The 57,671-nt window shown below is 44.2% G+C and carries 62 protein-coding genes, 3 tRNA genes and 1 pseudogene; 13 read left to right on the top strand and 53 right to left on the bottom strand.

The window, feature by feature from the left end:
* The first annotated feature begins 390 nt into the window (after positions 1-390).
* Positions 391-561 carry a hypothetical protein gene (locus EKM94_RS12415; protein ID WP_164511161.1) on the top strand — a complete coding sequence of 57 codons (171 nt, stop codon included), beginning with the start codon at positions 391-393 and terminating at the stop codon, positions 559-561.
* A gap of 1,189 nt (positions 562-1,750) precedes the next feature.
* Here the strand turns inward: EKM94_RS12415 and EKM94_RS08195 are convergent.
* The 6 genes from EKM94_RS08195 to EKM94_RS08170 form a co-directional block, all read right to left on the bottom strand.
* A complete protein-coding gene (locus EKM94_RS08195) occupies positions 1,751-2,104 on the bottom strand; it encodes a hypothetical protein (protein WP_125600236.1) in 354 nt (117 codons plus the stop codon).
* Between the two features lie 405 nt (positions 2,105-2,509).
* Positions 2,510-3,268 carry a LytR/AlgR family response regulator transcription factor gene (locus tag EKM94_RS08190; RefSeq protein ID WP_125600233.1) on the bottom strand — a complete coding sequence of 253 codons (759 nt, stop codon included), beginning with the start codon at positions 3,266-3,268 and terminating at the stop codon, positions 2,510-2,512.
* On the bottom strand, positions 3,265-4,584 hold the full coding sequence (locus EKM94_RS08185) for a sensor histidine kinase (RefSeq protein WP_225422190.1): 1,320 nt from the start codon (positions 4,582-4,584) through the stop codon (positions 3,265-3,267). Before EKM94_RS08185 ends, EKM94_RS08190 begins: the two co-directional genes overlap by 4 nt.
* Positions 4,585-4,941: 357 nt before the next feature.
* The gene (locus EKM94_RS08180) at positions 4,942-7,701 is read right to left on the bottom strand and encodes a DEAD/DEAH box helicase family protein (protein ID WP_125600230.1); all 2,760 of its coding nucleotides are present in this window, start codon (positions 7,699-7,701) and stop codon (positions 4,942-4,944) included.
* Between the two features lie 2 nt (positions 7,702-7,703).
* Positions 7,704-9,617: a DNA methyltransferase gene (locus tag EKM94_RS08175; RefSeq protein WP_125600227.1), complete on the bottom strand. Its 1,914-nt coding sequence runs from the start codon at positions 9,615-9,617 to the stop codon at positions 7,704-7,706.
* Positions 9,618-9,663: 46 nt separating this feature from the next.
* On the bottom strand, positions 9,664-10,428 hold the full coding sequence (locus EKM94_RS08170) for a hypothetical protein (RefSeq protein ID WP_125600224.1): 765 nt from the start codon (positions 10,426-10,428) through the stop codon (positions 9,664-9,666).
* Between the two features lie 144 nt (positions 10,429-10,572).
* Here EKM94_RS08170 and EKM94_RS08165 point away from each other — a divergent pair, with 144 nt between their 5' ends.
* From EKM94_RS08165 to EKM94_RS08135, 7 genes are all read left to right on the top strand, one after another.
* The gene (locus EKM94_RS08165) at positions 10,573-10,845 is read left to right on the top strand and encodes a hypothetical protein (protein WP_088775431.1); all 273 of its coding nucleotides are present in this window, start codon (positions 10,573-10,575) and stop codon (positions 10,843-10,845) included.
* A 114-nt stretch (positions 10,846-10,959) separates the two neighbouring features.
* Positions 10,960-11,301, top strand: coding sequence for a hypothetical protein (locus EKM94_RS08160; RefSeq protein WP_088775432.1), 342 nt, complete (start codon positions 10,960-10,962; stop codon positions 11,299-11,301).
* Positions 11,294-12,637: a cell division protein FtsK gene (locus EKM94_RS08155; RefSeq protein ID WP_225422189.1), complete on the top strand. Its 1,344-nt coding sequence runs from the start codon at positions 11,294-11,296 to the stop codon at positions 12,635-12,637. The genes EKM94_RS08160 and EKM94_RS08155 overlap by 8 nt, the downstream gene beginning before the upstream one ends.
* A 217-nt stretch (positions 12,638-12,854) precedes the next feature.
* Complete coding sequence (locus EKM94_RS08150) at positions 12,855-14,186, top strand: Rep family protein (RefSeq protein ID WP_125600221.1); 1,332 nt, start codon at positions 12,855-12,857, stop codon at positions 14,184-14,186.
* Between the two features lie 64 nt (positions 14,187-14,250).
* Entirely contained in the window at positions 14,251-14,514 is a 264-nt protein-coding gene (locus tag EKM94_RS08145) for a helix-turn-helix domain-containing protein (RefSeq protein WP_088775435.1), read from the top strand.
* A gap of 42 nt (positions 14,515-14,556) precedes the next feature.
* Positions 14,557-15,858: a site-specific integrase gene (locus tag EKM94_RS08140; RefSeq protein ID WP_125600218.1), complete on the top strand. Its 1,302-nt coding sequence runs from the start codon at positions 14,557-14,559 to the stop codon at positions 15,856-15,858.
* Between the two features lie 106 nt (positions 15,859-15,964).
* On the top strand, positions 15,965-17,203 hold the full coding sequence (locus tag EKM94_RS08135) for an ISL3 family transposase (protein WP_125600215.1): 1,239 nt from the start codon (positions 15,965-15,967) through the stop codon (positions 17,201-17,203).
* A 226-nt stretch (positions 17,204-17,429) separates the two neighbouring features.
* Here the strand turns inward: EKM94_RS08135 and rpsI are convergent, their stop codons facing one another.
* From rpsI to EKM94_RS08105, 6 genes and pseudogenes are all read right to left on the bottom strand, one after another.
* Entirely contained in the window at positions 17,430-17,825 is a 396-nt protein-coding gene (gene rpsI, locus EKM94_RS08130; protein ID WP_125600212.1) for a 30S ribosomal protein S9, read from the bottom strand.
* A gap of 14 nt (positions 17,826-17,839) precedes the next feature.
* Positions 17,840-18,283 (bottom strand): 50S ribosomal protein L13, encoded by a 444-nt coding sequence (gene rplM / locus EKM94_RS08125; protein WP_125600209.1) that lies wholly within the window; start codon positions 18,281-18,283, stop codon positions 17,840-17,842.
* A 374-nt stretch (positions 18,284-18,657) separates the two neighbouring features.
* Positions 18,658-19,398, bottom strand: a pseudogene (gene truA / locus EKM94_RS08120) (tRNA pseudouridine(38-40) synthase TruA); the annotation flags it as partial.
* Between the two features lie 197 nt (positions 19,399-19,595).
* Positions 19,596-20,396 carry an energy-coupling factor transporter transmembrane component T family protein gene (locus EKM94_RS08115; protein ID WP_125600202.1) on the bottom strand — a complete coding sequence of 267 codons (801 nt, stop codon included), beginning with the start codon at positions 20,394-20,396 and terminating at the stop codon, positions 19,596-19,598.
* On the bottom strand, positions 20,389-21,258 hold the full coding sequence (locus EKM94_RS08110; protein ID WP_125600199.1) for an energy-coupling factor ABC transporter ATP-binding protein: 870 nt from the start codon (positions 21,256-21,258) through the stop codon (positions 20,389-20,391). Before EKM94_RS08110 ends, EKM94_RS08115 begins: the two co-directional genes overlap by 8 nt.
* Positions 21,234-22,070 carry an energy-coupling factor ABC transporter ATP-binding protein gene (locus EKM94_RS08105; RefSeq protein WP_125600196.1) on the bottom strand — a complete coding sequence of 279 codons (837 nt, stop codon included), beginning with the start codon at positions 22,068-22,070 and terminating at the stop codon, positions 21,234-21,236. Before EKM94_RS08105 ends, EKM94_RS08110 begins: the two co-directional genes overlap by 25 nt.
* 339 nt (positions 22,071-22,409) lie before the next feature.
* Here EKM94_RS08105 and EKM94_RS08100 point away from each other — a divergent pair, with 339 nt between their 5' ends.
* Positions 22,410-23,105, top strand: coding sequence for a YczE/YyaS/YitT family protein (locus EKM94_RS08100; RefSeq protein ID WP_125600193.1), 696 nt, complete (start codon positions 22,410-22,412; stop codon positions 23,103-23,105).
* 305 nt (positions 23,106-23,410) lie between these two features.
* Here EKM94_RS08100 and rplQ read toward each other — a convergent pair whose 3' ends face one another.
* From rplQ to rpsL, 32 genes are all read right to left on the bottom strand, one after another.
* Complete coding sequence (rplQ, locus tag EKM94_RS08095; protein ID WP_125600190.1) at positions 23,411-23,791, bottom strand: 50S ribosomal protein L17; 381 nt, start codon at positions 23,789-23,791, stop codon at positions 23,411-23,413.
* A gap of 24 nt (positions 23,792-23,815) precedes the next feature.
* Entirely contained in the window at positions 23,816-24,754 is a 939-nt protein-coding gene (locus EKM94_RS08090) for a DNA-directed RNA polymerase subunit alpha (protein WP_125600187.1), read from the bottom strand.
* A gap of 70 nt (positions 24,755-24,824) precedes the next feature.
* Positions 24,825-25,214, bottom strand: coding sequence for a 30S ribosomal protein S11 (gene rpsK / locus EKM94_RS08085; protein ID WP_125600184.1), 390 nt, complete (start codon positions 25,212-25,214; stop codon positions 24,825-24,827).
* 21 nt (positions 25,215-25,235) lie between these two features.
* On the bottom strand, positions 25,236-25,601 hold the full coding sequence (gene rpsM, locus EKM94_RS08080; RefSeq protein ID WP_125600182.1) for a 30S ribosomal protein S13: 366 nt from the start codon (positions 25,599-25,601) through the stop codon (positions 25,236-25,238).
* Between the two features lie 15 nt (positions 25,602-25,616).
* The gene (gene rpmJ / locus EKM94_RS08075) at positions 25,617-25,733 is read right to left on the bottom strand and encodes a 50S ribosomal protein L36 (RefSeq protein ID WP_125600179.1); all 117 of its coding nucleotides are present in this window, start codon (positions 25,731-25,733) and stop codon (positions 25,617-25,619) included.
* Positions 25,734-25,766: 33 nt separating this feature from the next.
* Positions 25,767-25,985, bottom strand: coding sequence for a translation initiation factor IF-1 (gene infA, locus EKM94_RS08070; protein WP_125600176.1), 219 nt, complete (start codon positions 25,983-25,985; stop codon positions 25,767-25,769).
* A gap of 147 nt (positions 25,986-26,132) precedes the next feature.
* Positions 26,133-26,786: an adenylate kinase gene (locus tag EKM94_RS08065; protein WP_125600173.1), complete on the bottom strand. Its 654-nt coding sequence runs from the start codon at positions 26,784-26,786 to the stop codon at positions 26,133-26,135.
* 15 nt (positions 26,787-26,801) lie between these two features.
* A complete protein-coding gene (secY, locus tag EKM94_RS08060) occupies positions 26,802-28,106 on the bottom strand; it encodes a preprotein translocase subunit SecY (protein ID WP_125600170.1) in 1,305 nt (434 codons plus the stop codon).
* The gene (rplO, locus tag EKM94_RS08055; RefSeq protein WP_125600167.1) at positions 28,106-28,546 is read right to left on the bottom strand and encodes a 50S ribosomal protein L15; all 441 of its coding nucleotides are present in this window, start codon (positions 28,544-28,546) and stop codon (positions 28,106-28,108) included. Before rplO ends, secY begins: the two co-directional genes overlap by 1 nt.
* A gap of 33 nt (positions 28,547-28,579) precedes the next feature.
* Positions 28,580-28,765, bottom strand: coding sequence for a 50S ribosomal protein L30 (gene rpmD / locus EKM94_RS08050; RefSeq protein ID WP_125600165.1), 186 nt, complete (start codon positions 28,763-28,765; stop codon positions 28,580-28,582).
* A gap of 13 nt (positions 28,766-28,778) precedes the next feature.
* Positions 28,779-29,279, bottom strand: coding sequence for a 30S ribosomal protein S5 (gene rpsE / locus EKM94_RS08045; RefSeq protein ID WP_125600162.1), 501 nt, complete (start codon positions 29,277-29,279; stop codon positions 28,779-28,781).
* Between the two features lie 20 nt (positions 29,280-29,299).
* Positions 29,300-29,668, bottom strand: a complete 369-nt coding sequence (gene rplR / locus EKM94_RS08040; protein WP_309297201.1) for a 50S ribosomal protein L18 — start codon at positions 29,666-29,668, stop codon at positions 29,300-29,302.
* Between the two features lie 19 nt (positions 29,669-29,687).
* Complete coding sequence (rplF, locus tag EKM94_RS08035; protein ID WP_125600156.1) at positions 29,688-30,218, bottom strand: 50S ribosomal protein L6; 531 nt, start codon at positions 30,216-30,218, stop codon at positions 29,688-29,690.
* A 29-nt stretch (positions 30,219-30,247) separates the two neighbouring features.
* The gene (rpsH, locus tag EKM94_RS08030) at positions 30,248-30,646 is read right to left on the bottom strand and encodes a 30S ribosomal protein S8 (RefSeq protein ID WP_125600153.1); all 399 of its coding nucleotides are present in this window, start codon (positions 30,644-30,646) and stop codon (positions 30,248-30,250) included.
* Positions 30,647-30,681: 35 nt separating this feature from the next.
* Positions 30,682-30,867 (bottom strand): type Z 30S ribosomal protein S14, encoded by a 186-nt coding sequence (locus EKM94_RS08025; protein ID WP_125600150.1) that lies wholly within the window; start codon positions 30,865-30,867, stop codon positions 30,682-30,684.
* A gap of 14 nt (positions 30,868-30,881) precedes the next feature.
* The gene (gene rplE, locus EKM94_RS08020; protein WP_125600147.1) at positions 30,882-31,424 is read right to left on the bottom strand and encodes a 50S ribosomal protein L5; all 543 of its coding nucleotides are present in this window, start codon (positions 31,422-31,424) and stop codon (positions 30,882-30,884) included.
* Between the two features lie 23 nt (positions 31,425-31,447).
* Positions 31,448-31,759: a 50S ribosomal protein L24 gene (rplX, locus tag EKM94_RS08015; protein ID WP_125600144.1), complete on the bottom strand. Its 312-nt coding sequence runs from the start codon at positions 31,757-31,759 to the stop codon at positions 31,448-31,450.
* A 41-nt stretch (positions 31,760-31,800) separates the two neighbouring features.
* Positions 31,801-32,169, bottom strand: coding sequence for a 50S ribosomal protein L14 (gene rplN / locus EKM94_RS08010; RefSeq protein ID WP_125600141.1), 369 nt, complete (start codon positions 32,167-32,169; stop codon positions 31,801-31,803).
* A gap of 34 nt (positions 32,170-32,203) precedes the next feature.
* Positions 32,204-32,473 carry a 30S ribosomal protein S17 gene (rpsQ, locus tag EKM94_RS08005; RefSeq protein ID WP_125600137.1) on the bottom strand — a complete coding sequence of 90 codons (270 nt, stop codon included), beginning with the start codon at positions 32,471-32,473 and terminating at the stop codon, positions 32,204-32,206.
* Between the two features lie 20 nt (positions 32,474-32,493).
* Positions 32,494-32,688 (bottom strand): 50S ribosomal protein L29, encoded by a 195-nt coding sequence (gene rpmC, locus EKM94_RS08000; RefSeq protein ID WP_125600134.1) that lies wholly within the window; start codon positions 32,686-32,688, stop codon positions 32,494-32,496.
* On the bottom strand, positions 32,678-33,112 hold the full coding sequence (gene rplP / locus EKM94_RS07995) for a 50S ribosomal protein L16 (protein ID WP_125600131.1): 435 nt from the start codon (positions 33,110-33,112) through the stop codon (positions 32,678-32,680). Before rplP ends, rpmC begins: the two co-directional genes overlap by 11 nt.
* Positions 33,113-33,115: 3 nt before the next feature.
* Positions 33,116-33,859, bottom strand: coding sequence for a 30S ribosomal protein S3 (gene rpsC, locus EKM94_RS07990; RefSeq protein ID WP_125600128.1), 744 nt, complete (start codon positions 33,857-33,859; stop codon positions 33,116-33,118).
* An 11-nt stretch (positions 33,860-33,870) separates the two neighbouring features.
* Positions 33,871-34,230: a 50S ribosomal protein L22 gene (rplV, locus tag EKM94_RS07985; protein WP_125600125.1), complete on the bottom strand. Its 360-nt coding sequence runs from the start codon at positions 34,228-34,230 to the stop codon at positions 33,871-33,873.
* Positions 34,231-34,248: 18 nt separating this feature from the next.
* Positions 34,249-34,530, bottom strand: a complete 282-nt coding sequence (gene rpsS / locus EKM94_RS07980) for a 30S ribosomal protein S19 (RefSeq protein WP_125600122.1) — start codon at positions 34,528-34,530, stop codon at positions 34,249-34,251.
* A 33-nt stretch (positions 34,531-34,563) separates the two neighbouring features.
* The gene (rplB, locus tag EKM94_RS07975) at positions 34,564-35,397 is read right to left on the bottom strand and encodes a 50S ribosomal protein L2 (RefSeq protein WP_125600119.1); all 834 of its coding nucleotides are present in this window, start codon (positions 35,395-35,397) and stop codon (positions 34,564-34,566) included.
* 31 nt (positions 35,398-35,428) lie between these two features.
* Positions 35,429-35,713, bottom strand: a complete 285-nt coding sequence (gene rplW, locus EKM94_RS07970; RefSeq protein WP_125600116.1) for a 50S ribosomal protein L23 — start codon at positions 35,711-35,713, stop codon at positions 35,429-35,431.
* A complete protein-coding gene (rplD, locus tag EKM94_RS07965) occupies positions 35,713-36,336 on the bottom strand; it encodes a 50S ribosomal protein L4 (protein WP_125600113.1) in 624 nt (207 codons plus the stop codon). Before rplD ends, rplW begins: the two co-directional genes overlap by 1 nt.
* A gap of 25 nt (positions 36,337-36,361) precedes the next feature.
* Positions 36,362-36,994 (bottom strand): 50S ribosomal protein L3, encoded by a 633-nt coding sequence (gene rplC, locus EKM94_RS07960; RefSeq protein ID WP_125600112.1) that lies wholly within the window; start codon positions 36,992-36,994, stop codon positions 36,362-36,364.
* 27 nt (positions 36,995-37,021) lie between these two features.
* The gene (gene rpsJ, locus EKM94_RS07955) at positions 37,022-37,330 is read right to left on the bottom strand and encodes a 30S ribosomal protein S10 (RefSeq protein WP_125600109.1); all 309 of its coding nucleotides are present in this window, start codon (positions 37,328-37,330) and stop codon (positions 37,022-37,024) included.
* Positions 37,331-37,852: 522 nt separating this feature from the next.
* Entirely contained in the window at positions 37,853-39,940 is a 2,088-nt protein-coding gene (fusA, locus tag EKM94_RS07950) for an elongation factor G (RefSeq protein ID WP_125600106.1), read from the bottom strand.
* A gap of 80 nt (positions 39,941-40,020) precedes the next feature.
* Positions 40,021-40,491 carry a 30S ribosomal protein S7 gene (gene rpsG / locus EKM94_RS07945; RefSeq protein WP_125600103.1) on the bottom strand — a complete coding sequence of 157 codons (471 nt, stop codon included), beginning with the start codon at positions 40,489-40,491 and terminating at the stop codon, positions 40,021-40,023.
* 42 nt (positions 40,492-40,533) lie between these two features.
* A complete protein-coding gene (gene rpsL / locus EKM94_RS07940; RefSeq protein ID WP_125600101.1) occupies positions 40,534-40,947 on the bottom strand; it encodes a 30S ribosomal protein S12 in 414 nt (137 codons plus the stop codon).
* A 372-nt stretch (positions 40,948-41,319) separates the two neighbouring features.
* Here rpsL and EKM94_RS07935 point away from each other — a divergent pair, with 372 nt between their 5' ends.
* The 4 genes from EKM94_RS07935 to EKM94_RS07920 all read left to right on the top strand — a co-directional run bounded on the left by EKM94_RS07935 (position 41,320) and on the right by EKM94_RS07920 (position 44,029).
* Positions 41,320-42,069 (top strand): prepilin peptidase, encoded by a 750-nt coding sequence (locus tag EKM94_RS07935; RefSeq protein WP_225422188.1) that lies wholly within the window; start codon positions 41,320-41,322, stop codon positions 42,067-42,069.
* 146 nt (positions 42,070-42,215) lie between these two features.
* On the top strand, positions 42,216-42,680 hold the full coding sequence (locus tag EKM94_RS07930; protein WP_125600095.1) for a helix-turn-helix domain-containing protein: 465 nt from the start codon (positions 42,216-42,218) through the stop codon (positions 42,678-42,680).
* Positions 42,673-43,398, top strand: a complete 726-nt coding sequence (locus EKM94_RS07925) for an ABC transporter ATP-binding protein (RefSeq protein ID WP_125600091.1) — start codon at positions 42,673-42,675, stop codon at positions 43,396-43,398. The genes EKM94_RS07930 and EKM94_RS07925 overlap by 8 nt, the downstream gene beginning before the upstream one ends.
* Entirely contained in the window at positions 43,388-44,029 is a 642-nt protein-coding gene (locus EKM94_RS07920; RefSeq protein ID WP_125600089.1) for an ABC-2 transporter permease, read from the top strand. Before EKM94_RS07925 ends, EKM94_RS07920 begins: the two co-directional genes overlap by 11 nt.
* A gap of 161 nt (positions 44,030-44,190) precedes the next feature.
* On the opposite strand, the gene rpoC is transcribed toward EKM94_RS07920, so the two are convergent.
* The 9 genes from rpoC to EKM94_RS07875 all read right to left on the bottom strand — a co-directional run bounded on the left by rpoC (position 44,191) and on the right by EKM94_RS07875 (position 57,597).
* Entirely contained in the window at positions 44,191-47,847 is a 3,657-nt protein-coding gene (rpoC, locus tag EKM94_RS07915) for a DNA-directed RNA polymerase subunit beta' (protein ID WP_125600086.1), read from the bottom strand.
* Positions 47,848-47,883: 36 nt separating this feature from the next.
* The gene (gene rpoB / locus EKM94_RS07910; RefSeq protein WP_125600083.1) at positions 47,884-51,480 is read right to left on the bottom strand and encodes a DNA-directed RNA polymerase subunit beta; all 3,597 of its coding nucleotides are present in this window, start codon (positions 51,478-51,480) and stop codon (positions 47,884-47,886) included.
* A gap of 354 nt (positions 51,481-51,834) precedes the next feature.
* Positions 51,835-53,082: a peptidase U32 family protein gene (locus EKM94_RS07905; protein ID WP_125600080.1), complete on the bottom strand. Its 1,248-nt coding sequence runs from the start codon at positions 53,080-53,082 to the stop codon at positions 51,835-51,837.
* Positions 53,082-54,005, bottom strand: a complete 924-nt coding sequence (locus EKM94_RS07900) for a peptidase U32 family protein (protein WP_125600078.1) — start codon at positions 54,003-54,005, stop codon at positions 53,082-53,084. The genes EKM94_RS07905 and EKM94_RS07900 overlap by 1 nt, the downstream gene beginning before the upstream one ends.
* Positions 54,006-54,124: 119 nt before the next feature.
* Complete coding sequence (locus EKM94_RS07895; RefSeq protein ID WP_125600075.1) at positions 54,125-56,656, bottom strand: ATP-dependent Clp protease ATP-binding subunit; 2,532 nt, start codon at positions 56,654-56,656, stop codon at positions 54,125-54,127.
* Positions 56,657-56,685: 29 nt separating this feature from the next.
* Positions 56,686-57,150 carry a CtsR family transcriptional regulator gene (locus EKM94_RS07890; protein WP_125600072.1) on the bottom strand — a complete coding sequence of 155 codons (465 nt, stop codon included), beginning with the start codon at positions 57,148-57,150 and terminating at the stop codon, positions 56,686-56,688.
* Between the two features lie 146 nt (positions 57,151-57,296).
* A tRNA-Pro gene (locus EKM94_RS07885) sits at positions 57,297-57,370 on the bottom strand.
* A 61-nt stretch (positions 57,371-57,431) separates the two neighbouring features.
* A tRNA-Gly gene (locus EKM94_RS07880) sits at positions 57,432-57,503 on the bottom strand.
* A 20-nt stretch (positions 57,504-57,523) separates the two neighbouring features.
* A tRNA-Pro gene (locus EKM94_RS07875) sits at positions 57,524-57,597 on the bottom strand.
* Positions 57,598-57,671: the final 74 nt, after the last annotated feature.

The following is a 57,671-nucleotide window of genomic DNA, read 5'->3' as shown; positions in this document are numbered from 1 at the left end:
TCCTGAACACCAAAAAAGGTAGAGTCCTCCACTAACTCCACCTTTTCAAATAAAGCGTTTACACATTCGCGATATAATATTACGATTAGCTTACCGTTGAAGTGGCGTTTGCGGACTGAAGTTTCCTAGTCACAACCATGAACAAGACAGCCATCAGCTTCTGAGTTCTAAATACCCTCGTTGGTTCATTTCAATGGGCCCACTCGATGAGTCTAACCTGGCAGCAATTGAATTAGTTGGACGCTTAATGGTTAGACAGGATCGTTTCCTTTGCGCTCCACTGTAAACATTGAGATTCGCCTGGAATCGGCAATTGACAAGACCGCTATTCCCATAATTTGAAGTCGTCGACTAACTGAAGCAAATACTATTGTTAAAGTAGGTGAAAAAATGAAAATTGAACTCTGGAAAGATGGCAATTGGCGTTTTACGACGGTCTTGATTGTCGGAGTGACCATCATGGTTTTAAACCGGATTTTCTCGGGTGCCAACTCCGCTTACTCGGCCGCAATTCCGTTGATCGTGTATCTTGCCTTTATGTATTATACCAAGCGCAACTAGTCTGACTAAGTGGTTGGATGTGCAGGACAAGCGTGGGCAATAAAGGCTGGCGCTCATTGCCTGCCCGCCGTGTTTACGCTTAAGCTAGTAGTCTCAACCAATGCATTACAAATCAAGACTGAAAATAATCACATATTTTTGAAAGCGCCAAAACCTAAGCTGACTTTTAAAACAATCACTGATCCTAGTAAAAGCTGAAAAGAAGTAGCACAATTCTAAATCAAATTTCAGAAAAAGCGCAAGAAATCAACGAAAAAGTCATAGCCGTCTAAATGGACCGCCATCATTACGAGTAGCGCTATTTTTGGGGGGTAAGAAGTCACTCATATCAACCCATTGCTATCTGTTTTATGCCCTTTGAACGTCTCATAGGTAACAAATAAGGAGTGTTGGTCATGTCAGAGAAAGTTAAAAGAATCATCATCAGTTGCCTATTCATCTTGGGAATTCTATTAAGTCTCCTCCAAATCAATTATAGTACCACGTCATTTAAGCAGATATTTTCAATTGTCCAAAACTTTATCCCACCGCTGGCGTTATTTTTGTTGTCAGATCCCATAATGACCAAAATCAACTCCTTGGTCATCAGAAATGTCTTTTTTTCAATTTCGGCATTGTGGTTTGTCGTCCTAATCATCTCGTATCTTAGTTTTTAACCTGCATAGAGATGATTTCCTATTAGCGACACGACAATTATCAAATTATTCCGCTATTTTCATCTAGCCTAATTTGCACGATTACCTAGTTGAGTCAGCAGTCAGCACCTACGCAATCGACGGATTCTGTTTCCGTCCCCAATCACCTACATTGGCCTCATCATATTATTGATGAGGTTTTTTTATGAAGAAAAGGCAGAAGTCGTTCATTCCAGCTAATCAAAAATTCTAGACCCCGAAAACTAAACCTAAGCCACCAGCTCCCGGGATCAGAAAACAAAAAAACACTTCGCATTGTAAAACGCGAAGTGTTCGAAACATTGATATGCTGGAAATATTAACGTTTTGAGAATTGTGAAGCTTTACGAGCTTTCTTAAGACCTGGTTGGCAATTCAGCTATTTTAATCAAGTTAGAAAATATCGAAGTTGCTGATTTAACGAATTTTAGGATCCATATAGAAACCACAGAAACACAGAAGCGTTACTTACCAAGGCCGTCTCGATCAATCGCTAAAGCCAGAAGAAGTGAGTTTTATTTTTTGAGATCAGACTGAAATAATATGATTGCTTCGATTTTATAGAGATTTGCCGCTGATATTCCATCGCCTAATATCTGGTAATGCTTTAATTGATTTTGAGTTATTTGAGTTGCTTTATATATCTCTTCCAGTATAGTCGTATTGTTTTGATTTAGAAGAACAGTTATTAATCTTCGCTGTTTTCTTTTGCGAATTTGTGCTGGTAAGGTTGTTGAGATTACTACAACGATTGAAAATATTGATAAAGAGAATGCATTCAATCGTCTCTTTATCAAGTAAATGACAGCAAGTCCGATAATTGCGATCATGACTGTTGAAAATATATCCTTTTTTTGACTATTCGTCATCATCATCCCCCCTTAAATAGGCCATTCTTGTAAAACTAGTCCTGAGCTGCCCAACCAAGCATCTAAGTCTATTTCAAATTAGCTTTCCACCCAAGACAACCGACTAATCTGTCTGCCACACAACTAGTGACGATCATTTCTAAATCAATCTCGCCTGCCAATATTTGCCTGTTTGAATTTCGACCTTTTTGGTATTTCAAACCTGCCTTTAGAATTTGTATGACAATAGCAATATATCATTCAGATTGATCTATTGGGAACAGATGTCTCAAGATGTTGCTATTCTGTCCTGAATGAGAAGCAGTATCCCACTTTTGCTATTTTGGTCTTGAGTGAGAATGCTTGCAAAGCTAGGACCTTAGATATTAATTTGGTAGATCGTCTGAGTCACAGCCCAGTCAGTTCCTATTTATGAATGATACTTCCAATTCTGTCAAAGTGCTTTTTGAGTATTTTGGCCTTCACTAAAGGGAAAGAACAAGAATATTCCTCAGGAAAAAATATCGTTCGACTTTTATAATCAACGGCCGTAACCTTATTCGGATTGATCAAGAACGACTTGTGAACACGCAGCAATTCAGGATACTCTTCTTCTAAATTATTCATTTTTCCATAAAACTCATACATCATATTTTCACCGTATAAAATCACCTTGTGGGGTGTGACGGACGTTTCTAAAAAGTAAATTGCCGTTAAGTCGACTCTGAAATTTCTTGTACCAATCATAAATGATAAATGACGATCGTTGGGCCGGTGATCCACGAAGACTTGCTGGTGACGGCCATCTAAAACAGTTTCAATTTGAATTTTTTCATTTCGGTCGTCTTTGACAATATAATCTAAAGGCGCTATTTGCCGTTTTAAGGTCTCAAGGGCCAACTCTTGATGAGCAGTTATAAAGACGATTTGGGCAAACTCGTTATCCTTTCTGACTTGCTGTGCGACATCGATCCCATCTAACTGTTTCCCCAAATCAATATCTAGGAAATACAAACTATTTGTTAGCTGGTTCTGGGATAGATATAATAAAACTTCAGCCGGATCAGTCGCTGCTAGAACCAACCGCATATCATAATCATTGATCATGATCCAATTCTCGATGATTGCTTTGTAATGCGACATTAAAGCAATATCGTCTTCGCAAAGAATAATGGGTAATGTCACACTGATTCACCCTTTCCAATGGTCAATACAGAAACAAATAATCCCTGATTTGAATAATGTGATAAGTCCACCTGCTTATTCGAAGCAAGGATAGCCTGAATATTGGACAAGCCGAGCCCTCTATCCTTTCCTTTATTGCTATAACCTTCCCTTTTCATCGCTGATAAGGAAGGTAGCTTACCTTGAAATGAATTTTCGATTGAAATCTCAATAGTCTCTCGCGTCGCGATCAAAATGATCGTTACTATACCTGCATCCGATCCAAGGGCCGCTTCCACCGCATTGTCAATCAATATACCCAATATTCGAACCAGTTTTACCTCGTCCAGATTGATTTTTGTTAGGGGAACTAAACATTCAAAGTTCACTTTCAAACCGAGTTGTTCCGCATGGGCCAACTTCACCACCAGCAAAGATTTTATTGGGCTTATTTTTAAGTTGCTAAGTCCAGAAAAACGCATCACGCTATGATCGATCATCTGATGGGAATAATCAATCACCTGGTTTAAATAATCCTCATTGATACTTGATCCAGTTTGCGTTGTCTTCAGAGCTAGTAGCATATTTTTATAGTCGTGGCGAAATTTGCGTAATTCTTGATAATTTCTTTCGATTTCGGCAGTATAGGTGTTCATCACCACCATCTGTGCTCTGAGACTGCTTAATTCTGCTTTTTCCTGATTCTTTTTTAGTTTTAGATACGTCATGAATATCGTGACCGAAAATTGAGCCACTAAAAAGCTGACCATTACAATTTGAAAAATTCCTAAAACCTGCATTCTTCTTAATATTTCTCCAAACAAATAGACAAATGTCAGGAATACGCCCAATTGCAAACAATAAATCTTTACATTCTCAATTGGAATTGAACGTTCTATCACTTTGGATTTTAGTATGAATGCAATGACAATTGATAGAAACCAATCGATCCCAATTAGAAAAGGGACTAGTAAAGGATTATCCGCATTCAAAACATTGAAGTGGAGTCCCAATGATTTAGATACGAGCATCGATGAAAAGAGTGGCACAATGCTATAGATCGCCAAAGAAAGCAAAAGACCAAAGATTTCTGAAAATTTTCTTTTGCCATTTTTTCGCCATGTTTTAAATCTTAGCATCACAACAAATGTACTTAATACCAGCCCAGTTAGAAGTGCATCCGTTACAGAAAGTAGTACGAGCGGAAAAAGAAACAAGAATAAAGCAAAATAAAATGATTTTTGGTGGATATCTGTGAGCAGAGCAATCAGCATAAATAACATCAAGAGATCAAATAATTCTTTAAAGAAATACGAGGCACCATCTATTAAAATCATCAGGACACTTCCAATCACGATCGTTCCCTTATTATATCAAGAATCGTTGACCAATAGGCAGATCGCTAAAGAATTTCAATTTCACACTTTAATATGATAGCCAAAAAAACACCCACTAGATAATCTAGTGAGTGTTCGAAACATTGATATGCTGGAAATATTAACGTTTTGAGAATTGTGAAGCTTTACGAGCTTTCTTAAGACCTGGTTTATTAGAACCTATTTTCACTAGGTTGGAATAACCTTTAATATCAAGGCTTTTCTTAAGTATTACCTTCACTAAATCTCATTCAATTTGAATGGCTTTTACTCAAATGGTGGGGATTTTATCAAAATAATGCGAGTCATTGGTGTTCTTTACATAGAAAAATTATCTTCATCATTTTCAGCAACCATATCTACTGGTTGCTTTTTTTGATCCATATCATCTGTAATATTTGTGATTTCTTTTAACTGTTCCATCGTGCCACGTCCATCGCCATTAGTATAGAATTTTAAACCACTAATTTGAATATTGCTTTCATTGTCCATAAATTCCATATCAGCATGATGATCTGTCATATATAATAGAAGCTCTTCTTTCCATAATTCTTTCTCAAAGCGTTCGCCACTCATTCCCTTAGGCTCAATAAAGATTTGGAAATAATAATCGTTTGTATCTTCAAGAAATAAAATAAAGTCGGGTTGGAAGCCGGTCAGATGAATACCATATTTAGGATTTTCTTGATATTGATGTAACTTCAGTTTTTCACTCTTAGCTGATTCTCGATGCATCGTTTCATCCATACGGAACAGATACACTGCTTTACCATACTTAGCTTCTAAATCCTCAATATATGCTTTAACTCGTTCTATTAATTGATATTCAAGCCGGTTTACAATGGCATTGTCATAAACATAAAATTCGTCATCTTTCATTTGATAAACTTTAATATCTTGCGTTTTATCAAATTGTGTTTGAGTGTCATATTCTGGAACGCGTTTATTATAATCACTAAGATATTCCCTAATTGGATACCCGATAAAGTTATTAGTTCCGCGCTGCTTAACATAACCTGATTGGATTTTAACTTGATATTCTTTTAGAAGATCAACGATGACTTTCAAGATTTCTTCTGCGATCAAATTAGCTTCACGATATTCAACAGGTACTGTTAAAAATAATCTTAGATGACTAGCATTTAACCAGTTCCTTCCATAAATAAACTCATCCATAGATTGAAGATTGGGAATATACTGTTTCAAATTTGAAAATTGATAAAAATCTATTTTTTGAATTGCCTTTTTAACATAGCGATCATCAAATCTAGAAACACTAATCGTTTTAGTCTCAACGTTTGCTGAATACGCTGAATAATTGACTTCCCGTGAACCATAGTTTAGATTACGCTGAAGATCAACTCTATGTTCAATACCATACTTTTGAATACTGTCAAAGTAACTACTAGGAACGTCAACAGATTCATTATAATAAATTTTTCCATTGCGATAAGCATTGGTTCTTTTAAACTCAGGTTTAACTTTTATCTCAATAGGTGGATTTTTACTATCTTTACCAGTTGGCAAATCCATTTGCTTTAATGATCCAACTAGCTGTTTTAAATATTGTGGCTCATTCATCGTGTGATAATGAAGTGTTTCTAAAATAAGCTGTTTATTTGATGGATCATCATCAAATCTGCGCTTGTAACTCTTTTTGCCATCTATTTCAAAGGGATAATAGCGTGCACCACGTCCAATTAGTTGAGCCTCTACCATCGTGGCATTTTTATTGGTTGCAGCCTCTTCACTAATACGAACAATATCATATAAGTTCAAGACATCCCAGCCTTCAGTAAGCTTGGCAACTGCAAAAACAACCCGATAAAAATTATTGGGGCTTTCTAAGGTATTTAAAGCCTCATACTGACCTTTTTCAAGCATATTACCACTAGCATCATTAGCATTTAAGACATTTTTAGGATCAAAGTCATGTTTGATTTCGCGAACAATTTTGCCTAATTCTTCCTTGTTCTTTAAATAATATTTATAGGCAAGCTCGAGCACTGCATTATCGTTGCTATCCATCAATTGTTGACGTTCAATAAAGGCTAGTAAATCTTTGGCTGTTAGCTTGGCAATCATTTCATTAAATTTAGCATTCGCCTTTTTAGAAACAGCAACTTTAGCCGACTTAAACATAATAATTGGTTTGAAGGTACTGGTGACATTTTCAATTTGAGCACGATATTTTCTAAACTGAGAAAGCAAAACAACATTTAGCATTTTTTCTTCATCGCTGGCTGATGTTTCTATCCGTTTCACTTGTTTAGAATAACCATCATACATAAAACGGCTTAAAGGATAACGATACACAACCTTATCACGATATTTATCATAAATAGTCATCTTCTCAAAATCGACTGTCGCTGTAAACTCTAGCAACAAATTCTTTTTGTCTTCATTATTTCTAGCATTTAAAACTTTATTGATGGCTGACTCCCAGGTATGCTCTGCTTCTTTTTCAGATTTAGTACTTGCTGAATAATGATGGGCTTCATCAGCCAAGATTGCGACTGGATCTTGTTCGTAATCACTCAAGCCCATAGTATTTTCTTTAACCGTAAATAGATCATTTGAAACTGTCTGAACCGTTGCTAATTTAAGATAAATTGTATTGGCTTGTTTGATTCGTGGATAGCGATTGACTTCTTGAATCGTAATATATTGTCCATCAATCTCAATTTTGTCTTTAAAGAGATACTTATCGCTACCAGCATTAATCAGATTATCTTTCGTCTTCATCAATACCGAATTTGTATTCACGGTAAACAAGAAATTCGTGTAGCCTTGATCTTGATATAAATACAAGATTAAAGCTGCCATTAAATCTGTTTTTCCAGAACCTGTTGCCATATTGAACAAAACAGGTTGTGGGTTAGGCTTAATTTGTGTTTGTGTATAACGATAATTACTTAGTGCCTTATCTTGATATGGTCGCAAAGTATGAGCTAGGTTATTTATAATATATTCAGGTATTGCCCAGGTTTCTTGAAATAAATCTTTTTCAGCGTGTTCAGCCTGTTCCACTAGAGGAAATTTCAATGATTGAATATCTTTCTTTTTAGACTTCGCCATAATTACTCACCTGCTTCATAAAAGCTTTGATTAAATTGATAATCACGATCTGATAAAAACTCGCGAACATTTCGATCATCGATTTCAGAGTAGTTATAGTACAGCCCATTTTTATCAAGTAATTTAATCAACAGGCGTTTTTGATCAGCAAATTTAACCTTTGTTGCATCCCACTCGATTTTATCTAAATCTGCCCTAAAAGAAATATCTGCAGGTTCTTGTGACCCTTCTACGCCGGATAACATGCGATTATAGATTTCATGTAATTCACCGATAGTTTTTGAAGAAATAATATCTTGCAAATAGCCCATATTTTTCTGCATCAATTCAGCATAGACGAATGAACCACCACCTTGCCAATTAACATCTTTAGAAATACCACCTTGTTCGCCAGCAATGACCTTTTGTAGACGAGGAACCGAAACGTTATTAATATAATCCATTTGTTCAATACCGATAAAGCGACGATTCATCTTCATTGCCACTGCTTGAGTGGTTGCTGATCCCATGAAGAAATCTAATACGATATCACCTTCGTTAGAACCAATTGTCAAAATACGTTGTAAAAGCTTCTCTGGTTTTGGAGTTCCAAATAATGCTTTACCATCAAATAATGCTTTAATTTCCTTTTTAGCATCCTGATTATGTCCAACCTCTTGGTAAGTCCATAGTGTTTGTGCAACTACACCATTCTTAACTTCAGAAAGAAATTTTTTAGTTGAAGGAACTGAATTTCCTTCCTTCCCAAAATAAACACGATTATCAGCTCTTAGTTCTTTAAATCTTTCTCGTGAATAAACCCAACTTCTTCCATCAGGGGGTAATACTTTTCTTCCTGTTGGAGTGGTAATTTCATATATATTTTTATCAATCGCAGGACCGACAGAAAAATCAGAAGATTTCCATGGACCACGTGGATCGTTATCAGGATTCTTATACCTTGCATTAGCAGTATCATCCCGAGGAATCTTATTAAGCTCTTTGTCAGAAGAGTTATTTTTAGCATAGACTTGAATATAATCATGGCTCTTTGAAAATGTCTTTTTTAAATTAATAGGTGCATATGCTCGTTGCCAGACAATTTCATTCAAAAAGTTATCTCGGCCAAACACTTCGTCAGCTAATACTTTTAAATAATGGCTCTCGTTATCATCTATTGAAATCCAGATAGTTCCGTCATCTGACAATAGATCCCAAGCAATTTCAAGTCTATTTTTGATAAATGTCAGCCAAGTTGAATGACTAAATTTATCGTTATAACTAAAAGAGTCCTTTCCTGTATTATATGGAACATCAATATAGATCAATTTTACTTTTCCAGCAAATTTATCTCGAATTGTATGTAGTGCTAAAAGATTATTCCCCTTAAGAATTAAATTGTCTTTTTCTGCATCAAAATAATCAGTAACCTTTTCCCCGTCAATATCATATCTCTTTGCATGATTTAATATCTTCTTGTCAAACAAACGATCAATTTCATCTTTTTCAATGACTTCATTTAAGAACGCATCATCATAGCCGTTATCATTATCTTCTTTGGTCATACTCGCTGTTAAGACACCATCTTTAAAGGGAAAATCCAAAACAACGTCTTGATTATCTTCAATAAACTTACCATTACTCGTTAAACCAACTAGATTTTCATATTTCGTATAGCTCGTATCCCAATAATTATCGTAAAGAATCGCTTCTTCAAGTTGATCAATTTGAAATAAATTTTGTCCCGCAACTTCTTTAATATAATTCTTTTTAATAAAATCAATTTCAAATAATTTTGCTAGTAAAGTTTCATCATAAGCACGTAAATCATCAGAAACTTTTGAACGATTTAATTCATTGCCAATGAAGTACTTGTCCCCAAATGAGACAAGTACTTTTTTTAATTCATCGAATAATCTGGGTTCAATTTTAGACATTGCTTTGCTCCTTTATCTTTTTAAAATCATAGGATTCTTTTTCATTTCATCGAGATATTGCATCGAGAAAAGCATTAATAACGTAGAGATCATTTAATGCTTCCGTTTTTATATTTTTATTACTTGAGAAATCGTGGATATTATTTTCCATTATCTCACTAAAAATTTGTTTTTGATATTCATCATCAAATTCATCGATATTAATAGAAGCATTTTTAATTTTATCCGCAGTTTCTGGAAACAATAAATTTAAAATTTTTGAAACTTGTGAAGTATCATTTCTTTTATCATTTTGATATTCGGGCGAATTAATATATCTGTTATTTTGCAGGAACATTAATTCATCTAACATCTTTTTTCGCCTAGACGCCAAGGGTTCTCTTGGATTCATATATCGAACAATGAATTCAGTGAACTCATCTAGCCTAATAATTTCTGCATATTCCCCAAAGGTTAGTACTGTTGTTTTCCCCCGATCTGTCGTAACTATCTTTGCAATAATAGCATTTAATTTATTGCGATGATTAGAACTCCCATCTTCTTCAATGCCAAACGCTATTCCAAAAGTATCTTGGATAAAATCTCTAAAAACTGTCGTTGTCAGCTTAAAATCAAGTTCATCAAAATTATTCCAATCTTCTTTAGTATATATTTGACAAGAATTGACGGGGAAAATTTTATTAGTTCTGCTTATATAACTGGAAAGTAAGTCGCTTTGATCGAAATTAGGATTCAATCTCTTTATTTTGGCAATGATTAGCTTTCTTTTCAGTCCCTGAAGATTAAAGGTGAGATTGTTTTTGGTTATCATTTTTTACCTTTCTCAAAAAAGTTAGTTGCTAACTTAAATAATAGCTATATTACAGTGTTTTAGCAACTAATTATTTAACAGGAAAGTTGGAGAAAGTTTTTTTATTTCTGTAGAATTGTTTTTGTAAATGAGGAGGAAATAGCAATGATAAAGAAATTTTTAGTTACTCAATGTGAAGCTTTACTAAATCATCTTTTAACACATTATTCAAACACTGCTTATATGAAACAAGCACAAGTTAATAACTTGGATAATGTACCAGAAGCCGTTTGGGATTTATGGTATTCGCCAATATCAGCTTCATTTGCCACAATTAAAAAAACAGATATTAAAGCAGCTGATGCTGATACTATTCAAATACTTAAAAATCTAATCTGGTTAAAATACAAATTTTTTAAAGAATTTTCAAAACTGTAAATCGTCGACCAAGGTCGTCACGTCGTTAAACTATCGTCCCTCCTATTTGGGGGTTCTCGTCCCACTTGGTTAGATGCTAATACTTTTAGCATCAGAAAGGATCTGGTGTTGCTCATGGCAAAACCTAACTGGACTCCACGTTTGGAAGACGTGCTGGGTCACAAAACACAAGAAACAACAAAAGTCAGTCCTCGGACTGGCAATGAGTACAAAACTGATATCATCCCAGTTCTCAACGTCCTCTCAACAGGACTAGTTGAAGATATGGGCGATGGTAAATATCGTTATTCCATTGTTGATCCAAATCAAAACTTAGAATATGCAATCAAAGTATCAACTAAAATTGATGTTAAGTTTGGTACTGCATTAAGCTTCAAAAATGTTTGTGGCGGATCAACGAATTTTGGTGGTTGGTATTCCGCTGATGTAGTTTCAATTATTCAGCGTAATGCGTAAATATCGTCGCATTAATCGTTCTAAAGACAGCAGTCATCAAAGCTATCAAATTTTTTTGGTAGCTTTCGGGCTATTTTCTTTATTAACAGGTTTCATTTTTTTTATCTTTATTAATTGTCAAAATTCACGTTTCTTTAGCTCATTAATTGGATTATTTCGAAATATAACTATTTTATTCGCAGTTATATCACTGGTACTACTTCTCATATCCGTCATCACGTTCTTTCACCGTGAATTGGTTACTACACTTGATATACCATTAATGAGTAACAAAGCTAAAAACTTATCAAGAAAAATCAAACGACTTTTCAATGATAAACAAATTAGTGATGTTTTAAAGCTCTCAAACTCAACGCGGTTTGGAGATGAGTTTCCCCTTGTATATGTATGGGTATCTGATGATTGTAACTACGGTTACATTGCTATTGAGAACATAGCCACATATGATCGCATGGATCGAGATAAGTACGAGCAAAAAATCTCAGGAATCCTAAGTGGTAAATACAAGCGTTTTGCCGTAACATCATCAGAACTGACAACAAACGATAGTTATATGCTGTTTCATTTTGAAGACACACTAACTTCTTTCAAACTAATAATTAACGAAAAAGAAGATACATTATCTGGCTATATCAGCAAAGATCCACATGCCATTTTGTTGTCAAAAGACTTAGTCTGGCATGCAGAGATGACACCACATCTGAGCGTCATTGCACGAACTCGGGCCGGAAAGTCAGTTCTGTGTGGTCGGTATATGGCAAGATTAATGCAGTTGCAGGGCTGGATTGTTGAATACAATTCTGCTAAATTTGATCGCTATGTCAAAGAGTTTAGCGGTAAAAGCAATACACTTGAAATCGTTGAGCGCGCTGAATATTGGTGTGAAGTTATGTTAGAACGCTTAAATAAGATCAATGATGCAGGGCAAGAAAAATATCTTGACCTTCCTGATCTTGTCGATATCGGATTATTTTTTGATGAAATCGGTAATTTAAATGCTGCGTTAGAACTCGATAAGTCACTCAAAAAGCGGTGGGAAGTTTCGATCAATAAGTTAACTGCAACCGGTGGAGCAGCTGGAATTCATGTTATTGCTATCTCTCAGTTTGCAACTAAAGAAGCGTTTTTGCCTAGTTTAGCTCGCGTAAACTGTTCTGACGCTGTCATAATGCTGGCTGGGGCTGCTGATTCCGCCGATGAAAGAAGATTCCTGATGGCTGGTTTTGCTGATTTACCCAAACGAAATTATAAGGTTGGGCAAGGTGTGGCAAGAATAATTACTAGTGGTAAAAAATGGGAAACACCACATTTTTTCGAAGCTCCATGGTTTATCTAGATTAAAAAGCAATATCAAAAAATGCATGGCAACGCGCGCGTTGCCATGCTTACATAAAATTTTAAATTTAACTCTAACTATTCCTACGCGCTACGGCACAGGGCTTGTCGATGTGCCGTAATAATTCCAATCGCTACAAAAACAGCAATACAAGTAAGAGATTACAGCAGTTCAAACTTGGAATAGTTAGAAGAAAAGAAAGGTAAGGTTATTTAAAATGGCAAAAGATAGTAATTTAACTTGCGTAATGATTGCTCAACAATTACAAACAGAGTTTTGGCATGGATGGGATGAACAACCAATTATTCAAGCACAGAATGGTGATACTCGTCCATTATTAGAAGATGTCGTACAACGGTTAAATCAAAGTGATGTCAAAGTTTCAGAAGCATACGGTATTATTCACAACAAAGATACAGAAACAATTTGGAATGCAGAAAAGCAACAAAATAGCATTCGTCAAAAAGAAGATCACGTTCATTTCTTATTAAAATTTGACAAAGGTAATACAATTAACAACTTGGCAATGACAATCGGTGTCGAACCGCAATACCTTGAAAAAGCTAAATCGGGACGGTATGGCTACGATAACCTTCTTGCCTACCTCGTCCACGCAAAAGATAAGGATAAGTTCCAATACAATCCAAAAGATGTGACGACTGCTGTTGGCGAAGATTACTCAAGTGTTTATAATCGACGCCGTGAAACTTGGCTACGTGGACGAGCCACCAAAGAAGCACAAAACTCAATGCAGAGTGTCGATTATCTTATCTCCCAAGTATTACAGGGTAAATTAACAAAAAGTCAAATAATGAGCGATGAAGATTTATATATGGTTTATGGTCTTAATAGTTCCAAGATAAATGATGCTTTTGCCGTCATTGGTGAGCGCAAAAGTATTACCGCACAACGCAATATTGAAGCGGGTAAATTCAAAAAAACAATTATTTTTATATCTGGTACTGCTGGAGTTGGTAAAACCAAGCTTGGTAAATTACTTGTACGCCAAATCCAAAAAGCTGTGCAAAAAGAGCATAACTATTACTGGGAATGTTGTGTTACTGCTTCAACTAATCCTTTTGATGAATATTGCGGACAGGAAATCCTCTTTCTTGACGATGTTCGAGGTGAAACATTAGGTTTCCTTGACTGGCTTAAACTCTTAGATCCACATAATATTAGCCCTATTTCAGCTAGATACCATAACAAATTTGGCGCTGCTAAAGTCATTATTATTACCAGTCCCGTTCCGCCCTATCAATTTTTTAATCACCCAAAATTTAACAGTATGGAGGATTTAGGACAATTTTATCGCCGAATTGATTTTTGGATTAGTTTCTCAAATAACAAATTATTAGTATGTAATCCAATCCGAGACTTTTGGCATCACAATAGCAAATATCATTCTCTGCATAACTCATCTTATCGTTTCTCGAAAAATGGCTTATATAAAAAGGCAGATGCAATTCAACAAATCCTAAAATTAATTAACAAAAATATGAAATGGAAAAAAAAGGAACAAATCACAACCGCCGGCAAGCTTAAGTGATTAGTCCCCTAATCGGTTTGCAAGTTTTACTTGCAACCTCATTATATCATGGAGGTAATTAAACATGTTGCTACAAAATACTGATAATCAACAAAATCTAACTGAACAAGAACTAGTTAAAAACATTTTAGATGAAGTGAAAAGTACACTCACTCAGCTAACCATTAATAATCGTTATATGAATAAACAAGAAACATGCGACTACTTAAAAATTTCTAATAACACTTTAGACAAATGGATCGGATATGGCTTGCCCTTCATTTTAGTTGGGAACACACGTCGTTTTGATCGTGTTGCTATTGATAAATGGCTAAATTCGCGAGTATAATATCGTTACACCTTTGACTCGCAAACAAAGGAGTTTTTAACTATGAGCATTACAAAAACAAAAAATAATACTTATCGTGTTAGGAAAAAGTATCCTATTGATATCATGCAATCTCTTGGTCTATCGAATCCTGACTACGATAAAATTTTTAAAACGAGAAAGGAGGCCAAACAAGCCGAACTTGAATTCGAAAACAGGATTATCAAGTTCAGAAACAACAACAGTATCAGTTCTTTTGAATTGGGCGGTGAAGCTCTTTTTAAGGACTTTTACAAGGACGTCTGGTTAGATGATTATAAAAGTGGCTTAACAAGTTCTTACACACAACCGCCTAGTATTGTAACCATTCAAAATACCGAAGATCTTTTTAGGCTTCATATTTTACCAATGTTTGGAGCCTATTCACTTAATTATCTTAACCAGCACCGCCAATTCGTCATTCAAAAAATGAATGCAAAAGCAAAAGAATATGCTAATTTTAAAGTTATTCGTAGCTATGTGAATCAGGTATTCGACCTAGCGGAAGAATATGAGTATATCGAGTCTAACCGACTTAGCAAAAGTCTTAGAAAAGTAAAAGCCATCAAGAAAAATCATTTAAAAACTGCAAAATGTGATGAAGATAAATACCTTACTGACACCGAGCTGATGGCATGGTTTCAGGCTGTTCAAGAAGACTTGGATGATGGATCACTTTCATATCAAGATTATACGTTATTCTGGACAACTTTCTTCTTATCTGATCGAAAATCAGAAACGTACGCATTGCAATGGAAACACGTTGATTTTAAAAACAAGACCATCTATCTCACTCAAGCACTAGACAAATTCGGTAATGTTAAAAATACAAAAGGAAATAAAAATACGCAATTCTCACTGCCAGATCGTTTAGAGAGAATGCTGATCGAATGGAAACAACGACAGAAAAACGAGCTTGCGGAATTAAATATTAAGCAAACACGAGATCAATTCTTATTTACTTATTGTGATCGTCAAGGCAATTTAAATCAGCGACTTCATACAGATTATTTAAATTATCGGATGAAATCTATCCATAGGCGTCATCCTAATTTAAAGTCTTGTTCACCGCACAAGTTACGTCATACAACCGCAACTTTAGCTAAACTCCATGGTATGTCACTTGAAAAAATTTCAGAAGCATTAACTCATTCGAATATTGGAACAACTCGTGTTTATGTTAATGCAAATAATGTTGTGGATTTAACTCCAGCTAACTTTACCTATGATAATTTAAATAAAAATAGTCGTGGGGATTCGGTGGGGACTTTGGTGGGGATTTCTACAAAAAAAGACGGGTCTAGAATTTTTGGTGTTGAAAGATGATTTCACACCAGGAGTTCTAGACTTTTTTGATGACATAAAAAGGCATCTACGCCTCCTAGTGCTATACTTTAAGTGACTAAACCAAAGGTAAGCGAGGTAGGTATAGATGTCCCAAACTGATTGTACACTTAAATTGCTTGGAATTACAGATACAAATATTCATATTCAAGATTCGAGGCAAGATTCTTATGGTGAAGGTTCTCGGAGGAAGAAGTACTTGGTGATTACCGCAGAGTTAACGTATGTGCTGAAACGCTGTCCTAAGTGTGGCTCTGATGACTTACGTCGTAATGGACATAAGCTAACACATATCCACGTTGATGGGCCGATAGGCCAGCCCGTAGTGCTGGAGCTAAACAAACAACGCTGGCGTTGCCCAAATTGTCACCGCACCTGTACGGCAACGACAACGGTTGTTAGGGCCAATCACACCATCGGGAATAACCTGTCTATTCATGCTTTACAGCTTTCCGGTCAGTCGCTGCCGCTAAAGACTATCGCTACCTTAACCGGCATTTCGACCAACTCAGTTCAGCGGATCCTTCACGCAAACATCCATCCACACGCCAGTTGGAGACTCCCTGTGAATCTGTGTTTTGATGAGTTTCGCTCTACTCATAACGCAATGTCTTTCATCTGCATCGACGCCGACACACATAAAGCAGTGACAGTCCTAGGCGGTCGTCTGAATAAGAACATCAAAGAGTTCTTTCTCAACCAGTACACTATAACTGACCGCGCCGCGGTCAAACGAGTCATCATGGACATGAACGCTTCATATCGGCTCATCGTACACGAATTATTTCCTAATGCGATAATTATCATTGACCGCTTCCACATCATTCAATTGGTTGCTCGGGCAATGGATCAGATTAGGGTCCAGTGCCTCAAACAGCTTGACGTTCATTCGCGTGAGCACAAGGTGCTCAAATCACATTGGAAGCTATTCCATAAGGCACACCCAGATGCCAAGCACGCTTATTACTTGTATGGTCTCAACGAATATTCAACTGAACAAAACGCCATTGACTTAGGTATTAGTACCTCTGTAGAGTTTAAAACAGCTTATCAAACTTATCGTGATATTCATGACTCGCTGATGAGCGGTAACTTTCAAGAACTGTCGACTTTAATCACTACTTATCAACGGAATGGATCTGTTTTGGATACTGCAATGGCAACGTTACGAAAGAATCTAAGTGGTGTCATCAATGCGGCAACGTCGCCATATTCAAACGGGCCCATTGAGGGCGTCAACCGCAAAATCAAGTTACTCAAGCGTTCGTGCTATGGCTTTTCCAATCAAGCAAATATGTTCAAACGAATTTACCAACTAACTGCCTAATATTTTCAAAACGATAAGGATGTTATGTTTATTTAGGCTACAATCAATTCAGATAAAGTGATACTTGCACTGATCACATTCGGCTAATCGATACAACAACAAAAAGATTCCTCATTACTGAGAAATCTTCGAAGAATAAAAACTATCTTTCAACACCAGTTGACAAAGACCCAAAAAGACACCCACAAAAATGTGGATGCCTTGTAAACGTTGATATATCTGGATATTAACGTTTTGAGAATTGTGAAGCTTTACGAGCTTTCTTAAGACCTGGTTTCTTACGTTCCTTCATCCGAGGGTCACGAGTTAACATGCCGGCGCTCTTCAGAACGCTACGGAAGTCAGGGTCAACGTTTAACAAAGCACGAGCGATACCATGACGGATCGCGCCGGCTTGACCTGAGAAACCGCCGCCGTTAACGTTCACGTTAACGTCATAAGCGCCTTCTGTTTCAGTCAAAGCTAAAGGTTGTTTCATGTCTAAAATCAGGCTTGCGAATGGCATGTAGTCATCAGCTGATTTCTTGTTGATCGTGATTTTGCCTGTTCCAGGAACGAGGAAAACACGCGCAACTGAATTTTTACGACGGCCTGTGCCGATATAAGTTACTTGTTGTGCCACTATAATTTCCTCCCTTACTTAATGGTTGAAGCGTCTAAGATTTCTGGCTTCTGTGCTTGGTGTTCATGATCAGCACCAGCATAAACATGTAACTTGCTGAACTGTTGGCGACCCAACGTGTTCTTAGGTAACATGCCTTTGATCGATAATTCAACTAAACGAACAGGATTGTTCGCCAGCAAATCACCAGCCGTCCGTGTCTTCAAACCACCGGGATGATCACTATGATGTTGATACAACTTGTCAGTTGCTTTCTTACCAGTTAATTTAAGTTTAGATGCATTGATGATGATTACATTGTCACCAGTATCGACGTTAGGTGTGAATTGTGGCTTGTTCTTGCCGCGCAAGATTGTCGCTGCTGCAACGGATAAACGGCCTAATACAAGGTCTGTTGCATCGATTACATACCATTTACGTTCGATTTCGCCTGGTTTTGCCAAAGGTGTTGTACGCACGATAAATTCCTCCATAAATAATGTTTTGTTTGACACTCAATAAGATTTCCGGGGCCTATCGTGGGGCAAACAAATACCAACGACTAGTTTACCGAAAATAAGCCCTGAAGTCAATGAAAATCGGTGATTATCCCAAAGTTTTAACTATTTTTCTTTTCATGGCGGGACGTTACTTCCCCATAAAATAGTCGAAGCACAAAATTAAGCGACACTAGGCAGGGCTACTGAACCGAAGCGGAGCCTGGCCAAGATTGCGCCTAAATCTTGTTCTCCTGATCTGGCTCCTGGCGCCATTCTGGTGAGAACCGCTTGGGTACCAGCGGTTTGACGATTTCGATCTGGCTAAGACTAGTGAGCTCCGCTTCATCGCCAGGATAGAAAACTTTTTCCAAGTAAAGTCCACTGGCTGGTGCGGTGCCCCGAGCCGCTTGACGATCACCGATCCGTAACAGCCGTTGAAAATCATCAGGTGCACGCCGGCCATTGCCGATCTCCAATGCAGTCGCCACCAAGATCCGCACCATATTATATAGAAAACCATTGCCAATGAATTCAAAGGTCAGTTCATGATCAGCCGGATTCTCAACGACGGTGGCGCGGTATATCGTCCGCACTTTATTTTTAATGACCCCACCGCTGGCCGCAAAACTGGTAAAATCATGCTCGCCGAGCAGATCAGGCAACGCTTGTTGGATCAGCGCCACGTCAAGGGGATAAGGATAGTGACCGGTATAAAAGCGCCGGAAAGGGTCGGTGAAACGCCCGCGACTGACTTGATAACGGTAGCATTTGCCAATGGTATCGAATTGAGCGTGGAAATCCGGCGCGGCCAGCTGACTGGCCACCACTTCCATATCTAGAGGCAACAAACTGTTCAGCGCCAACCGCATATTACGTGGCGGCAATTCTTTCGGATAATCGAAATTGATCACCTGACCATGGGCGTGAACGCCGGCGTCGGTCCGGCCGGAGCCTTGAACCTTCACAAACTGCCCTTTTGTCATTTTAGTCAGGGCCTGTTCTAGCGTGCCTTGAACGGTCCGCTGCTGGGGTTGGCGCTGAAATCCCGCAAAATTCGTCCCGTCATAAGCGACGGTGACCCGATAACGTGGCATCCAAACGCCACCTCCTTTCTCTTGATGAGTGCGTCTGATAAGGATGTCTGATAAATACGTCTGATGAGTTGGTCGATCAAAGCAAGCAGTGATTTTCTCAAAAAAGTAGCGCCCGTTCACTTGCTAAACGGGCGCCGCCGAGTTGCTTCTGGTTCGTTGCCCGGCTAACCGGCTAAACCGCAAAGCCAGCGCCAGGATCATAGGAAGCGCTCGAGGACGATCAGCCCCACCGTCAGCACGCCAGAAGCCGCTAAGATCACGGTATCAGTTGGCCGCCACTGCAAAATCCGGTAACGACTCCGACCTTCGCCATCGCGGTAACCGCGCGAAATCATCGCCGTGGTCAGATCCGAGGCAATATCAATACTGCTCATCATCAAGGGGATCAGTAATGGTAGCAAGGCCTTCGCCCGTTTGATCAACCCACCATTATTGAAATCAACGCCTCGGGCCCGCTGCGCATTCATGATTTTCGTGGTTTCGTCCATCAATTTAGGCACGAAGCGTAGCGCGATCGAAAGCATCAAAGCGACCTCATTGACCGGGAATTTGACCACTTTCAAGGGTTTCATTAAATACTCTAGTCCATCCGCAATCTCTAAAGGCTGTGTCGTCAAGGTCAATAACGTTGACATGAAAATAATCAACAGGAAGCGGACCGCAATGTAAGCGGCGTTGATCAGCCCTTCTTGACTGACCGACAAGATTCCCCACTGCCAATACACGTGCTGCCCGCTGGTGAAAAAGAGCTGTAGCCCCACCGTGAAGAGGATCAAGACCAGCATTGGTCGCAGCCCCCGCAGAAAGAAGCTCAAGGAGATTCCTGAGGCCCAGACGCTGGCGACCACCACAACGCCTAGCAACAGATAACTCGGCCAATGCTGGGCAATGAAGATCAAAATAATAAATAGAATATTGAGAATCAATTTAAGACGAGGATCCAAACGGTGAACAAAGGAATCCCCCGGGTAATAACGTCCCAGAATCAGTTTATCCATCCACAGGCACCTGCCTTAATTGTGGCGTCAATTGAGCCAATAATTCAGGAACCGTCAATGGCAAAGTCGTAAACTCAAAACCTTGTTGTTGCAGCCGCGCGACCAACTGACCCGTGCTGGGCAATTCCAGATTATGGGCCGCCAACCAGGTTGGATCCGCGAAGATCTCCCGGGGACTGCCCACTTTCAAAGGATGTCCTTGCTCCATGACCACCACCTGATCCGCGTAACGAACCACATCGTCCATTTGATGGGTCACCAAAATCACGGTCAACTGGCGTTCCTGCTGAATGCGCGCGAACAATTGCATCATCTCTTCCCGACCAACGGGATCAAGGCCGGCAGTAGGCTCATCCAAGACCAAGACTTCTGGTTCCATCGCCAAAACTCCAGCGATCGCCACCCGCCGCATTTGTCCGCCAGAAAGATCAAACGGCATTTTTGCTTCCAATTCAGGGCCGATCCCCACCAATCTTAAGGCCTGCTGGGCGATGGCAGTCGCTTCAGCGGGCGTTTTTCCGAAATTTTTCGGCGCGAAGGCCACATCTTTCAGGACAGTTTCTTCAAATAACTGACTTTCCGGGAATTGGAAAACCAGTCCCACCTGCCGCCGCAGGTCATGGAGCGCCTTGTTCTTGGTCAAGGGGGTAATCACCTGTTGACCAACGATCACCTGACCAGCCGTTGGGATCAGCAACCCATTGAGATGCTGCACCAGCGTAGACTTTCCACTTCCAGTTTGCCCAATGATCGCGTTATAGCTACCACTGGCAAAATGCAGATCAACATCCCGCAGACCGGGTGTCGCCAGTGGCGAGTTCGCCTGATAAGTATAACTTACTTGTTTAAATGTAATGTCCATAATTTGCTGACCAACTGCTCCTCACTTAAGTATTGATCTGGCAACGGCACGTGTTGCGCCACTAGACCGGTTCGCACTTGTTCGCTCAAGGGAACAGTCAAACCATGTTGACGCAGTAGCTCGCCTTCATTAAAAATTGCCGCTGGTGGTCCTTGTTGGATCAGACGACCATCATCCATTAAGATCACCTGATCAGCCAAAGCAGCCTCATCAATGTCATGCGTAATGGAAATAATCGTGAAGTTCCCGGCGGCCTGGAGTTGGGTCATCAAACTGACCACATCTTGCCGGCCTTGAGGATCCAACATACTCGTCGCTTCATCCAGAATGATCACCTCTGGTTGCTGCGCCAAAACGCCGGCTAAGGCCACCCGTTGCTTCTGTCCGCCAGAAAGACGCGCCGGTTCATGCGTCGCGTAATCACTCATCCGCACTTGCGCCAAGGCCGCCGCGACCCGGGGCACCATTTCCGCCCGCGGGACCCCATTGTTTTCCATCCCGAAAGCGACGTCATCGGCCACCGTTGCCCCAACAAATTGATTGTCCGGACTTTGGAAAACCACACCGATTTTCCGGCGGATCGACCAAACGGAATCCTCATCCAACAGGACCCCGTTGAAGTAAACCTGGCCCTGCTGCGGTTCGATCAGGCCATTCAATGTTTTTGCCAAGGTGCTCTTGCCACTACCGTTGTGACCAACGATCGCGATCCACTGACCAGCTGCGATCGTCAAAGAAACGTCATTCAACGCCGGGACGTCACTATTATTGTAAGTATAAGTCAAATGTTCCAAGCGAATCAGCGGTTCCACAGCCGCACCTCCAATTAATCATTGATAACATTCTACCATATTCCACCAAGTGGCGTGGTCCTGAGCCGTCAAAAAATCACTCGATCGAAAAAATAACCGGCAAAATGAGGCAGAAACGTCAAATCATAAAACCAGCGCCGGTTTTGATGCCGCAGTCGACTCCCGAACTGGCCCACTTAGCCTGAGTAACGTTTTCCCCTGCCGAACTGCCAGGCTAATTTCCACGGGGTCCTTGTATTTTCCCTGATGGGCCTATACAATTGAAACCGGATTCTTTATAATGGTTTCAAGTTGGTTAATCAAACTGACCAACCTATCTTATTAGCAAAGGAAGTCATCATGATCAAAACGATTCTTGCAACGCTTGCGCCGAAGGGAGCCAAGAATTATCTTTGGCGCTCACTGATGTCCTTCATTGGCGTGACCATTCAAGCCATTGGAGCCACCTTGCTCCTGATCGCTAATTTGGGCATGGACCCTTACTCAGCAATCAATGTGGGGCTGTCCAAGTTCCTAAACATCAGCTTAGGCAACTACCAACTGGCGATCAACTTTATCATCTTGATTTTTGTTTTCTTCATGGAGCGAAAATTGATCGGCACCGGAACGATTTTTAATATGGTCCTGATCGGCTATTATATCCAGCTCTTCAACTGGTTGTACGGTTTGGTCTTACCATTGCCCACCACGATCGGCAGCCAAATCCTCGTCGCCGTGATTGGGTTGTTGATTTTCACCTTTGGCGTGGCCGTTTATATTACGGCGGACACTGGGGTCGCTCCATATGACGCGTTAACCCCGATCCTGGTCACTTTGACCCATGGTAAGTATAAAGTCATTCGCATCGCCCAGGATTCCTTGTTTACCCTGGGAGCCTACTTTGCTGGCGGCCCAGTTGGCGTCGTGACAATCATCGTTGCCTTCTTTACCGGTCCCCTGATCGTATTTTGGGACCAGCGCTTGCAAGGTCTGATCAACTGGATTGATTTAAAGTCGGCCTTACCGGCACCAAGCCGCAATCCCGACCAAGTTTAGCACCACTGAAAATTTGTTGGCACGGGAATCACTTCCACGCCGTGAGCGCGACAAAAATTCTAGACCCAACAAAATAAGCGATCCGCCCTGAACAATTCAAGGCGATCGCTTATTTTTGCATGTCGGTGAACCAGCCATCGCCGATTCACCAACTGTATGTACAATAATCATTCATAAGCGGGACGCGTATTGCTACACGCCTAAGCTAGACTTGGTGGGTTCCCATCATCGTAACGCTCGCACTCACACTTATGAAATGAAAATTGGCCGAAATTAATCGTGCTTAATTTGAAATCGTGGGTCGATTACACTAACTCAATGATAACCATTGGCGCGCCATCACCACGACGTTGTGTCGTTTTGAGGATGCGGGTGTAACCACCGTTACGATCGGCGTAGCGTGGTGCAATGTCGCTGAAAAGCTTTTGCAAAGCAGATTGTACAACAACCTCTTCGCCGTCTTCATGAACAGAAGCGATTTCGTTGCGAACAAATGCGGCAGCTTGACGGCGTGCGTGCAAATCGCCACGTTTGCCTAAAGTGATCATCTTTTCAACAGAACGACGGATTTCCTTAGCGCGGGTCTCCGTAGTTTCAATGCGTTCATTGATCAACAGATCAGTCGTTAAATCACGTAACATTGCTTTCCGTTGTGAAGATGTTCGGCCTAATTTGCGGTAACTCATAGTCTAACCTCCCTTTAGTGTTAATTAATCGTCTGAGCGTAATGATAGACCAAGATCGATCAACTTAGCTTTAACCTCTTCCAAGGACTTGCGGCCAAGATTGCGAACCTTCATCATATCTGCTTCAGTTTTATTGGTCAATTCTTGGACTGTGTTGATCCCGGCCCGTTTCAAGCAGTTATAAGAGCGAACTGACAAGTCGAGTTCCTCGATCGTCATTTCAAGTTTCTTTTCTTTCTGCGTTTCTTCTTTCTCCACCATGATATCCGTGTTCTTGGCTTCATCAGACAAGTCCACGAAAATATTCAAGTGATCAGAAAGGATCTTAGCAGCTAGGCTAATTGCTTCACGGGGTGAGATCGAACCGTTTGTCCAAACATCCAATGTCAATTTATCAAAGTCATTACGCTTACCAACACGGGTGCTTTCGACCTGATAGTTCACTCGTTCGATCGGTGTGAAAATCGAGTCGATTGCAATGACGCCGATGGGCATATCGCTGCTCTTGTTCTGATCAGCAGGAATATAACCACGACCGTTTTTGATCGTCATTTGCATGTGTAAATGACCACCCTCAGCGATTTGGCAAATATACTGTTCAGGATTCAAAACATCGATGTCATCATCGGTCTTGATATCTGCGGCAGTTACTGTCGCTGGGCCATCTACGTCGATTTCAACAACTTTAACATCTTCAGAGTGATTCTTTAATGCCAACTTCTTAATATTCAGAATAATCTGGGTGACATCTTCCATGACCCCATCGATGGTCGAAAACTCATGGAGTACACCATCAATTTGAATACTTGAGACAGCAGAGCCAGGTAAAGACGACAATAAAATCCGTCTTAATGAGTTGCCAAGCGTCGTTCCGTAACCACGTTCAAGCGGTTCAATCACAAACTTACCGTAGTTGGTACTTTCATCAACTTTTGTAATGTTTGGCTTTTCAAATTCGATCATTCAATCTTTACCCCTTTCGAAACGTGTGTGTCTAAGTGAACGCGTCGATACATCTTAAAAACCAGCGACACTAAACACGACGACGCTTTGGAGGACGGGAACCGTTATGCGGTACCGGAGTAACATCGCGGATAGCACTGATTTCCAAACCAGTTGCTTGCAATGAACGGATCGCAGCTTCACGACCTGAACCAGGGCCTTTGACTGCAACTTCAACAGCCTTCATGCCATGCTCCATTGCTTCTTTAGCAGCGGATTCAGCAGCCATCTGTGCAGCAAACGGGGTTGATTTCCGGCTACCCTTAAAGCCAAGAGCACCAGCTGATGACCAAGAAATTGCGTTACCTTGGGGATCAGTGATCATAACTAATGTATTGTTAAAAGTGGAGTGGATATGAGCAACGCCACTTTCAATATTCTTTCTGACGCGGCGTTTCCGACTTCCTTTACGAACTGCCATGTGTTTACCTCCTTATCCTAATTATTTCTTCTTACCGGCGATTGAGATCTTTGGACCTTTCCGAGTCCGCGCGTTGTTCTTGGTATTTTGACCACGCGTTGGTAAACCACGGCGGTGACGAATGCCACGGTATGAACCGATATCTTGCAAACGTTTGATATCACGAGTTACTTCACGGCGAAGATCACCTTCAACTCGAACTTTATCAACTTCTGCACGGATCTTGTCTTCTTGATCTGGTGTTAAGTCTTTAGAACGAACGTCTTCAGACACGCCAGCGTCTTTACAAATCTTTTGAGCAGTCGTATTGCCGATCCCATAAATATAGGTTAAAGCAATGACGATGCGCTTTTCACGAGGTAAGTCAACACCTGCGATACGAGCCATCTATTACACCTCCTATTAGCCTTGACGTTGTTTATGCTTTGGGTTTGCTGAGCAAATGACCATGACACGGCCCTTGCGCTTAATAATCTTGCAATGTTCACACATTGGTTTTACTGATGGTCTAACTTTCATTTCTAATTTAAGCCTCCCGAAAATACGATATCTTTAACGATACCGATAAGTAATACGGCCTTTGGTGAGATCGTATGGTGATAATTCGACGGTAACTTTATCGCCAGGAAGTATACGAATGTAATGCATCCTGATCTTACCAGAAACATGCGCCAACACGGTATGACCGTTCTCTAATTCGACTTTAAACATCGCATTGGGAAGGGTGTCGACAATCGTTCCTTCGATTTCGATTACGTCATCTTTTGCCAAAAAAATTTTCCTCCTAATTGGTTAACACGTGGATACATAAAAACAGTGAGAGCAACCGCACTCACTTGACATAACACCGCCCTAGTTTATCACAAAGGAGTTGTTCTGCCAAGCCTTCAGCTTTACTTTATACCACTGAACCAAGAGTTAATTTAATTTCGACAAAATTGCTTCAATTTCATCAAAAACCTGATCGATATCTTGTTCACCATTGACGGTATAAAGTAAGTTTTTACCGCGGTAAAAATCAAGTAACGGTGTATTCATTTTGATATTAACGGCTAAACGGTTTTTGACCGTCTCGGGCTTATCATCTTCACGTTGATAAAAGTCATGGCCACCGCAGCGGTCGCAAGTCCCAGCAACCTTAGGCGGATTATACAACTTGTGATAAGTCGCGCCACAGGTCCGGCAAATGAACCGACCGGATAAACGATCAACCAAGACTTTCGGGTCAACATCAATGTTGATCACAGCGTCAACCGGCTTCGCCAATTCAGCTGCGATCCGATCTAAGGCTTCAGCCTGCTCGATCGTCCGTGGGAAACCATCTAACATGTAACCCACGTTGGTATCGGGTTGCTGTAACCGTTCTTTGACGATCGCGTTGGTAACTTCATCAGGAACCAAATCACCATTGTCAATGAACTTCTTGGCTTCTAACCCAACCGCCGTCTTTGCTGCCATTGCTTCACGGAACATATCCCCAGTGGAGATATGCGCCAAATGATATTGGTCAACGATGCGTTCTGCTTGTGTGCCTTTACCAGCACCAGGCAGCCCCATTAAAATCAAATTCAATTTTCCAGCCTCCAGTTACCGAATAAATCCAACATATTGACGTTTCATCATCAAGCCATCTAATTGACGGGAAGTTTCCAGTGCGACCCCAACAACGATCAACAAACTAGTTCCGCCCAACCCAATGGATTGTGGCAAGCCCCAGATGTTCGTCGCTAATTGTGGTAACAACGCGATCAGACCCAAGAAAATCGAGCCGACTGTGGATAAACGCATCAATAAGCCTGAGAAGTACTTCTCTGTTTCCTTACCTGGCCAAACACTAGGAATATAGGCGCCTTGCTTTTGCAAGTTTTCCGCCAGCTTCTCCGGGTTGACCTGGACAAAGGCATAGAAGAACGTGAATAAGACGATCAAAACGGTATAAATCAACGCGCCGACAGTTGTCTGCATGCTGAAAATGTTGCTGAGTACTTGATACCAGCCTTCATCCCCATGATTCGCTTGGAAAATCATCAAGATCGTCGAAGGAGTAATGATGAAGGAACTGGCGAAAATAACAGGAATCACGCCTGAAACGTTAACTTTCAATGGCAAGTAGCTTTCACTACCGCCGCCAGTCGCACGACGCGTGTATTGAATCGGAACCTTACGATTAGCTTGTTGGACATAAGTCACCCAGAAAACGATGAACAGAATAACAACAAGTAACAAGACCAGAATACCAATGCCTTGCCACAATTCAGCGGCACTCGCATCAATATTATTGATAATGTTCTCTTCAATCAATGAATAGATTCCTTGAGGCAACCGAGCAATGATCCCCGCAAAAATAATCATGGAGACGCCATTGCCGATCCCTTTATCCGTAATCTGTTCCCCTAACCAAGTCAGTAACATTGTCCCACCAGTTAGAATGATGCCCAGAATGACGAATGTTTGCGGTGTCGAATCCTTGATCAAGCCGTAATTACTTAAGTAGTTAAATCCGGCGGTGATCCCGATTGACTGAACGAAGGCCAAGACAATCGTCAGGTAGCGCGTCGCTTGATTCAGCTTGCGCCGCCCAACTTCACCTTGTTTGCTCCATTCCACAAACTTCGGAACAATATCCATTTGCAACAATTGAATGACGATTTGCGCGGTAATGAATGGTGAGACACCCATCGAAAATAGTGAGTAGTTAGACAACCCACCACCACTAACGGTATCAAACAATGGAATCAAACCGCCAGCACTTATTTTCGACAGCGCAGATGCATCAACCCCAGGTACAGTGATCTGAGAGCCAAGACGATAGATCAACAAAATGAACAGCGTGAAGAAAATCTTCTTACGGATTTCCTTGACTTTGAATGCATTCCGCAATGTCGTTAGCATTAGAGCACCTCGATCGAACCACCAGCAGCTTCAACAGCTTCTTTAGCAGCAGCTGAGCACTTAGCAACTTTAACTGAAAGTTTCTTAGTCAATTCGCCAGTCGCTAACAACTTAACGCCGGCAAGTTCTTTCTTGATCACGCCGGATTGGATCAATACTTCAGTCGTAACTTCTGTCCCTTCATCAAAACCTTCCAAGTCATTCAGGTTGATGATGGCATATTCTTTACGGTTGATGTTCTTGAAGCCACGTTTTGGCATTCTCCGGAACAATGGCATTTGGCCACCTTCGAAACCGATCCGTGTCTTACCGCCTGAACGCGCCAATTGACCTTTTTGGCCACGTCCGGAAGTTTTACCTTGACCTGACGAAGTACCACGGCCAACACGTTTACGATTGCGACGGGAACCTTCACTAGCTTTTAATTCATGCAATTCCATGAAGTCTAGCACCTCCTTGTTTGAAAATTATGATTAGTCTTGAACTTCTTCGATCTCAACTAAATGAGAGATCTTAAAGATAGCACCGCGGATTGCAGCGTTATCAGGTTTGATCACAGAACTGCTGATCCGACCTAAGCCTAACTCTTTAACGATTTTGCGTTGAGCAGGTAGGCGATGTGCAGCGCTGTGGACGAGCGTGATTTTAATCTTAGCCATCAACAAAGCCCTCCTAGTTTTGTAAGTCTTGAACAGAAACACCACGAAGACTAGCAACTTGCTCAGCAGTTTGTAGTTGTTTCAAGCCATCCATCGTTGCGCGGATCACGTTGATTGGTGTGTTTGTACCCAATGTCTTCGAAGTGACATCAAGAACGCCACCAAGTTCCATCAAAGCACGAACGGCACCACCAGCAGAAACCCCAGAACCTTCAACGGCAGGCTTCAACAAAACGCGACCTGAACCGAAATGACCAATTACTTCGTGAGGAATCGTTGTTCCAACGATTGGAACTTCGACCAAGTTCTTCTTAGCATCTTCACCGGCCTTGCGGATTGCTTCTGGAACTTCTTGAGCTTTACCAGTACCAAAGCCAACGTGTCCAGCCTTGTCGCCAACGATCACGATTGCGGCAAAGCGCAAACGACGACCACCTTTGACAACTTTAGTGACACGGTTGATCGCAACAACGCGATCTTCTAATTCTAGGTGAGTTGGATCAATAAAAGTCATATGTGTGGTTTTCTCCTTCCTTAGAATTGCAGTCCATTTTCACGGGCTGCTTCAGCTAATGCTTGAACACGGCCATGATAGAGATAACCACCACGGTCAAAGACAACGGCCTTAATGCCCTTATCTTCGGCACGTTTTGCGATCAACTCGCCAACTTGTTGCGCTTGTTCAACTTTGGTTCCTGTTGCAGTCAATTCTTTATCTTGAGTTGAGGCACTTGCAAGCGTCACACCCGCTACGTCATCAATTAATTGAGCGTAGATGTTTTTGTTAGAACGGAAAATGTTCAAGCGTGGGCGCTCTGCAGTACCAGAGATTTTGCCACGGACACGCGTGTGGCGTTTTTGCCGTGTCTTATTTTTGTCTGGTTTCGAAATCACAATGTTCACCTCATAAATTTTTTAAAAACTACTTACCAGTCTTACCTTCCTTACGACGAACATATTCATCAACATAACGAATACCTTTGCCTTTGTAAGGTTCTGGTGGCCGGATCGCGCGGATCTCAGCTGCCAACTGGCCAACTTGTTGCTTGCTGATACCACTGATATTGATTTCCGTGTTTGACGGAACTTCAATTGTGATACCCTCTGGTGCTTCAAATTCAACTGTATGAGACAAACCAACGCTTAAGCTTAAGGTCTTACCCTTTAACTGTGCACGATAGCCGACCCCGACCAATTGCATTTTCTTGACATAGCCTTCGGTGACCCCGATGACCATGTTGTTGAAGTTAGCACGTGTCGTCCCATGAAGTGCTTTATAGTTATCATTAGGACGGTTGAAAGAAACGATGTTGCCGTCTTCTTTCAAAGTGATTGCTGGATCAAATGTCCGAGTTAATTCGCCTTTAGGGCCCTTAACTGTGACTTGATCGCCGTTTTTTGTAACCGTAACGCCTGCAGGCAATTCGACTACTTTATAGCCAATACGACTCATTTAATGAAACACCTCCTAACTTTTGAGAATTACCAAACGTAAGCTAAAACTTCGCCGCCAACGTTTTTGGCACGGGCTTCTTTATCAGTGATAACGCCCTCTGATGTTGAAATGATTGCGATGCCTAAGCCATTAAGAACCTTAGGAACATCGTCAGCCTTCACGTAACTACGCAAGCCTGGTTTAGAGATACGCTTCAAACCAGAAATGACACGTTGGTGATTTTGACCGTATTTAAGGGTGATTTTGATCATCCCTTGTTTGCCGTCTTCGACCACTTCATAATCGCGGATGAAACCTTCGCGCTTCAGAATCTCAGACATGTCTTTCTTAATTTTCGAGGCAGGAACTTCTAAAGATTCGTGACGTACCATGTTGGCGTTACGAATACGTGTTAGATAGTCTGCAATTGGATCAGTCATGACCATTGATTAATTTACCTCCCTTTCCTGTCGTTTTAGGATTACCAGCTTGCTTTTTTCATGCCAGGGATTTGACCTTCATGAGCTAATTCGCGAAGGCAAACACGGCAAAGCTTAAATTTGCGATATACAGAATGTGGACGTCCGCAACGTTCGCAACGTGTGTATTCCTGTGTTGAGAACTTAGCAGGACGGTGATTCTTGACTACTAATGACTTCTTAGCCAAATGTGTGACCTCCTTTATTTAGCAAATGGCATACCAACTTGGGTCAACAATTCGCGTGCTTCTTCGTCAGTATTTGCGGTAGTGACGATGACGATGTCTAACCCACGAACCCGCGCAACTTTATCGAATTCGATTTCCGGGAAAATCAATTGTTCCTTGACACCCAATGTGTAGTTACCGCGTCCATCAAATGAACGAGTGCTAACACCATGGAAGTCACGGACACGAGGTAAAGAAACGTTAATCAATTTATCTAAGAAATCATACATCCGTTCGCCCCGCAACGTAACTTTTGCCCCAATGGACATCCCTTCACGTAAACGGAAGCCGGCGATTGATTTCTTAGCTTTGGTGATCAGTGGTTTTTGACCAGAGATCAAAGTTAATTCTTCAACAGCGTTATCTAGGTTTTTAGAGTTGGTTACTGCATCACCAACACCCATGTTCAGAACGATTTTTTCGATCTTTGGTACTTGCATGACAGAGCTGTAGTTAAATTTCTCAACCATTGCTGGTGTGATCTCTTTAACGTAGCGTTCTTTTAAGCGATTTGACATTAAGTTGTATCCTCCCTTCTCGTTTACTTGTCGATTTGATTGCCGGATTTCTTAGAGATCCGAACCTTCTTACCATCAACGACTTGATAGCCAACCCGAGTTGGTTCTTTCGTTGAAGGGTCGATCAGCATCACGTTAGAAACATCGATCGCAGCTGCGATTTCTTTAACGCCACCTTGGGGATCTGTGTTAGATGGTTTCGCATGCTTCTTGACAATGTTGACGCCTTCGACAATCACGCGGTTTTGCTTAGTGAGGACTTTAAGGACGTTGCCTTCTTTGCCTTTGTCTTTACCGCTAATAACTTTAACTTTATCACCAGTTTTTACGTGCATCGTTTGATGTGCACCTCCTCATGAACAATTCTCAATTACGACTATAATACTTCCGGTGCTAACGAGATAATCTTCATAAAGTCGTTATCACGAAGTTCACGAGCGACCGGTCCGAAGATACGAGTACCACGAGGGCTCTTATCTGGGTTAATGATCACAGCGGCATTTTCGTCGAAACGAATGTACGAACCATCTGGGCGGCGTGCGCCTGAACGGGTACGAACGATAACTGCCTTGACCACGTCACCTTTTTTGACAACGCCACCTGGTGTTGCCTGTTTGACTGTAGCAACGATGACATCACCGATGTTAGCCGTCTTGCGGTTTGAACCACCAAGAACTTTGATCGTCAAGATTTCACGAGCACCTGAATTATCAGCAACTTTAAGCCGAGTTTCTTGTTGAATCACTATAATTTCCTCCTCTCGTCATTCTTGACGCGCTTTAGATAATAACTGCCTTCTCAACAACTTCTAATAAACGGAAGCGCTTTGAACGAGACAACGGACGAGTTTCCATGATCCGAACAATGTCGCCAACTTTTGCTTCGTTGTTTTCGTCATGTACATAAAATTTCTTCGAATACTTAACACGTTTCCCATAAGTTGGGTGGGTATGATAAGTTTCAACCACGACGGTGATTGTCTTTTCCATTTTATCGGAAACAACGCGACCCTGGTAAACCTTACGATTATTACGATTTTCTTCGCTCAAGTTTTAAATCTCCCTTCCGATTATTTCTCAAGTTCTTGCTGACGAAGAACTGTCTTGATCCGTGCGATATTCTTCCGCACTTGGCTCAAGCGAGCGGTGTTTTCCAATTGACCAGTGGCCTGTTGGAAGCGCAAGTTGAACAATTCTTCTTTATATTGCTTTTCTTTATCAAGCATTTCAGCAGTGGTTAACCCTTTAATTTCACTAGCCTTCATTAGCTTCGCCACCTACTTCCTCGCGCTTAACAAACTTAGTCTTGATCGGCAACTTATGTGATGCCAAACGAAGTGCTTCACGCGCAACTTCTTCTGGAACGCCGCCGATCTCGAACAAGATCTTCTCGCGCTTAACGGGTGCTACCCAACCTGCTGGTGCACCTTTCCCAGAACCCATCCGGACACCAACGCCTTTAGCGGTGTATGATTTATGTGGGAAAATACGGATCCAAACACGGCCGCCACGTTTCATGTAACGGGTCATCGCAATACGAGCAGCTTCGATCTGGCGGTTGGTAATCCAATGTGATTCCACAGCACGCAAGCCATATTCGCCAAAGTTAAGCTCTTTGCCGCCTTTAGCGGCACCGCGCATCTTACCACGGAACTCGCGGCGATGTTTAACACGCTTAGGTACTAACATTGATTATTTTCCTCCTTTCGCAGCTCTCTTATCACCGCGTTGGTCACGACGACCACGACGGTTATTGTTGTTGCGTTTCTTATTGTCATTGCCTGTATCGGCATCACGGACAACTTTTTGTCCTGGTAAGATTTCGCCACGGTAGATCCAGGTTTTAACACCTAATTGACCATAAGTTGTAGTTGCTTCTTGCCATGAATAATCGATATCAGCGCGTAACGTATGCAAAGGCACGGTGCCTTCTGTATGCCATTCGACCCGTGACATATCTGCCCCGTTCAAACGACCAGAGATCTGAGTCTTGATACCTTTAGCGCCAGCACGGATCGTCCGTTGAGTTGCTTGACGTTGTGCCCGACGGAAAGCCACACGTGCTTCCAATTGAGCAGCGATTGATTCGGCAACTAACTTTGCATCCAAATCTGGTTGCTTGATTTCAACAATGTTGATGTGGACTTGTTTGCCAGTCAATGCGTTCAAAGCTTTGCGTAAGTTTTCAACTTCCGCGCCACCTTTACCAATGACCATACCTGGTTTAGCAGTATGAATCGAAACATTCACACGCTTAGCAGAACGTTCGATTTCCACTTGGGAAACCGAGGCATCAGCAAGATTTTTTTCAATGTATTTACGGATGTGCAAGTCTTCGTGCAAGTAAGCAGCGTATTCTTTATCAGCATACCATTTTGCATCCCAGTCACGAATGACGCCAACACGGAATCCAATCGGATTTACTTTTTGACCCACGTTTTTCCCTCCTATTCTTCTCGTTCTTTGACAACCACAGTGATGTGGCTTGTCCGTTTATTGATTGGTGATGCTGAACCTTTCGCCCGTGGACGGAAACGCTTCAAGGTTGGACCCTCGTTAACGTAAGCTTCACTGACGTACAGGTTCTGTGCATCTAAATCATAATTATGTTCAGCGTTCGCAATAGCTGATTTTAAAACTTTAGCAACAACTGGTGAAGCACCACGTTGTGTAAATTGTAAAATCGCTAATGCCTCAGCAGCACCTTTGCCACGAATTAAATCGACTACAAGGCGAGCTTTACGAGGCGCGATACGAACAGTTTTTGCTTCTGCCCGTGCTGATGTGATTTGATCTTGATCTGCCATCGACTAAATCTCTCCTTCCTAGCGTGCCGCCGTTTTCTTATCATTGCCGCCATGACCGCGGAATGTTCTTGTTGGTACGAATTCGCCTAACTTATGGCCAACCATATCTTCTTGGACGAAGACTGGGACATGCTTTCTACCATCATAAACTGCAATCGTGTACCCAACAAAACTAGGGAAAATCGTAGAACGACGTGACCAAGTTTTAATGACTTGTTTCTTCTCACTATCTGCTTGAGCGGCGATCTTCTTCAGAAGATGCTCGTCAGCAAAAGGTCCTTTTTTCAAGCTGCGACCCATTATGTTACCTCCTTCGATCGTGTTTAGTTATGACTATTTGCCCTTACGGTGCCGAATGATGAGCTTCTCAGAACGAGCCTTAGAATTACGGGTCTTCTTACCCATTGTCTTCTTGCCCCATGGTGAGAGTGGCGACGGACGTCCGATCGGTGCTTTACCTTCACCACCACCATGAGGGTGATCGTTAGGGTTCATAACTGAACCACGAACTGTTGGACGGAAGCCTAACCAGCGTTTACGGCCAGCCTTACCAATCTTGATCAATTCATGTTGTTCATTACCGACTTCACCGACTGTGGCACGGCCAGCTGAAAGTACCATCCGTACTTCGCCTGAAGTCAAGCGAATCAAGGTGTACTTAGCTTCATGACCTAAGATCTGAGCTGAAGCGCCGGCTGAACGAGCCAATTGGCCGCCCTTGCCTGGTTTCAATTCAATATTATGAACCAAAGTACCAACAGGGATGTTCGCCAATTCAAGTGCATTACCAACCTTGATATCAGCGTTATCGCCAGATTGGACGATTTGGCCAACGACCAAACCCTTAGGCGCGATAATGTATGACTTGACCCCATCTTCGTAGTGTAATAAAGCAATGTTCGCAGTCCGGTTGGGATCGTATTCGATCGCCTTTACAACTGCTTTAACATCATCTTTGGTACGTTTAAAATCAATGACACGGTACTTTTGTTTGTGACCGCCGCCACGGTGACGAACCGTAATATGACCATGAGCATTACGACCGGCAGTTTTTGATTGGGATTCCAGTAAAGTCTTCTCAGGCTTTGACTTGGTGATCTCAGCAAAATCTGATGCGGTCATATTGCGCCGACCATTGCTGGTTGGTTTGTATTTAACAATCGCCATTAGTTTTCCTCCTGTATTATTCTAGTTATGACTAATCTTCAAAAATCTTGATTTCATCAGAATCAGGTGTCAAAGTAACGATTGCTTTCCGACGTTTCTTTGTGTAACCCTCATAACGGCCATAACGTTTCTTTTTACCACGAACGTTCAAAATGTTGACTTCTTTGACGCTAACGCCAAAGATTTCTTCGATTGCATGACGAACTGCGATTTTGTTCGCGTTGACAGCAACTTCAAACGTGTATTTCTTATCTTCCATGATGTTCATGGATTGTTCCGTCACGATTGGACGAATAATAATATCATGTGCGGCCATTAACCAAGCACCTCCTCGATTTTAGCAAGAGCGGCTTGTGTTAAGATCAGTTTCTGGTTGTTGACGATATCTAACACGTTGATGCCGTCAGCTTCCACAACTGTGACGTTTGGCAAGTTGCGTGCTGATAAAGCTGCAAAATCATTGTCAGCTTCCAGAACAACTAATGCCTTTGTCGCAACATTCAACCCTGCTAAAACATCAGCGAATGCTTTTGTCTTTGGTTGGTCGAAGTTCAATCCGTCCACAACAATCAAATCACCATCGAGAACCTTTTGCGAAAGAACTGATTTGATTGCTAAACGCCGTACTTTTCTAGGTAATTTATAAGCATATGAACGAGGTGTAGGTCCGAAGACGATCCCACCACCACGCCATTGTGGAGAACGAATCGAGCCTTGACGAGCACGACCAGTACCCTTTTGCCGCCAAGGTTTACGACCACCGCCACGGACCGCAGAACGGTTCTTGACAGCGTGTGTTCCTTGACGTAAAGAAGCACGTTGCATGACGACAGCGTCGAAGACGACGCTGTTGTTAGGTTCGATCCCGAAAATCGCATCGTTTAAAGCAACGGTACCATTCTCAGTTCCATCTTGTTTATAAAGTGTGACATTTGCCATTACGAAAATCCTCCTTTCTCAATTTCTACTTTGTTAATTTGATTGCGGATTTAACTGTAACGAATGAATGCTTAGCACCAGGGACATTACCCTTGATCAACAAAACATTCCGTTCAGGATCAACGCGCGCGATCATTAAGTTCTGGATCGTGACCTTGTCATTACCCATGCGTCCTGGCAACATCTTGCCTTTGAAGACACGGTTGATGATCGAGCCCATTGAACCAGGGATCCGGTGATAACGAGAACCGTGAGTTTCAGGTCCGCGTGATTGGCCGAAGCGCTTGATGTTACCTTGGTAACCATGACCCTTCGTGATACCAGTAACGTCAACAACGTCACCTTCGTTGAACACATCGACTTTAACTTCAGAGCCGACTTCGTAATCTCCTAGCTCAACATCACGAATTTCGCGAATGAAGCGCTTAGGAGCCGTTTTTGCCTTAGCAGCATGACCTTTAGCTGGTTTGTTAGACAGAACTTCACGAACGTCTTGATAGCCTAATTGAACTGCTTCGTAACCGTCTGTTTCAGTTGTCTTGATTTGCAAAACAACGTTCGCGCTTGCTTCGATCACAGTAACAGGGATCAATTCGCCATTTTCCGTAAAGATCTGGGTCATTCCAACCTTTTTCCCTAAGATTCCTTTTCTAGCCATGACTACACCTCCATTTTCTTTGGTCTATTATAATTTGATTTCGATATCGACACCACTTGGTAAGTCGAGTTTCATCAACGCATCAACTGTTTTGGCAGTTGGGTTAACGATATCGATCAAACGTTTGTGCGTCCGGATCTCGAATTGTTCACGTGAGTCCTTGTACTTATGTGGTGAACGGATCACCGTATAAAGGCTACGCTCTGTTGGCAATGGGATTGGCCCGCTAATTGCAGCACCAGTACGTTTTGCCGTTTCAACAATCTTTTCAGCTGATTGGTCTAAGATACGATGTTCGTAGGCCTTCAACCGAATCCGAATTTTTTGTTTTGCCATGGAAATTTACCTCCTTTTCGTCACATTAATGGACAAGCTCCGTGGGAATTACCAACATAACCGTCGTGGCAATGCGGCCGGGTGTGTCGCAACCTCTCACTTCAACGCCGTTGTTTGTTGCGCAGCACCCCTAGGGCGTACTACACCCCTGGAACTGAGCACTTTATCTATATTACTGGAAAAGCCTTGCGATTTCAAGGTTTTTCTCTAAATTATTCAAGTTTTTTTGCAGCGATCAGCAGGAAGCGGCTTCATCGATTTCCAATCGGTTGCTGACCCAGTAAAAAAATTTTGTCATCCGGAAAAGGGCTAGAACTCCTGGTGCGCAATCATCTTTCAACGCCAAAAATTCTAGACCTAAATTGTTTCTTCCATATAAATATCATTGGCAATCGAAATCAGGACTTAATTGCGACCAAGATCGTTGTTACCAATCCAATAATGCGCGAACAAACAAAAAACACTCACGCCCGAAAAAGCGTGAGTGTTTCGTATGCAATCAAGCAAGCGCGGGACAACTAATTAGTTGCCACCATTTTTCTTGATGATTTCTTCTTGGATCGATTTCGGTACCGCTTCGTAATGATCAAAGACCATTGTGAAGGTACCACGACCCTGAGTTGCTGAACGCAAGGTAGTCGCATAACCAAACATTTCTGCCAATGGAACAGAGGCATTAACGACTTGGGCGTTACCACGCGCTTCCATGCCATCGACACGACCACGACGTGCAGTGATCTGGCCCATAACATCGCCTAAGTAATCCTCAGGCGCCACAACTTCAACCTTCATGATCGGTTCAAGGATCACGGCGCCGGCTGTCTTAGAAGCCGCCCGCAATGACATTGAAGCCGCAACCTTGAAGGCCGCTTCAGATGAATCGACTTCGTGATAAGAACCATCATAGAGCTTAGCCTTAACGTCGATCAATGGATAACCAGCTAAGACGCCATTAGCCATTGATTCTTTCAAGCCTTGTTCTACTGAAGGAATGTATTCACGAGGAACGACCCCACCAACGATGGCGTTTTCGAACTCGAAGCCTTTACCCTCTTCATTCGGAGTAAATTCGATCCAAACGTCACCATATTGACCTTTACCACCAGACTGACGAACAAACTTACCTTGAGCAGAGGTTTGTTTCGTGAAGGTCTCACGGTAGGCAACTTGTGGTTCGCCGACTTTAGCTTCAACCTTGAATTCACGACGCATCCGGTCAACAATGATGTCCAAATGCAATTCGCCCATCCCAGAGATCAGCGTTTCGCCAGTTTCAGGGTTGGTTTCCGCACGGAAGGTTGGATCTTCTTCAGCAAGTTTTTGCAAAGCAAGATCCATCTTGTCCCGGTCTTCTTTAGAGTTTGGTTCAATCGAAACCTGAATAACTGGTTCAGGAATTTCCATTGATTCCAAAATCAAAGGCCGCTTGAGGTCAGTCAAAGAATCACCAGTGGTGGTGTTCTTCAAACCGATCGCCGCGCCAATATCACCAGAGAAGACTTCAGGGATTTCTTGACGGTGGTTCGCGTGCATTTGCAGCAAACGACCAACACGTTCACGCGTGTCTTTCGTTGCGTTCAAGATGTATGAACCTGCAATCAAGGTCCCGGTGTAAACCCGGAAGAAAGTCAAACGACCAACGAATGGGTCAGTTGCGATCTTGAAGGCCAAACCAGCGAACGGTGCGTCATCATCAGCCAATAAGTCAATCTCTTCGCCAGTAGCGGGATCAACTGATTTATAAGGCCGAACTTCCAAAGGTGATGGTAAGTAGTCAACGACTGCATCCATCAACATTTGGACGCCTTTGTTCTTGAAAGCAGAACCAGCTAAAACAGGGTAGAATTTCAAGCTGATCGTTGCTTCGCGAATAGCATGACGCAATTCGTCGCTAGTGATTTCTTCACCGTCGAGATATTTCTCCATGATGTCGTCATCAACGTCAGCAACGGCTTCGATCAATTCGTTCCGCCGTTTCTCAGCTTCAGCTTTGTATTCGTCAGGTACGGCAACCGTATCCCACTTCGTACCCAAAGCATCTTCGTCATATAAGTCAGCGACCATGTCGATCAAGTCGATCACGCCTTCGAACTGGTCTTCGGCGCCGATCGGCATTTGAACAGCGTGGGCATTTGCTTGTAGACGGTCATGTAAAGTCGAAACAGAATAGTCAAAGTCTGCGCCGATCTTGTCCATCTTGTTAACGAAAACTAAACGTGGAACGCCATAAGTGGTTGCTTGCCGCCAAACGTTTTCAGTTTGTGGTTCAACCCCAGATTGAGCATCCAAAACCGTGATGGCACCATCAAGTACCCGCAATGAACGTTCAACTTCGATAGTGAAGTCCACGTGTCCTGGAGTATCGATGATGTTGATTCGATAGTCTTTCCATTGCGCGGTTGTCGCAGCGGAAGTAATCGTGATCCCACGCTCTTGTTCCTGTGCCATCCAGTCCATTTGTGAAGCCCCTTCATGGGTTTCGCCAATTTTGTGGATTTTACCTGTGTAGTACAGGATCCGTTCAGTGGTCGTTGTTTTACCGGCATCGATATGAGCCATGATCCCGATATTACGTGTTTTTTCCAAAGGGAATTCACGTTTATTAGCCATTCAAAGTTTCTCCTCTCAAAAAGTAATCTAGATAAAATTGAGCCGCTCGTGCGATTTGCCGGAGCTGCTCAATCAGAATCTTACCAACGATAGTGAGCGAAAGCACGGTTAGCGTCTGCCATCTTATGGGTATCTTCGCGTTTCTTAACGGAAGCACCAGTGTTGTTAGCAGCGTCCATGATCTCGTTAGCTAAACGTTCGTCCATGGTATGTTCGTTACGCAAACGGGCATAACTAACGATCCAACGTAAGCCTAAAGTCGTCCGACGTTCTGGACGAACTTCGATTGGCACCTGATAGTTAGAACCACCGATACGGCGAGCTTTAACTTCAAGAACTGGCATAACGTTCTTCATGGCTTCTTCGAATACTTCAAGTGGATCTTTGCTTGTCTTTTCTTTGATGATGTCAAAAGCATCATATAAAATCGTTGATGCGGTACCACGTTTGCCGTCAAGCATCAAATGGTTGATCAAGCGGGAAACGAGTTTTGAATTATAGATTGGGTCTGGCAAGACGTCGCGTTTTGCCACATTACCTTTTCTTGGCATTGAGTAAACCTCCTAGTAATGGTTATTGGTCAGATTAAAATGCTATTTCTTAGGGCGCTTAGCACCGTACTTAGAGCGGCTTTGTTTCCGGTCAGTTACACCCGCAGTATCTAAAGCACCACGAACGATGTGATAACGAACACCAGGAAGGTCTTTTACACGACCGCCACGGATCAAGACGACACTATGCTCTTGCAAGTTATGACCGATACCAGGAATATAGGCGGTAACTTCGATCAAGTTAGATAAACGAACACGGGCATACTTCCGCAAAGCGGAGTTAGGTTTCTTAGGAGTCATTGTCCCTACACGAGTAGCTACACCACGTTTTTGAGGTGCAGGATTTGAAGTTAATGACTTTTTCTTACTGTTGTAACCAAAGTTCAAAGCAGGTGAATCTGACATTGAAACTTTTGATTTACGGCCTTTACGTACCAATTGATTAATAGTTGGCATCAAGGATCCTCCTCAGTTTTATTTCAAATTTAAGTACACACATCCAGGCGGTTCATTTTTTTGTAAAAAATAAAGGCCTGAACATTTGATAGCTTCGAATAGAGCAGCACGGACACCGAAGTATCGAACAATATCCAGAAAGCACCTTTAATACATTATCACGAAGCGCCAGCGCTGTCAAACCAATTCGGTACTTTTTCGACGATTATTCAGCGCTGGCCCCCAATTATTCACTAAAATCAGGCAGTTCGCGACTTCCACCCAAATTTCCAGAAAGGATCGCCGCAAAATAAACGAAATTCCGGATCTTTGGCGTATCTTATTTTAACACAGATAGCGGACACGGTGAAATCATGGAGGCGGATTTATTTGGTGATTATTTGGCTTGGAAATACAATACGATTGATTTTGATTTTCTTTCTGGGGGCTAGTTTGGGCTCCTTCGGTCAATTAGTTGTTGAGCGGGGACCGGCAGCCGACGTGGTCTTCACCCCTTCACACTGCGCGACTTGTTTATGGCCGCTGACCTGGGCCGACTTGATCCCGATCATCAGTTACGGGCAACACCACGGTCGCTGTCGCCACTGTCAGCAACCGATCCCCCTAGCTTCAACCTTGCGCGAATGGCTAGGTGGACTGAGCGCATGTTGGCTGTTCACCAATGCCGGAGATTATCAACTGGCTGACTTCATCGCCTTGGCCGGCTTATTTATCTGTGCGTTAGCCGATTGGACCAATCATTATGTTTATCAACGCACCTTGCTTATTTGTGGTGGCGCCCTCCTATTGGCCCCCTTCCCCGCCGGCCAACCGCACTGGCTCGCCGCCTTGGCCTTGACAGGAGGATTTGCCCTAATTGCCCGACTGACGCAGGGCTTAGGCAGCGCTGATGTCTTTTGGCTCGGGCTGATCTTCTTCTATCGCGGGAGTGTCTTTGGCCTGGGCGCGCTCTTCATCGCCAATCTGCTGATTTTGACCTACTATCCTTGGCGCGAGCAAACCTCAGATCGACAGATTCCCTTTCTGCCTTATTTGTTCGTGGCCACCTTGATCACCCCGCAACTCTTTGCGCTAAGCCAACGCTGGGTGCTGCTATGGCAGGGCTTCTGGCCACTTCGTTAAATTGATTTCGGGTCAAACCACCCTGCAAGATCCGGTCATATCCGCAAAACAATATCCGGGGCAACCAGTCGTTGCGAAATCAGTTACCTTAAAATGCTGTCCTCGCGAAACTTGCTGAGTATAATCGAGTTATTGGAGGAATCAAAATGACAGCAAATCAATTTATCGCAGCGAACATTCGGAGCCTACGTCAACGCAAACAATGGTCGCAAGAGTTTGTCGCCGAGCGGCTCAACGTCTCCCGCCAAGCTTTCGCAAAGTGGGAAAGCGGCGCCAGTTTGCCAGACATCAATCGTTGCTTAGCACTAGCGAATCTATTTGGCGTCGATCTCAATGCCCTAGTGACCTACGATGAAGAGAACACCGGTGTTCCGATTGGACCGCCGGGAAAACATATTTTCGGTGTGGTCACGTTGGATGATCAACATCAAGTTACATTGCCAGCGACGGCTTGCACCACCTTAGGCCTGACACCTGGAACGCAGTTGATGCTCTTAGGCGATTCTAATCCAGGTACCGCCGGACTGGCCTTGGTCGCCGTGGACCAATTTCTGGCACAAACCGGACCAGCTTTTCACCACTTGTTCCCAGCGGGTGACGACAATGTCTAGCCTGACCGTGACCAACCTGGTCAAGAAATATCCCACTTTTCAACTTAACGTGACTCGATTGCGCCTTGATCCAGGTAAAATCTATGGTCTGATCGGTCCCAACGGCGCTGGCAAATCGACTTTGATCAAATCGCTCTTAGGAATTTGCCCGATTGATCAGGGGCAGATTCGCTTCTTTGAGCGACCATTCAGTGATCACCAGCGAGAAAGCCTACTGCAAATTGGTGTGGTACTAGGCACGACCGATTATTATCGGGAGAAGCGCCTTGTCAGTCTAACCAAGATCACACGGCAGTTCTTTCCTAACTGGGACCAAGATTGCTATCTGACCTTGTGCCGGCAGTTCAATTTAAATGAACAGCAACGAGTCAAAGAACTTTCAACAGGAATGAAAGTTAAATATCAGTTGGCGCTAGCGCTGGCTCACCAGGCACAATTGTTGATTCTCGACGAGCCAACCAGCGGTCTAGATGTGGTTGCCCGACGTCAGTTGCAAACAATTTTGCGCCAGCTAGCCGATTCCGGGATCAGTATCTTGCTGGCGACCCACTTGTCCGATGACTTGGAGCGCTGCGCCGATGAATTGATTGTTTTGCGTCAGGGTCAGATCATCGCTACAGACACACTGGCGCACTTCAGCGCCGTCCACAGCTCTACAACAACCCAAACTTTAGACGACATGATTGTCGCCCTCGAGGTGCCCGACAATGCGCATTGACCTATTGAAAAAAGAATGGTGCCTGGCCGCCCACCCGAACCTATTTGTGTTCACTTGCATGGGTCCCTTAGCGTTGGTCCCCGCTTATCCGCTGGTCATGATCTGGCTCTTTTCCTGCCTAGGTATCTTCATTTCCTTTACCTACAACCGCGAAACCAACGATCTTTACTATACGGCACTCCTACCGATTCCGCGGCAAGCGCTGGTCACAAGTAAATTTCTCGTCACGATCACCGCACAGCTGGCAAGCCTGCTACTGACGCTACCATTCGCCCAATTACGACAGGCTTTGCCCCTGGCCGGAAATCCCGTCGGCTTGAGCGCCAATGTCACTTTGTTTACCGTGGGTTTCCTAATATTTGGCGTTTTTAATTTCACCTTTCTGCCCGCCTACTTTCGACAACCAGCCAAGGTCGGTCAAGCCTTTCTCAAATGTTTGCCAGGGCTCCTGCTCGTAGCTGGCGGCGCCGAGGCCTTACCTCATTTTCCTGGTTATCACTGGCTCACGACTTTCGGTGCCGAACAGACCAAGCAGCTTCCCGGATTGCTATTGGCCCTCCTCGGCTATCTGGTGGCAACCGGCCTAGCGGCGCGCCATGCGCACCGTAATTTCGCTCATGTGGACCTCTAAAAACCGCGATCTAACAGGAAAAATGTTTTAAATTCCCCTGTCAAACAATGATCGGGGATTTTTTTGTACAGAAAAAAGCCCCAACGACGACTGTCGCTGGAGCTTTGATCGGTGATCTGAGACCTTGTCATCCTTGGTTCAATGCAGAATGACGGTTTACTTTATTTCTTTGGTGCCGCTTCGGCATCCTTGTCTTCCATTTCCTTCTCAATATCAGAAATCGAATAGATGCTCTTAGAGGAAGCGCCAACCTTCTCCGGTTCCATGTGACGATACTTCGCCATCCCGGTACCAGCAGGCACGATCTTCCCGATAATCACATTCTCTTTCAAGCCGATTAGAGGATCATTCTTACCGCGAATCGACGCGTCGGTTAAGACCCGTGTTGTTTCTTGGAAGGATGCCGCCGACAAGAAGCTGTTGGTTTCCAAGGAAGCCTTGGTGATTCCTAACAGTACCGGACGACCAGTGGCCGGAATGCCACCTTTGACCAAAGTTGCTTGGTTTTGTTCGGTGAAATCAGCAATGTCAAGCAAGGTCCCTGGCAAGATCTCGGTATCACCAGGATCAAGCACTCGAAGCTTCCGTAACATTTGCCGAACCATGACCTCGACGTGCTTATCACTGATTTCAACACCCTGCATCCGATAAGTCTTTTGGACTTCAGACAGCAGGTAGTTCTCAGTGGAAATCACATCACGGACACGGATCAACTGCTTCGGATCGATGGAACCACCCGTTAACTTCGCGCCGCGTTCGATGTGATCGCCTTCAGCAACGGCCACACTAGACGCGTAAGGAACACTATAGGTCCGCGTATCGGTTTTACCTTCAACGGTGATCTCGCGGGTATGTTCGGCCGGGTTCTCATCGATGGCAGTGATTTCACCCGTAACTTCAGTGATCACCGAAAGCCCCTTCGGATTCCGCGCTTCGAAAATTTCTTGGACACGTGGCAACCCTTGGGTAATATCTTCACCGCCGGCAACACCGCCGGAGTGGAAATTCCGCATGGTCAACTGGGTACCAGGTTCGCCGATCGATTGAGCGGCAACGGTTCCGACAGCTTCGCCGACTTCGACTTCGCCGCCAGTCGCTAAGTTGTAGCCATAGCACTTCTTGCAGACACCATGTTTGGTATCGCAGGTAAAGACGGAGCGGATCGTCGCTTCTTCAACACCAGCGTCAACAATTTGATGCGCAGTGTCTTCATTGACCAAATCGCCGCGTTTAGCAATCAGCTCCCCGGTTTCTGGGTTGATCACTGATTTTTGCAAATAACGACCAACTAAACGATCAAACAAGGATTCAATCAATTCATTGCCTTCGCGGATCGCTTTGATCAAAATCCCGCGGTCAGTGCCGCAGTCTTCTTCACGAACGATGACATCTTGGGCAACGTCAACCAACCGTCGGGTCAAGTAGCCAGAATCGGCTGTTTTCAAGGCCGTATCGGTCATCCCTTTACGGGCACCGTGGGTTGACATGAACATTTCCATGACGGACAAGCCTTCACGGAAGTTTGATGTTACGGGAACTTCCATCATCCCACCGTTAGGCGCGGCCATCAAGCCCCGCATGCCGGCAAGCTGGGTAAAGTTAGAAATCGAACCCCGGGCGCCAGAATCACTCATCATTGAGATTGGGTTAGATGGGTCAAAGGAATCAGATAATTCTTGTTGGATCTCATCCTTCGCATCATTCCACAAGGTAATGACCCGATCATGACGTTCTTGGTCGGTAATCAAACCTCGACGGAATTGCTTGGAGACGTTGGCAACTTTCTTATGGGCGTCGTCAACAATGCGGTCCTTATCAGGCATGACAGGCACATCAGCCACCCCAACCGTCAAGCCGGAGATCGTGCAGACCGTATAACCCAGTTCCTTCATATCATCCAACAATTCAGAAGTCCGTTGAACTTTATAGACCTTGAAGACTTGCGCGATGATATCAGACAAGAAGCCTTTCTTGAATGGGGTCACCAGTGGCTCTTGTTCCAATTTCGCGTGAATATCTTCCCCTGGTTCCAAATAGAACTTGTCCAAATTGCCATCTACCAAGTTAGCGTTGGAAGGCTCATTCAAATACGGGAAGTTCTCTGGTAAAACTTGGTTGAACAAGGCCTTGCCAGCAGTGGTCAACAAGATGCCATTCTTTTGTGCCGCTGGGAATGGTTTCGTTGGCATAGAAGCAATCGACAACCCGATCCGGGAGTGATAATGAACATCGCCATTTTGCATCGCTGTTTCAACTTCGGCGATGTTGTTGAAAATCATGCCTTCGCCTTCACGACCGCGTTCTTCTAGCGTCAGGTAATAGTTACCCAAAACAACGTCCTGTGAAGGGGTTACGATTGGCTTACCATCTTTTGGCGCCAAAATATGGTGGGCGGCCAGCATCAGCATCCGGGCTTCAGCTTGCGCTTCATCAGATAACGGCACGTGGATCGCCATTTGGTCCCCATCGAAATCGGCATTGTAGGCTTCACAAGCCAGTGGATGCAAACGAATGGATTTACCATCGACCAAGACAGGTTCAAAAGCTTGAATGCCCAGACGGTGTAACGTTGGCGCCCGGTTCAATAGCACGGGACGTTCCTTGATCACATCTTCCAAAACATCCCAAACATCATCATCTTGACGTTCGATCTTGCGTTTGGCGTTTTTGATATTTGAGGCGATGTCGCGCTTAACCAATTCGTGCATGACAAATGGTTTAAACAACTCCAGCGCCATTTGACGTGGGACCCCACATTGATAGAACTTCAAAGTTGGGCCAACATCAATAACAGAACGGCCAGAATAGTCGACCCGTTTACCCAGCAAGTTCTGACGGAACCGGCCTTGCTTCCCTTTCAACATGTGCGAAAGAGACTTCAATGGGCGGTTACCAGGTCCAGCAACAGGACGGCCGCGGCGACCATTGTCGATCAAAGCATCAACGGCTTCCTGCAGCATCCGCTTTTCATTTTGGACAATAATGCTTGGCGCGTTCAAGTCCAGCAAGCGTTTCAACCGGTTGTTACGGTTGATCACCCGACGGTAAAGGTCATTAAGGTCAGAAGTCGCGAAACGACCACCTTCCAATTGAACCATTGGCCGTAAATCTGGTGGAATAACCGGAATCGCATCCATGATCATCCAATCAGGACGGTTACCGGATTGCTTGAAGGCATCCAGAATATCCAAACGGCGAATCGAGCGGGTCCGTTTTTGCCCTTGGGCGGTTTGTAATTCTTCTTTTAAGGACTTGATTTCTTTGTCCAAGTCGACCTTTTGCAACAATTCTTTGATAGCTTCAGCGCCCATTTTGGCAGTGAATTTACCATCGAACTCGTCGAGCCGTTCCCGATATTCTTGCTCAGTCAACAATTGCTTGTATTCCAATGTGGTATCAGCTGGGTCAATCACAACATAAGAAGCAAAGTAAATGATTTCTTCCAAAGCGCGTGGGCTCATGTCCAAAATCAAACCCATCCGGCTAGGAATTCCCTTGTAATACCAAATATGTGAAACGGGTGCGGCCAATTCAATATGACCCATCCGTTCGCGCCGAACCTTAGAACGGGTAACTTCAACACCACAGCGATCACAGACAATGCCCTTATAACGGACACGTTTGTATTTGCCACAGGCACATTCCCAATCTTTAGTTGGTCCGAAAATGCGTTCATCGAACAAGCCATCACGTTCTGGCTTCAAGGTTCGGTAGTTGATCGTTTCTGGCTTTTTGACCTCGCCATAAGACCAGCTCCGAATCTTGTCAGGGGATGCAAGTCCGATTTGCATGCTTTCAAACTTATTTACATCGATCAAAGATTTAGACCTCCCTGTCTATTGTCAATCGACCGCTTACTTAGCCGGCTGATCTTTACCCGTCGTTTCAGCTAAGGCTTTTTGCGCCTCTTCTTCTTGACGTTTCTTCTCTTGTTCGTCGGAGTATTTCTGTAACGCGTCGTTATTGACGATATCATCATCCTCGTCATCCATATCGCGGAGTTCGATTTCCTGATGATCGGCATCCAAGACCTTCATATCAAGCCCTAAAGCCTGTAATTCTTTGACCAAAACGCGGAAGGATTCAGGTACGCCTGGTTTTGGAATTGGTTCGCCTTTGACAATGGCTTCATAGGTCTTGACCCGGCCAACAACGTCATCCGATTTGTAAGTTAAGATTTCTTGTAAGGTATAAGCGGCGCCGTAAGCTTCCAAGGCCCAAACTTCCATTTCCCCGAAACGCTGACCACCAAATTGGGCTTTACCACCTAAAGGTTGTTGCGTCACTAAGGAGTAAGGTCCAATCGAACGAGCATGGATCTTATCGTCAACCATGTGGGCCAGTTTCATGTAGTACATGACCCCAACAGAAACACGATTATGGAAGGCTTCGCCGGTCCGACCGTCGTAAAGAACAGTCTTCCCATCACTGGCCATGCCGGCTTCCTTAACGGTATCCCAAAGATCCTTCTCATTAGCGCCATCGAAAACTGGCGTGGAAACGTGGATTCCCAAGTTACGAGCGGCCATGCCTAAATGTAATTCCAAGACCTGACCAATGTTCATCCGTGAAGGCACGCCCATTGGGTTCAGGAGAATATCAACTGGCGTACCATCAGGCATGAACGGCATATCTTCTTCAGGAACCACGATGGAAACCGTCCCTTTATTACCGTGACGACCGGCCATCTTATCCCCGACTTGGATCTTCCGCTTCTGGGTGATGTAGACCCGCACCATCATATTGACGCCTGGTGCTAACTCATCGCCTGCTTCACGGGTAAAAATCTTCACGTCTTGAATGATGCCACCGCCGCCATGAGGGACACGGAGTGAGGTATCGCGAACTTCGCGAGCCTTCTCACCAAAGATCGCATGGAGCAAACGTTCCTCAGCAGATAGTTCAGTGACCCCTTTTGGCGTGACCTTGCCGACTAAGATATCACCATCATGAACCTCGGCCCCGATCCGCACGATCCCGAATTCATCTAAATCTTTCAGCGCATCTTCACCAACGTTAGGAATTTCCCGCGTCATTTCTTCAGGTCCTAATTTGGTGTCACGAGCTTCTGATTCATATTCTTCGATATGGATCGAGGTGTAAATATCGTCTTTGACCAACCGTTCTGATAACACAATCGCGTCTTCAAAGTTATACATATTCCACGTCATGAAGGCGATCAATGGGTTTTGACCCAAGGCTAACTCGCCCTTTTCCATTGCTGGTCCATCAGCGATGATTTCACCAGCGTCGACCTGATCACCTTTAGCGACGATCGGCCGTTGGTTGTAACTCTTACCACCATTAGAACGGCGGAATTTCATTAATTGATATTTATCTAAGGTGCCATCAGCGCGACGCGTCCGGATTTCTTTAGCGTCAACGAATTCAACGACACCATCATATTTAGCCAGTAAAGCAACCCCGGAGTCATGGGCAGCCACATATTCCATCCCAGTACCAACTAATGGCGCATGAGGATCAACCAATGGCACAGCCTGACGCTGCATGTTCGCACCCATCAAGGCCCGGTTGGAGTCGTCATTTTCCAAGAAAGGAATGCAGGCAGTCGCGACCGCGACAACCTGTTTAGGCGAAACGTCCATGTAATCGACTTTCTCAGGGCTGATTTCGATGTTTTCGTCTTTGTGTCGCGCCAAGACTGTGTCAGCGACGAAACTACCATCATCGTTTAACACAGAGTTCGCCTGCGCGACGATGTAATTATCTTCTTCATCAGCGGTCAAGTAGTCGATCTTATCGGTAACCTTATGATCGGTCCAAGCGACCCGGCGATAAGGGGTTTCAATGAAGCCGTATTTGTTGACGACGGCATAAGACGCCAAACTGTTGATCAAGCCAATGTTTGGTCCTTCAGGGGTTTCAATTGGGCACATCCGGCCATAATGGGTATAGTGAACGTCCCGCACTTCGTAACCAGCGCGATCACGGGTCAAACCACCAGGTCCTAAGGCAGACAAACGCCGCTTATGGGTCAATTCACCTAACGGATTCGTTTGATCCATGAACTGGGACAGCTGGGAAGACCCAAAGAATTCCTTGATGGACGCCACAACAGGACGAATATTGATCAATTGTTGTGGGGTGACTGTGTTGATATCTTGGATCGACATCCGTTCCCGCACAACCCGTTCCATCCGCGCCAAACCAATGCGGAATTGGTTTTGGAGCAATTCACCAACGGAACGGATCCGCCGATTGCCTAAATGGTCGATATCATCAGTGCTTCCTAAGCCTTCGCTCAGGTTCAAGAAGTAATTGATCGAAGCCACGATATCCGCAGGGGTAATGTGCTTGACATCCTCGGCGATATTCGCGTTACCAATCAGATTGACTTCCTTTTCAGGATCATCGGGTGAAACCACCTTGATGACTTGCACAGTCATTGGTTCATTAACAACACCTTCATCAGAAGGTTCGTAAGTGACCGTCTTGAAATCATCACGGGCCAGATAAGGATTCAACTTCTCCATGACTTCGCGATCGACCAATTTACCCTTTTCCGCTAAAATCTCACCGGTATCAGGATCGGCTAAGGTTTCAGCAAGCGTTTGATTGATCAGGCGATGTTTCAAGCCCAGTTTCTTATTGATTTTATAACGACCAACCGGCGCTAAATCGTAGCGCTTAGGGTCGAAGAAGCGCGCGTACAGCAATGACCGCGAACTATCTGCGGTCTTCGGTTCGCCTGGGCGGAGACGTTCGTAAATATCTTTCAAGGCTTCAGCGACACGTGAATCACTGGTATCCTTGTGGACATCCTTTTCCAAGGTTGACATCAAGCTGTCGTTTTCACCTAAGATATCGATGATTTCGGAATCCGAGCCGTAGCCCAATGCCCGAATCAAAATTGACAAGGGAAGCTTCCGGGTCCGGTCGATCCGCACGTAGGAAATATCCTTCGCATCAGATTCGTATTCCAACCAGGCGCCGCGGTTCGGGATGACCGTTGTGCCGTAAAGCGTCCGGCTGTTCTTATCGATTGATGAATTGAAATAAACACCAGGGGAACGAACTAATTGGGAAACAATAACCCGTTCGGCACCGTTGATAATGAAGGTCCCTTGCTCGGTCATCAATGGGAAATCGCCAAAGAAAACATCCTGAGTTTTGATCTCATTGGTTTCATGATTGGTCAACTTCAAAGTAACGTGTAAAGGCGCCGAATAATTGGCGTCATGTTGCCGCGCCTCTTCGACTGAGTATTTTGGTTCTAAAAGTTTATAGCCAACAAATTCAAGCGAAAGGTTACCCGCGAAGTCGTCGATCGGCATAATGTCTTGGAACATGCTGCTGAGCCCTTCGTCTAGGAACCATTGATATGAATTTGTTTGGATCTCGATCAAATTTGGTAAATCGAGCACTTCTTTGATCCGCGCGTAAGAACGCCGCGTCCGGTGCTTACCATATTTCACGATGTGTCCTACCAAACCGTTCACCCCTTCAAAAAAATCAGTAGCTTGCTAATATTTCAGAATCATGACAAATGTTACATTTTGATTAAATCGTTCTTTCGACCAGTTTTTAAGCAAAAAAAAGACAAAAGCAACAGCAAACGCCTTGCCTTTGTACTTATATAATCACTTACCGGACAAAAGATCGGTCGTGATACTGTAATATTGTACGCTACAGCTCTTGTCAGACCTTGTTAGTATACGCTAAATATTTCTATCTGTAAAGGTCTTGACAAATTGTAAGCGTTGTTAATTGTCTTTTTTTGCTCAAATGTGTGAATCTACCAAATTGAGACCCGAAATGTCCCCGAATCCAAGGCCGGCCAGAACCTAGTGGCGCGCCTGGGCCCGGACGAAATCGCCCGGCTGAACCGGTTGAGCGCAAGTAAAGTGCACGACCTGCATCGCATGCGGCGCCCGGTCGATGGCTTGATCGTCCTCATCGAACAGATCGGTTACCGCTTGAGTATGATGACTGAAGTTCGGTCCATAGAATTCGATCTGATCGCCGATCCCAAAATTGTTGCGTTGTTGGACCGTCACTTGCCGTGTCGCCGCGTCGTAGGCCAAGACCTCACCGACGAAGGCGTAATGAGGCAAACGGCGCCGTTGACCAAACAATTGGAACTCCTCATTTGGCGTCCCGTAATAAAAGCCTGTCGACAATTCGCGCTGAGCCACTTTCCACAACTCGTCGACCCAAGCCGGATCCAACTGATAATTAGCCGGATCAGCGCAATATTTCCGAACCGCGGTGGAATAAACATTGGCCACGGTCGAGACATAATGAACGGTCTTCATTCGTCCTTCGATTTTCAGCGAATCCACACCTGCTTCGACCAAATCAGGAATGTGCTCGATCATCGACATATCGACGGCGCTCATGGAGAACTTCTCGGCTTTTCCATCTGGACCGTGCCCAACCAATTCGCGCTTCTGACCTAGGTCAGGGAGATCGAACAAGTCATACTTCCAGCGACAGTTCTGCGCGCAGCCGCCTCGATTGGCGTCCCGCAGACTCAAGTGGTTGGACAGCACACAACGCCCGGAATAGCCAATACACATAGCACCATGGACAAACGCTTCGATTTGGACATCGGTATGTTGACGCATTTCCTTGATTTCGGCGATCCCCACCTCCCGGGCTAAAACCACCCGCTCCAAGCCTTCATTTTGCCAGAAATTCAGGGTCTCATAGTTGGTTGCGGAAGCTTGGGTGGATAAATGAACCTTCAGACCTGGTGCTTCGGTGATCGCCGTTTCGATCAAGGAGGGATCCGAGACGATCACCGCATCAATTCCCGCATCGCGCACTTGCCGATAAAACGAACCGGCTCCGGCTAAATTTTGCTCGTGGGCGACAATGTTGGCAGCCACGTAAACTTTTGCTCCGTGTTGATGGGCGTAATCCGCACCGCTTTTCATTTCCGCGAACGAGAAATTTCCCGCACGGGAGCGCAGACCATAGGCGTCGCCCCCGATATAGACCGCGTCGGCGCCATAGTCGATCGCGACCTTTAATTTCTCGGGGGTCCCGGCTGGCGCTAGTACTTCTGGATGTTTGACTGCAGTTAACATTATTTCACCTCATCTGGATCTAAATCAAAGAAACCATTGTCTAAACCGCGGCCTGCTGGTTGCAACTGCTGAACCGTTTGATCCAGCACTGCCAAGTCCGCGGCGGTCGCTGTTCCCGCCGCCAAAAGTGCGCGCGCTTGGGCAAAAGCCGCGACAACTTGGGGGAAGGTCGCTTCATCGGCGAAGAGACCATCCAGCTTCCAACGCCGCAACCCAAGATCCCATAACTTAGGCAGATCCGGCAGCAGGTCAAGATCGTTATTCGCAAAGATATGCGTCCCATTGCGATCTTCATAAATCGAATAATGGGTCTCATCATGATGGGGCGTCGCAATAAACAACCCCCGTTGCCGATCCGTCCGGTCCAAATGCTCTTGGACAAAATTCGAATAGTTATCCAATAGCGGCCGTCCAGACTGATGAATCACAATGGCGCCATAAACCGTGACCTCCACAGGAATCGTCACCTTTTGGCTTAGGGGCATCATTTCTTGATAAGGAACCTCATGGGCCAACACCGCGGCGTGCGCTCCATGTTTCCCCCAAAAGTTGATTTGCCGCGAACTGGTCACCAAGTCGGCCGCGTCATAAAGGTAGGGCAAGTTCAGTTGCGCCCGCCGCAAAACATTGATTGCCCCGGGATCACCAATACTGACCTCGTCCACACCGATTGCCGCGAGAAAGCGGAAATACTCGTCGATTTTGGCGATGCGATCGTTATGGAAAATAGCGTTAGCCGCCACAGTGACTTTCTTCTGCTCCTGATGAGCTAGGGTCACGATCGCCGCCAATTCCTCTCGCGCGAAACTATGGGGTAAGCGCAACCCGAATTCGTCCTCGCCGAGATATAGGCGGTCGGCGCCGGCCGCAATGACAGCCGCGGCCTGTTGATAACTGGACACGGTAGTTACTAATTCAGACATAATGAACCTCTTTTTCTTTTCGTTCTTTCAAAGGATAGCACAGAACCCAGCAAAAAAGCTAGATTGTTAACAACCTAGCTTGTTGCGACTTACTTATTTGGACCTATCATCTGAAGGAATCAAGGCGTTTTGACAGCTTTTTTGCTTTTGGTCTTTGGCGCCGCTTCTTTGGGCTTCAAGGCTTTCACGTTAACCGTGATTTTTCCTTTACTGGCGCCGACCGTAACTTGACTATTGGTGGTGATTGTTTTGTCCAGCAACATTTCACTGACCCGATCCTCAATGTCCCGTTGGATCGCGCGCCGCAATGGCCGGGCGCCATATTCAGGGTCAAAGCCATCCTGAGCGATCACATCCATGGCTGCCGGCGTCAGTTTCAAGCTGATTTGTTGCTCCGCCAACCGTTGTTGTAGTTTCCGCGAGAGGATCCGAACGATGGTGCGCAATTGCGCCTTATCCAAACTATGGAAAATCACGGTCTCATCGATCCGGTTCAGGAATTCTGGCCGGAAGAATTGCTTCGTCGCCTCCATGATCTTGGCGTTCATCTCCGCATGCTGATCCGTCGCCGAGTAAGCGCCGAACCCAACTGATTTGTCATCACGTAAGGCCGTTGCCCCTAAATTCGAAGTCATGATCAAAATCGTATTGCGGAAATCGACGCGGCGCCCCTTGGCATCAGTCAAATAACCATCATCCAAAACCTGTAACAACAAGTTGAAAACATCCGGATGGGCCTTTTCCACCTCATCAAATAGCACAACCGAGTAAGGTTTGTTGCGAACTTTCTCGGTCAATTGACCGCCTTCGTCATAGCCAACATAGCCTGGCGGTGACCCAATCAAACGGGAGGTGGTGTATTGATCCATGAATTCGGACATATCGATTCGAATCAAATTGTCCTCCGAACCAAACATCGCTTCGGCCAAGGCCTTGGCCAATTCGGTTTTACCGACGCCGGTTGGTCCTAAGAACAAGAATGAACCGATCGGCCGTTGTGGATCTTTTAACCCACTACGGGCCCGGCGAATTGCTTTAGCCACCGAAGTCACGGCCTTGTCCTGACCCACAACCCGGTTATGCAGAATCTGTTCCAGGTTGATCAGCCGTTCGCTCTCTTTCTTCTGCAGTTGGGTCAATGGTACCCCGGTCCACTCAGAAACGACTTCCGCCACGTCTTCTGGCGTGACTTTCACATCGGAGCGAACTGTGCCAGGATTGGCCGCGATCACTTCATCGAGTTTGACTTTCAAGGCCATTTCTTTCTGACGAATATTGGCGGCCTGCTCGAAGTCCTGTTGTTCGATCGCTTGTTCCTTTTGGGCGATGATTTGGTTCAATTCTTGTTGGACCTGATCCAGCGGGCTCAGGTCACTGGCTTCATCCAAGCGGACTTTAGCGGCGGATTCGTCGATCAAATCAATCGCCTTATCGGGCATGAATCGTCCCACAATATAGCGGTCCGCTAGTACAACCGCTTCATGTAAAGCCTCGTCGGTGATCGTCACACCATGATGAGCTTCGTAACGCGGACGTAACCCCTTCAAAATTGATTCAGTTTCGGCCGGCGTCGGTTCATCGATTTGCACGGTGGCAAACCGACGTTCCAGGGCGGAATCCTTTTCAATATACTTCTGATATTCATCCAAGGTCGTCGCGCCGATCAACTGCAATTCACCCCGAGCCAGGGCCGGTTTCAAAATATTGGAAGCGTCGATCGCGCCTTCTGCCCCACCTGCGCCAACAAGCGTGTGCAGTTCATCAATAAACAGGATGACTTGGCCATCTTGATAGATCTCGTCGATCACCTTTTTTAGGCGATCTTCGAACTCACCACGATACTTGGTGCCAGCAACCAGGGACCCCATATCCAGCATCATCAGCCGCTTTTGCCGCATATCAGCCGGGACATTGCCCGCAACGATGCGCTGCGCTAGTCCTTCGGCGATCGCTGTTTTACCAACGCCAGGTTCGCCGACCAGGACCGGATTGTTCTTTGTGCGCCGGCTCAAAATCTGAATCACCCGCTTAACTTCCCGATCACGACCGACAACGGGATCCATTTTCGCTTCCGTGGCCGCAGCCGTTAAATCCCGCGCTAAAGAATTCAAAGTCGGGGTCAACGTCTTCGCTTGCGTTGCTGCCGGTCGCGCTGAAGCACGGCCGCCAGCGATCTGCCCTTTTTTGAAATTAGCGTCAGATAAGCCCATTTTTTTCAATAGGATCTGCTTCGTCTTGGTTAGACTGAGCCCCAAATTCGTCAAGATCCGCGCGGCCAAAATATCGTCCTCACGTAATAATCCTAACAAAATATGTTCGGTGCCAATCTTGATGGCGCCTAGACGCTTGGCCTCGTCCCCAGCATAAGCCAAAATCTGCTTGGACTTCGGCGAATAAGGCAAATAGCCATCCGCCTGATCCGAACCTTCTGCGGAGGACGAGCCATAACCAGTAAACCGCTCGATCTCCTCCTTGACGTAATCCGGGGTGATCGTCAATTGCCGCAGCGTCTTACCGGCGATTCCCTCCGTTTCCATCGTTAATGCTAACAATAAATGCTCTGTCCCCACCGCGTGATGATGAAAATACCGCGCCTGTTCTTGGGCAATGACCAGCACTTTACTGGCACTTTCTGTAAATAGATTATCCAAGATAACGCCTGCCTTTCTTTAAACCAAATTCAGCGATAACGTAAGCCATCCAATAATGCGCTCAAGAGATTAGCGCGCACTGTTTCCGCGGCCGTCTGATCCTTGATCCGCAATGCCTCATCTGTCAGCATCGTGGCAATCAAGCGTGCCTCGCGTTCACTGATCAATTCCGATTCAATCAACTGCTGCAAAACCATTAACGTCCGCGGCAAGGTGATTTGCGCCCCGATTGCCGCAATTAAGCGATTCAAGTAATGGTCCTGATCGCAAAATTGCATCTTTTCAATGCGAATGTATCCGCCGCCGCCCCGTTTGCTTTCCACCAAATAGCCTTGTTGCGTGGTGAAACGAGTCTTAATGACATAATTGATCTGTGAAGGAACACAATTGAACTGCGCCGCTACTTCGGAACGATTGATTTCTATCTGTTGTTCCGCAGCCAGAATTTGTTTCAAATACGCTTCAATTATATCTGAAATATTTTGTCCTGCCATCGATCGATTCCTTTTCTATCAAGTCTCATCTGATTTTGACCATCATTGACCTTCATTATAAAAGAAATTAACCGATCTGCCAACTACCAAGTTCCTAACTGATACCAAAAAACGTTGAAAGTTTAATCACTTTCAACGTTTTTCAATCGGGAAAACAAGATTTGAACTTGCGACCCCTACGTCCCGAACGTAGTGCTCTACCAAGCTGAGCTATTTCCCGTCAATCAGCTCTACTGAATCCTTAGAACAAAAAAGCCTAAAAGCTATCTTTCAGACTCAGAAGCGGAAGACGGGATTCGAACCCGCGACCCCCACCATGGCAAGGTGATGTTCTACCACTGAACTACTTCCGCATTTTATTATTTTACTACCATCGGGAAGACAGGATTCGAACCTGCGACCCCCTGGTCCCAAACCAGGTGCTCTACCAAGCTGAGCTACTTCCCGAACTATGCACCCAGTAGGAGTCGAACCTACAACCTTCTGATTCGTAGTCAGACACTCTATCCAGTTGCGCTATG

This window comes from Lapidilactobacillus achengensis (assembly GCF_003946655.1).
GTDB lineage: Bacteria > Bacillota > Bacilli > Lactobacillales > Lactobacillaceae > Lapidilactobacillus > Lapidilactobacillus achengensis.
The sequence above is the reverse complement of the archived record's forward strand: the minus strand, read 5'-3'. Positions and strand labels throughout refer to the sequence as shown.

Excerpts from the sequence above, each read along its gene's own strand:
- rpsS (WP_125600122.1), bottom strand. The coding sequence starts at position 34,530 with ATGGGTCGCAGCTTGAAAAAAGGACCTTTTGCTGACGAGCATCTTCTG.
- rplB (WP_125600119.1), bottom strand. The coding sequence starts at position 35,397 with ATGGCGATTGTTAAATACAAACCAACCAGCAATGGTCGGCGCAATATG.
- EKM94_RS08150 (WP_125600221.1), top strand. The coding sequence starts at position 12,855 with ATGGCAAAAGATAGTAATTTAACTTGCGTAATGATTGCTCAACAATTA.
- EKM94_RS07900 (WP_125600078.1), bottom strand. The coding sequence starts at position 54,005 with ATGTCTGAATTAGTAACTACCGTGTCCAGTTATCAACAGGCCGCGGCT.
- EKM94_RS08195 (WP_125600236.1), bottom strand. The coding sequence starts at position 2,104 with ATGACGAATAGTCAAAAAAAGGATATATTTTCAACAGTCATGATCGCA.
- EKM94_RS08175 (WP_125600227.1), bottom strand. The coding sequence starts at position 9,617 with ATGTCTAAAATTGAACCCAGATTATTCGATGAATTAAAAAAAGTACTT.
- rpsJ (WP_125600109.1), bottom strand. The coding sequence starts at position 37,330 with ATGGCAAAACAAAAAATTCGGATTCGGTTGAAGGCCTACGAACATCGT.
- rpmD (WP_125600165.1), bottom strand. The coding sequence starts at position 28,765 with ATGGCTAAGATTAAAATCACGCTCGTCCACAGCGCTGCACATCGCCTA.
- secY (WP_125600170.1), bottom strand. The coding sequence starts at position 28,106 with ATGCTAACGACATTGCGGAATGCATTCAAAGTCAAGGAAATCCGTAAG.
- rpsE (WP_125600162.1), bottom strand. The coding sequence starts at position 29,279 with ATGACTTTTATTGATCCAACTCACCTAGAATTAGAAGATCGCGTTGTT.
- EKM94_RS08160 (WP_088775432.1), top strand. The coding sequence starts at position 10,960 with ATGGCAAAACCTAACTGGACTCCACGTTTGGAAGACGTGCTGGGTCAC.
- rplD (WP_125600113.1), bottom strand. The coding sequence starts at position 36,336 with ATGGCAAATGTCACACTTTATAAACAAGATGGAACTGAGAATGGTACC.
- rplQ (WP_125600190.1), bottom strand. The coding sequence starts at position 23,791 with ATGAGTTACCGCAAATTAGGCCGAACATCTTCACAACGGAAAGCAATG.
- EKM94_RS08165 (WP_088775431.1), top strand. The coding sequence starts at position 10,573 with ATGATAAAGAAATTTTTAGTTACTCAATGTGAAGCTTTACTAAATCAT.
- rpsM (WP_125600182.1), bottom strand. The coding sequence starts at position 25,601 with ATGGCTCGTATCGCAGGTGTTGACTTACCTCGTGAAAAGCGCATCGTC.
- rpmC (WP_125600134.1), bottom strand. The coding sequence starts at position 32,688 with ATGAAGGCTAGTGAAATTAAAGGGTTAACCACTGCTGAAATGCTTGAT.
- EKM94_RS12415 (WP_164511161.1), top strand. The coding sequence starts at position 391 with ATGAAAATTGAACTCTGGAAAGATGGCAATTGGCGTTTTACGACGGTC.
- rplV (WP_125600125.1), bottom strand. The coding sequence starts at position 34,230 with ATGGCAGATCAAGATCAAATCACATCAGCACGGGCAGAAGCAAAAACT.
- rplX (WP_125600144.1), bottom strand. The coding sequence starts at position 31,759 with ATGCACGTAAAAACTGGTGATAAAGTTAAAGTTATTAGCGGTAAAGAC.
- EKM94_RS07930 (WP_125600095.1), top strand. The coding sequence starts at position 42,216 with ATGACAGCAAATCAATTTATCGCAGCGAACATTCGGAGCCTACGTCAA.
- rplW (WP_125600116.1), bottom strand. The coding sequence starts at position 35,713 with ATGGCCGCACATGATATTATTATTCGTCCAATCGTGACGGAACAATCC.
- EKM94_RS08155 (WP_225422189.1), top strand. The coding sequence starts at position 11,294 with ATGCGTAAATATCGTCGCATTAATCGTTCTAAAGACAGCAGTCATCAA.
- EKM94_RS08115 (WP_125600202.1), bottom strand. The coding sequence starts at position 20,396 with ATGGATAAACTGATTCTGGGACGTTATTACCCGGGGGATTCCTTTGTT.
- rplO (WP_125600167.1), bottom strand. The coding sequence starts at position 28,546 with ATGGAATTGCATGAATTAAAAGCTAGTGAAGGTTCCCGTCGCAATCGT.
- EKM94_RS08145 (WP_088775435.1), top strand. The coding sequence starts at position 14,251 with ATGTTGCTACAAAATACTGATAATCAACAAAATCTAACTGAACAAGAA.
- rplP (WP_125600131.1), bottom strand. The coding sequence starts at position 33,112 with ATGTTAGTACCTAAGCGTGTTAAACATCGCCGCGAGTTCCGTGGTAAG.
- EKM94_RS08110 (WP_125600199.1), bottom strand. The coding sequence starts at position 21,258 with ATGGACATTACATTTAAACAAGTAAGTTATACTTATCAGGCGAACTCG.
- EKM94_RS08100 (WP_125600193.1), top strand. The coding sequence starts at position 22,410 with ATGATCAAAACGATTCTTGCAACGCTTGCGCCGAAGGGAGCCAAGAAT.
- fusA (WP_125600106.1), bottom strand. The coding sequence starts at position 39,940 with ATGGCTAATAAACGTGAATTCCCTTTGGAAAAAACACGTAATATCGGG.
- EKM94_RS08170 (WP_125600224.1), bottom strand. The coding sequence starts at position 10,428 with ATGATAACCAAAAACAATCTCACCTTTAATCTTCAGGGACTGAAAAGA.
- EKM94_RS08090 (WP_125600187.1), bottom strand. The coding sequence starts at position 24,754 with ATGATCGAATTTGAAAAGCCAAACATTACAAAAGTTGATGAAAGTACC.
- EKM94_RS08135 (WP_125600215.1), top strand. The coding sequence starts at position 15,965 with ATGTCCCAAACTGATTGTACACTTAAATTGCTTGGAATTACAGATACA.
- EKM94_RS07920 (WP_125600089.1), top strand. The coding sequence starts at position 43,388 with ATGCGCATTGACCTATTGAAAAAAGAATGGTGCCTGGCCGCCCACCCG.
- rpsG (WP_125600103.1), bottom strand. The coding sequence starts at position 40,491 with ATGCCAAGAAAAGGTAATGTGGCAAAACGCGACGTCTTGCCAGACCCA.
- rplE (WP_125600147.1), bottom strand. The coding sequence starts at position 31,424 with ATGTCAAATCGCTTAAAAGAACGCTACGTTAAAGAGATCACACCAGCA.
- rplF (WP_125600156.1), bottom strand. The coding sequence starts at position 30,218 with ATGAGTCGTATTGGCTATAAAGTAGTCGAATTGCCTGCAGGCGTTACG.
- rpmJ (WP_125600179.1), bottom strand. The coding sequence starts at position 25,733 with ATGAAAGTTAGACCATCAGTAAAACCAATGTGTGAACATTGCAAGATT.
- rpsK (WP_125600184.1), bottom strand. The coding sequence starts at position 25,214 with ATGGCAGTTCGTAAAGGAAGTCGGAAACGCCGCGTCAGAAAGAATATT.
- EKM94_RS08180 (WP_125600230.1), bottom strand. The coding sequence starts at position 7,701 with ATGGCGAAGTCTAAAAAGAAAGATATTCAATCATTGAAATTTCCTCTA.
- EKM94_RS07905 (WP_125600080.1), bottom strand. The coding sequence starts at position 53,082 with ATGTTAACTGCAGTCAAACATCCAGAAGTACTAGCGCCAGCCGGGACC.
- EKM94_RS08140 (WP_125600218.1), top strand. The coding sequence starts at position 14,557 with ATGAGCATTACAAAAACAAAAAATAATACTTATCGTGTTAGGAAAAAG.
- EKM94_RS08185 (WP_225422190.1), bottom strand. The coding sequence starts at position 4,584 with ATGATTTTAATAGATGGTGCCTCGTATTTCTTTAAAGAATTATTTGAT.
- EKM94_RS07890 (WP_125600072.1), bottom strand. The coding sequence starts at position 57,150 with ATGGCAGGACAAAATATTTCAGATATAATTGAAGCGTATTTGAAACAA.
- EKM94_RS07925 (WP_125600091.1), top strand. The coding sequence starts at position 42,673 with ATGTCTAGCCTGACCGTGACCAACCTGGTCAAGAAATATCCCACTTTT.
- rplC (WP_125600112.1), bottom strand. The coding sequence starts at position 36,994 with ATGGCTAGAAAAGGAATCTTAGGGAAAAAGGTTGGAATGACCCAGATC.
- rpsL (WP_125600101.1), bottom strand. The coding sequence starts at position 40,947 with ATGCCAACTATTAATCAATTGGTACGTAAAGGCCGTAAATCAAAAGTT.
- rpsH (WP_125600153.1), bottom strand. The coding sequence starts at position 30,646 with ATGGTCATGACTGATCCAATTGCAGACTATCTAACACGTATTCGTAAC.